General features: G+C 59.5%; 55 protein-coding genes (2 of these 55 running past the window's edge). 21 read left to right on the forward strand and 34 right to left on the reverse strand.

Annotated features, from left to right (window positions below; genetic code table 11):
- On the reverse strand, positions 1 to 570 hold the 5' portion of the coding sequence (locus C1N60_RS15240; protein WP_262256359.1) for an acetaldehyde dehydrogenase ExaC. The gene continues 951 nt to the left of window position 1, outside the view; 570 of the gene's 1521 nt are visible here — the first part of the coding sequence; the start codon lies at positions 568 to 570; the stop codon falls past the left edge of the window.
- A gap of 262 nt (positions 571 to 832) precedes the next feature.
- On the opposite strand from C1N60_RS15240, the gene C1N60_RS15245 reads away from it, so the two are divergent.
- Positions 833 to 2599, forward strand: coding sequence for a sigma-54-dependent Fis family transcriptional regulator (locus tag C1N60_RS15245; RefSeq protein ID WP_262256360.1), 1767 nt, complete (start codon positions 833 to 835; stop codon positions 2597 to 2599).
- On the opposite strand, the gene C1N60_RS15250 is transcribed toward C1N60_RS15245, so the two are convergent.
- Positions 2596 to 3087, reverse strand: a complete 492-nt coding sequence (locus C1N60_RS15250; protein ID WP_021507173.1) for a YajQ family cyclic di-GMP-binding protein — start codon at positions 3085 to 3087, stop codon at positions 2596 to 2598. The two genes, C1N60_RS15245 and C1N60_RS15250, sit on opposite strands and share 4 nt — an antisense overlap.
- Positions 3088 to 3214: 127 nt before the next feature.
- Between C1N60_RS15250 and panE the strand changes: the two genes are divergently transcribed.
- Together panE and yajL are read left to right on the forward strand one after the other, a co-directional pair.
- Positions 3215 to 4135, forward strand: a complete 921-nt coding sequence (gene panE, locus C1N60_RS15255) for a 2-dehydropantoate 2-reductase (RefSeq protein WP_058757963.1) — start codon at positions 3215 to 3217, stop codon at positions 4133 to 4135.
- The gene (gene yajL / locus C1N60_RS15260) at positions 4089 to 4700 is read left to right on the forward strand and encodes a protein deglycase YajL (RefSeq protein ID WP_262256361.1); all 612 of its coding nucleotides are present in this window, start codon (positions 4089 to 4091) and stop codon (positions 4698 to 4700) included. Before panE ends, yajL begins: the two co-directional genes overlap by 47 nt.
- Positions 4701 to 4841: 141 nt before the next feature.
- On the opposite strand, the gene thiI is transcribed toward yajL, so the two are convergent.
- Positions 4842 to 6290, reverse strand: coding sequence for a tRNA uracil 4-sulfurtransferase ThiI (thiI, locus tag C1N60_RS15265; protein ID WP_262256362.1), 1449 nt, complete (start codon positions 6288 to 6290; stop codon positions 4842 to 4844).
- 234 nt (positions 6291 to 6524) lie between these two features.
- Between thiI and xseB the strand changes: the two genes are divergently transcribed.
- From xseB to C1N60_RS15285, 4 genes are all read left to right on the forward strand, one after another.
- The gene (gene xseB / locus C1N60_RS15270) at positions 6525 to 6767 is read left to right on the forward strand and encodes an exodeoxyribonuclease VII small subunit (RefSeq protein ID WP_058757966.1); all 243 of its coding nucleotides are present in this window, start codon (positions 6525 to 6527) and stop codon (positions 6765 to 6767) included.
- Positions 6767 to 7666 carry a (2E,6E)-farnesyl diphosphate synthase gene (gene ispA / locus C1N60_RS15275; protein ID WP_021507168.1) on the forward strand — a complete coding sequence of 300 codons (900 nt, stop codon included), beginning with the start codon at positions 6767 to 6769 and terminating at the stop codon, positions 7664 to 7666. The genes xseB and ispA overlap by 1 nt, the downstream gene beginning before the upstream one ends.
- Before the next feature lie 19 nt (positions 7667 to 7685).
- Positions 7686 to 9551: a 1-deoxy-D-xylulose-5-phosphate synthase gene (gene dxs / locus C1N60_RS15280; RefSeq protein ID WP_058781214.1), complete on the forward strand. Its 1866-nt coding sequence runs from the start codon at positions 7686 to 7688 to the stop codon at positions 9549 to 9551.
- Positions 9552 to 9618: 67 nt separating this feature from the next.
- Positions 9619 to 10593, forward strand: a complete 975-nt coding sequence (locus C1N60_RS15285; RefSeq protein WP_021507166.1) for an aldo/keto reductase — start codon at positions 9619 to 9621, stop codon at positions 10591 to 10593.
- Positions 10594 to 10791: 198 nt separating this feature from the next.
- On the opposite strand, the gene C1N60_RS15290 is transcribed toward C1N60_RS15285, so the two are convergent.
- The 7 genes from C1N60_RS15290 to nrdR form a co-directional block, all read right to left on the reverse strand.
- Entirely contained in the window at positions 10792 to 11919 is a 1128-nt protein-coding gene (locus C1N60_RS15290) for a DDE-type integrase/transposase/recombinase (protein ID WP_196368259.1), read from the reverse strand.
- Positions 11920 to 12044: 125 nt separating this feature from the next.
- Positions 12045 to 12497: a phosphatidylglycerophosphatase A gene (gene pgpA, locus C1N60_RS15295; RefSeq protein ID WP_370586268.1), complete on the reverse strand. Its 453-nt coding sequence runs from the start codon at positions 12495 to 12497 to the stop codon at positions 12045 to 12047.
- 25 nt (positions 12498 to 12522) lie between these two features.
- Positions 12523 to 13500, reverse strand: coding sequence for a thiamine-phosphate kinase (gene thiL, locus C1N60_RS15300; protein WP_021507164.1), 978 nt, complete (start codon positions 13498 to 13500; stop codon positions 12523 to 12525).
- Positions 13501 to 13546: 46 nt separating this feature from the next.
- The gene (nusB, locus tag C1N60_RS15305) at positions 13547 to 13966 is read right to left on the reverse strand and encodes a transcription antitermination factor NusB (RefSeq protein WP_031279648.1); all 420 of its coding nucleotides are present in this window, start codon (positions 13964 to 13966) and stop codon (positions 13547 to 13549) included.
- A 19-nt stretch (positions 13967 to 13985) separates the two neighbouring features.
- Complete coding sequence (gene ribE, locus C1N60_RS15310) at positions 13986 to 14456, reverse strand: 6,7-dimethyl-8-ribityllumazine synthase (RefSeq protein ID WP_021507162.1); 471 nt, start codon at positions 14454 to 14456, stop codon at positions 13986 to 13988.
- Positions 14457 to 14549: 93 nt separating this feature from the next.
- A complete protein-coding gene (gene ribD / locus C1N60_RS15315) occupies positions 14550 to 15653 on the reverse strand; it encodes a bifunctional diaminohydroxyphosphoribosylaminopyrimidine deaminase/5-amino-6-(5-phosphoribosylamino)uracil reductase RibD (RefSeq protein ID WP_058781212.1) in 1104 nt (367 codons plus the stop codon).
- 3 nt (positions 15654 to 15656) lie between these two features.
- Complete coding sequence (gene nrdR / locus C1N60_RS15320) at positions 15657 to 16106, reverse strand: transcriptional regulator NrdR (RefSeq protein ID WP_031279647.1); 450 nt, start codon at positions 16104 to 16106, stop codon at positions 15657 to 15659.
- Positions 16107 to 16277: 171 nt separating this feature from the next.
- Here nrdR and lysM point away from each other — a divergent pair, with 171 nt between their 5' ends.
- Together lysM and C1N60_RS15330 are read left to right on the forward strand one after the other, a co-directional pair.
- Complete coding sequence (gene lysM, locus C1N60_RS15325; RefSeq protein WP_058769381.1) at positions 16278 to 16715, forward strand: peptidoglycan-binding protein LysM; 438 nt, start codon at positions 16278 to 16280, stop codon at positions 16713 to 16715.
- Between the two features lie 15 nt (positions 16716 to 16730).
- On the forward strand, positions 16731 to 17303 hold the full coding sequence (locus C1N60_RS15330; RefSeq protein WP_031279646.1) for a SadB/YajI family lipoprotein: 573 nt from the start codon (positions 16731 to 16733) through the stop codon (positions 17301 to 17303).
- A 65-nt stretch (positions 17304 to 17368) separates the two neighbouring features.
- Here C1N60_RS15330 and secF read toward each other — a convergent pair whose 3' ends face one another.
- The 5 genes from secF to queA are packed head-to-tail and all read right to left on the reverse strand — an operon-like array spanning position 17369 to position 22813.
- Complete coding sequence (gene secF / locus C1N60_RS15335) at positions 17369 to 18337, reverse strand: protein translocase subunit SecF (RefSeq protein WP_058769379.1); 969 nt, start codon at positions 18335 to 18337, stop codon at positions 17369 to 17371.
- 10 nt (positions 18338 to 18347) lie between these two features.
- On the reverse strand, positions 18348 to 20195 hold the full coding sequence (gene secD / locus C1N60_RS15340) for a protein translocase subunit SecD (protein ID WP_071813591.1): 1848 nt from the start codon (positions 20193 to 20195) through the stop codon (positions 18348 to 18350).
- A 25-nt stretch (positions 20196 to 20220) separates the two neighbouring features.
- Positions 20221 to 20553 (reverse strand): preprotein translocase subunit YajC, encoded by a 333-nt coding sequence (gene yajC / locus C1N60_RS15345; RefSeq protein ID WP_021507155.1) that lies wholly within the window; start codon positions 20551 to 20553, stop codon positions 20221 to 20223.
- 25 nt (positions 20554 to 20578) lie between these two features.
- Entirely contained in the window at positions 20579 to 21703 is a 1125-nt protein-coding gene (gene tgt, locus C1N60_RS15350) for a tRNA guanosine(34) transglycosylase Tgt (protein ID WP_021507154.1), read from the reverse strand.
- A 39-nt stretch (positions 21704 to 21742) separates the two neighbouring features.
- Entirely contained in the window at positions 21743 to 22813 is a 1071-nt protein-coding gene (gene queA, locus C1N60_RS15355; protein WP_394521059.1) for a tRNA preQ1(34) S-adenosylmethionine ribosyltransferase-isomerase QueA, read from the reverse strand.
- Between the two features lie 104 nt (positions 22814 to 22917).
- On the opposite strand from queA, the gene C1N60_RS15360 reads away from it, so the two are divergent.
- The 4 genes from C1N60_RS15360 (at position 22918) to C1N60_RS15375 (ending at position 27932) form a co-directional block, all read left to right on the forward strand.
- Complete coding sequence (locus tag C1N60_RS15360; protein ID WP_058781210.1) at positions 22918 to 23499, forward strand: ACP phosphodiesterase; 582 nt, start codon at positions 22918 to 22920, stop codon at positions 23497 to 23499.
- Positions 23500 to 23661: 162 nt separating this feature from the next.
- Complete coding sequence (locus C1N60_RS15365) at positions 23662 to 24471, forward strand: inositol monophosphatase family protein (RefSeq protein ID WP_394521060.1); 810 nt, start codon at positions 23662 to 23664, stop codon at positions 24469 to 24471.
- A complete protein-coding gene (locus C1N60_RS15370) occupies positions 24468 to 25703 on the forward strand; it encodes a histidine-type phosphatase (protein ID WP_394521061.1) in 1236 nt (411 codons plus the stop codon). The genes C1N60_RS15365 and C1N60_RS15370 overlap by 4 nt, the downstream gene beginning before the upstream one ends.
- 276 nt (positions 25704 to 25979) lie before the next feature.
- Entirely contained in the window at positions 25980 to 27932 is a 1953-nt protein-coding gene (locus tag C1N60_RS15375) for an acyltransferase family protein (protein WP_394521062.1), read from the forward strand.
- Positions 27933 to 27974: 42 nt separating this feature from the next.
- On the opposite strand, the gene proY is transcribed toward C1N60_RS15375, so the two are convergent.
- The 6 genes from proY to phoB all read right to left on the reverse strand — a co-directional run bounded on the left by proY (position 27975) and on the right by phoB (position 35357).
- The gene (gene proY, locus C1N60_RS15380; protein WP_058775216.1) at positions 27975 to 29330 is read right to left on the reverse strand and encodes a proline-specific permease ProY; all 1356 of its coding nucleotides are present in this window, start codon (positions 29328 to 29330) and stop codon (positions 27975 to 27977) included.
- 69 nt (positions 29331 to 29399) lie between these two features.
- Positions 29400 to 30719, reverse strand: a complete 1320-nt coding sequence (brnQ, locus tag C1N60_RS15385) for a branched-chain amino acid transporter carrier protein BrnQ (RefSeq protein ID WP_021507147.1) — start codon at positions 30717 to 30719, stop codon at positions 29400 to 29402.
- Between the two features lie 402 nt (positions 30720 to 31121).
- Positions 31122 to 32228, reverse strand: a complete 1107-nt coding sequence (locus tag C1N60_RS15390) for a cobalamin-independent methionine synthase II family protein (protein ID WP_132466414.1) — start codon at positions 32226 to 32228, stop codon at positions 31122 to 31124.
- 165 nt (positions 32229 to 32393) lie between these two features.
- A complete protein-coding gene (locus tag C1N60_RS15395; RefSeq protein ID WP_132466411.1) occupies positions 32394 to 33320 on the reverse strand; it encodes a PstS family phosphate ABC transporter substrate-binding protein in 927 nt (308 codons plus the stop codon).
- Between the two features lie 18 nt (positions 33321 to 33338).
- Entirely contained in the window at positions 33339 to 34652 is a 1314-nt protein-coding gene (gene phoR, locus C1N60_RS15400; RefSeq protein ID WP_021507144.1) for a phosphate regulon sensor histidine kinase PhoR, read from the reverse strand.
- 15 nt (positions 34653 to 34667) lie between these two features.
- Positions 34668 to 35357, reverse strand: a complete 690-nt coding sequence (gene phoB, locus C1N60_RS15405) for a phosphate response regulator transcription factor PhoB (protein WP_021507143.1) — start codon at positions 35355 to 35357, stop codon at positions 34668 to 34670.
- Positions 35358 to 35554: 197 nt separating this feature from the next.
- Between phoB and sbcD the strand changes: the two genes are divergently transcribed.
- Both sbcD and C1N60_RS15415 read left to right on the forward strand, forming a co-directional pair.
- Positions 35555 to 36772 (forward strand): exonuclease subunit SbcD, encoded by a 1218-nt coding sequence (sbcD, locus tag C1N60_RS15410; protein WP_394521063.1) that lies wholly within the window; start codon positions 35555 to 35557, stop codon positions 36770 to 36772.
- Positions 36769 to 40446, forward strand: a complete 3678-nt coding sequence (locus C1N60_RS15415) for an AAA family ATPase (protein ID WP_394521064.1) — start codon at positions 36769 to 36771, stop codon at positions 40444 to 40446. The genes sbcD and C1N60_RS15415 overlap by 4 nt, the downstream gene beginning before the upstream one ends.
- Positions 40447 to 40491: 45 nt before the next feature.
- Here the strand turns inward: C1N60_RS15415 and C1N60_RS15420 are convergent, their stop codons facing one another.
- Genes C1N60_RS15420 through C1N60_RS15430 form a run of 3 tightly spaced genes read right to left on the reverse strand, consistent with a single transcriptional unit; the run spans position 40492 to position 42190 of the window.
- Entirely contained in the window at positions 40492 to 41148 is a 657-nt protein-coding gene (locus tag C1N60_RS15420) for a DUF799 domain-containing protein (RefSeq protein ID WP_021507140.1), read from the reverse strand.
- Positions 41145 to 41501 carry a DUF4810 domain-containing protein gene (locus tag C1N60_RS15425; protein WP_021507139.1) on the reverse strand — a complete coding sequence of 119 codons (357 nt, stop codon included), beginning with the start codon at positions 41499 to 41501 and terminating at the stop codon, positions 41145 to 41147. Before C1N60_RS15425 ends, C1N60_RS15420 begins: the two co-directional genes overlap by 4 nt.
- 11 nt (positions 41502 to 41512) lie before the next feature.
- Positions 41513 to 42190 carry a CsgG/HfaB family protein gene (locus C1N60_RS15430; protein ID WP_021507138.1) on the reverse strand — a complete coding sequence of 226 codons (678 nt, stop codon included), beginning with the start codon at positions 42188 to 42190 and terminating at the stop codon, positions 41513 to 41515.
- Positions 42191 to 42390: 200 nt separating this feature from the next.
- Here C1N60_RS15430 and C1N60_RS15435 point away from each other — a divergent pair, with 200 nt between their 5' ends.
- The gene (locus tag C1N60_RS15435) at positions 42391 to 42771 is read left to right on the forward strand and encodes a cell envelope integrity TolA C-terminal domain-containing protein (protein ID WP_233210676.1); all 381 of its coding nucleotides are present in this window, start codon (positions 42391 to 42393) and stop codon (positions 42769 to 42771) included.
- Here the strand turns inward: C1N60_RS15435 and C1N60_RS15440 are convergent.
- Both C1N60_RS15440 and C1N60_RS15445 read right to left on the reverse strand, forming a co-directional pair.
- Positions 42653 to 43792 (reverse strand): AraC-like transcriptional regulator QhpR, encoded by a 1140-nt coding sequence (locus C1N60_RS15440; RefSeq protein WP_104189126.1) that lies wholly within the window; start codon positions 43790 to 43792, stop codon positions 42653 to 42655. The two genes, C1N60_RS15435 and C1N60_RS15440, sit on opposite strands and share 119 nt — an antisense overlap.
- A gap of 229 nt (positions 43793 to 44021) precedes the next feature.
- Complete coding sequence (locus tag C1N60_RS15445) at positions 44022 to 45026, reverse strand: phosphotransferase enzyme family protein (protein WP_282954317.1); 1005 nt, start codon at positions 45024 to 45026, stop codon at positions 44022 to 44024.
- Positions 45027 to 45293: 267 nt separating this feature from the next.
- Here C1N60_RS15445 and eat point away from each other — a divergent pair, with 267 nt between their 5' ends.
- The 3 genes from eat to C1N60_RS15460 all read left to right on the forward strand — a co-directional run bounded on the left by eat (position 45294) and on the right by C1N60_RS15460 (position 48922).
- Positions 45294 to 46658 (forward strand): ethanolamine permease, encoded by a 1365-nt coding sequence (eat, locus tag C1N60_RS15450; protein WP_394521065.1) that lies wholly within the window; start codon positions 45294 to 45296, stop codon positions 46656 to 46658.
- Positions 46659 to 46868: 210 nt separating this feature from the next.
- Positions 46869 to 47867 carry an aldo/keto reductase gene (locus tag C1N60_RS15455; RefSeq protein ID WP_394521066.1) on the forward strand — a complete coding sequence of 333 codons (999 nt, stop codon included), beginning with the start codon at positions 46869 to 46871 and terminating at the stop codon, positions 47865 to 47867.
- 122 nt (positions 47868 to 47989) lie between these two features.
- Complete coding sequence (locus C1N60_RS15460; RefSeq protein WP_104092636.1) at positions 47990 to 48922, forward strand: LysR family transcriptional regulator; 933 nt, start codon at positions 47990 to 47992, stop codon at positions 48920 to 48922.
- Positions 48923 to 48982: 60 nt separating this feature from the next.
- On the opposite strand, the gene mak is transcribed toward C1N60_RS15460, so the two are convergent.
- On the reverse strand, positions 48983 to 49894 hold the full coding sequence (gene mak / locus C1N60_RS15465) for a fructokinase (RefSeq protein WP_021507130.1): 912 nt from the start codon (positions 49892 to 49894) through the stop codon (positions 48983 to 48985).
- 147 nt (positions 49895 to 50041) lie between these two features.
- Here mak and rdgC point away from each other — a divergent pair, with 147 nt between their 5' ends.
- Positions 50042 to 50953: a recombination-associated protein RdgC gene (gene rdgC / locus C1N60_RS15470; RefSeq protein WP_021507129.1), complete on the forward strand. Its 912-nt coding sequence runs from the start codon at positions 50042 to 50044 to the stop codon at positions 50951 to 50953.
- A 195-nt stretch (positions 50954 to 51148) separates the two neighbouring features.
- Here the strand turns inward: rdgC and ppnP are convergent, their stop codons facing one another.
- From ppnP to C1N60_RS15495, 5 genes are all read right to left on the reverse strand, one after another.
- Complete coding sequence (ppnP, locus tag C1N60_RS15475; protein WP_010616577.1) at positions 51149 to 51433, reverse strand: pyrimidine/purine nucleoside phosphorylase; 285 nt, start codon at positions 51431 to 51433, stop codon at positions 51149 to 51151.
- A gap of 104 nt (positions 51434 to 51537) precedes the next feature.
- On the reverse strand, positions 51538 to 52215 hold the full coding sequence (locus tag C1N60_RS15480) for an AroM family protein (RefSeq protein ID WP_031279662.1): 678 nt from the start codon (positions 52213 to 52215) through the stop codon (positions 51538 to 51540).
- Between the two features lie 2 nt (positions 52216 to 52217).
- Positions 52218 to 53150 carry a DUF1177 domain-containing protein gene (locus C1N60_RS15485; RefSeq protein WP_021507226.1) on the reverse strand — a complete coding sequence of 311 codons (933 nt, stop codon included), beginning with the start codon at positions 53148 to 53150 and terminating at the stop codon, positions 52218 to 52220.
- A gap of 15 nt (positions 53151 to 53165) precedes the next feature.
- A complete protein-coding gene (locus C1N60_RS15490; protein ID WP_394521067.1) occupies positions 53166 to 54725 on the reverse strand; it encodes an OPT/YSL family transporter in 1560 nt (519 codons plus the stop codon).
- A gap of 182 nt (positions 54726 to 54907) precedes the next feature.
- Entirely contained in the window at positions 54908 to 55666 is a 759-nt protein-coding gene (locus tag C1N60_RS15495) for an IclR family transcriptional regulator (protein ID WP_394521068.1), read from the reverse strand.
- 17 nt (positions 55667 to 55683) lie between these two features.
- Between C1N60_RS15495 and C1N60_RS15500 the strand changes: the two genes are divergently transcribed.
- On the forward strand, positions 55684 to 55878 hold the full coding sequence (locus tag C1N60_RS15500) for a hypothetical protein (protein WP_132466392.1): 195 nt from the start codon (positions 55684 to 55686) through the stop codon (positions 55876 to 55878).
- 76 nt (positions 55879 to 55954) lie between these two features.
- Here the strand turns inward: C1N60_RS15500 and C1N60_RS15505 are convergent, their stop codons facing one another.
- On the reverse strand, positions 55955 to 56146 hold the full coding sequence (locus tag C1N60_RS15505) for a YaiA family protein (RefSeq protein WP_021507229.1): 192 nt from the start codon (positions 56144 to 56146) through the stop codon (positions 55955 to 55957).
- A gap of 110 nt (positions 56147 to 56256) precedes the next feature.
- On the reverse strand, positions 56257 to 56423 hold the 3' end of the coding sequence (gene aroL, locus C1N60_RS15510) for a shikimate kinase AroL (RefSeq protein WP_150058507.1). The gene runs 358 nt beyond the window's last position; only the last 167 of its 525 coding nucleotides appear in the window; its start codon lies off the right edge, out of view; it ends in the stop codon at positions 56257 to 56259.

A 56423-nucleotide genomic window follows, 5' to 3' on the forward strand; every position in this document is an offset into this window, starting at 1 on the left:
AGCCGGTTTCAGCACCACACAGTTACCGGCGGCCAGCGCCGGTGCCAGCTTCCACGCCGCCATGAGCAGCGGGAAATTCCACGGGATGATCTGTCCGACCACGCCCAGCGGCTCGTGGAAGTGATAGGCCACCGTGGTTTCGTCGATCTCAGCGGTGCTGCCCTCCTGCGCGCGCAGGCAGCCGGCAAAGTAGCGAAAATGGTCGACCGCCAGCGGCAGATCGGCGTTGAGCGTCTCGCGAATCGGTTTACCGTTATCCCAGCTCTCCGCTACCGCCAGCTTCTCAAGACTGGCTTCCATGCGATCGGCTACCTGCAGCAGCAGGTTGGCGCGCTGCTGTACGCTGGTTTTGCCCCACTCATCGGCGGCCTGATGCGCCGCATCCAGCGCCAGATCGATGTCGCGCGCGTCGGAGCGCGGGAACCGGGCAATATCGCTGCCGTCTACCGGCGAGGTGTTCATAAAGTACTGGCCGCTCAGCGGCTCGGTGAAGTTGCCGGCGATATAGTTGCCATAGGTCGCCTGGAAAGAGACCAGCGCGCCGGGCGTGCCGGGATGTGCATAACGCATCGCAAACTCCTTATTATCAGGTCAGAGGGTCTGAACAGGCAGCGCAACTGCCTGTGTTGGTGATTGCAGCACGCGTGCCAGTTTTTTCTCATCAGGCGGAAAAGCAATAAATGCAATATTTATCAATCAAATAAAATCATGCCCCGCCAGCAAACCTGTCAGTCCTCCGGGACAAACGCGGTATCTGTGTTGCGTATCGCAACAGTGCGGAAACCCGAACGCTACAATGTTGCAACACTTACACGCCGTTCTGAGGTCACTCATGCAGGGAAATTCAGCCGCGTCTGCCGTGCACGCTAACCCGCTGTTAAGCGACTCCTGGTTCCGCAGCCAGCTGTATGGATTAGAGCGCAGCGCCGATGATTTCCCGCGCGTGCGTCAGGGCGAGCTGGCCGATGTGCTGGCCAGCAACGCCGGGTTGCAGCAGTTTGCGCAGCCGGTCATCCGCCAGCTGGCGCAGCAGATGGCGGAGACGCAGTCGGTGGTGATCCTGTCCGATGCCAGCGGGCTGGTGCTGAACACCTTTGGCGATATGCAGGCGCTGGAGAAAGCCCAGCGCTTTGCCCTGGCACCCGGTAATCTGTGGAGTGAATGCGGACGCGGCACCAATGCGATTGGCACCGCGCTGGCGATTGATGACGGCTGTGAAATTGATGGCCAGCAGCATTTCCTGACGCGCAACCAGGGTCTGTACTGTGCCGCGATGCCGTTGCAGATGCCCAACGGCCAGATAGCTGGCGTGCTGGATATCTCGGGTCCGGCACACTTTCCGCATCCACATACCCTGAACCGGGTGAAAGCAGCGGCAAAGCAGATCGAGTACCTGTGGGTGAAGCAGAGCCTGCATCCGCAGCAGTGGCTGCTCAGTCTGCATCCGCAGCCGCAGGGCATCGACACCAGTGATGAACTGCTGCTGGTATTCTCTGACAATGTGCTGACCGCAGCCAACCGGCTGGCGATGCGCGAACTGGCTCTCAGCGCCGACCGCTTTGCCAGCCTGACGTTTCAGCAGCTGTTTCCGCAACTGCAGCAGCAGGCCAACAGCGTTCCCGCCGCGGTCGACATTGGCACGCAGCGCTACTGGTTCCGCCTGCGCGCGCCGCAGCGCAGCCACGTCAGCGTGCCGGACAGTCGCACGCATGATCTGCCGCGCGTGCTGGGAGCTGACGGCGCAAAAATGCTGCGCTTGCTGGATGCCGGCGTTTCGCTGTGCATTTATGGTGAAACCGGCAGCGGCAAGGAGTATGTCAGCCGCGCGCTGCACCAGCAAAGCCGCTGGCGCACGGGCAAGTTTGTCGCCATCAACTGTGCCGCCATCCCCGAAGCGCTGATTGAATCCGAACTGTTTGGCTACCAGCCCGGCGCATTTACCGGCGCCAGTAAAAATGGCTACATCGGCAAAATTCGCGAAGCGGATGGCGGCGTGCTGTTTCTGGATGAAATCGGTGATATGCCGCTGACGCTGCAGACCCGTTTGCTGCGCGTGCTGCAGGAAAAAGAGGTGGCGCCGCTCGGCTCCAGTCGCAGCTGGCCGGTGAATTTTGCCGTGATTTGCGCCACGCATCGCGATCTGGCCCAGCGCGTGGCCGCCGGCGAATTTCGTGAGGATTTGCTTTATCGTCTGCAGGAGTTCGCGCTGACCCTTCCGCCGCTGCGCGCCTGGCCGAACGTCGCCGGGTTTATCCACGATTTATGGCAGGAACTGGGAGCTGCGCAGCGTGGCGTACAGCTGTCTCCGACGCTGCTGACGGCGCTGGCGCAGCAGCCGTGGCCGGGCAATGTGCGCCAGCTACGCAGTCTGCTGCGCGTGCTGCTGGCGCTTGCCGACGAGGGCGAAACGCTGACGGAAAGTCACCTGCCGGCAGAGTATCGCCGCCCGCCGGCACCGCCGCTGCGCGAACGCCACGATGAACAGCTGATCAGTGAAACGCTGCTGCGCTATGACGGCAATATCAGTAAAGCGGCGCAGGCGCTGGGGGTCGCGCGCAGCACGCTGTATCGTCGTGCGGCACGCGACAGAGGGGATTAATCGCGGAAGTTTTTGAACTGGAACGGCTGACCCAGGTTGCCACCGCGCACCAGCGCCATCGCACCCTGCAGATCGTCGCGGGATTTACCGGTGACGCGCAGCTCTTCACCCTGAATCTGCGTCTGCACTTTCAGTTTGCTGTCTTTGATCAGCTTAACGATTTTCTTCGCGACATCGCTTTCGATGCCTTTTTTCAGCTTCGCTTCAACGCTCCAGCTTTTACCGCTGTGCACAATCTCTTCCGGTACTTCAATCGCCGCGCCTTCAATGCCGCGCTTCAGCAGCTTTTCACGCAGAATATCCACCAGCTGCTTCACCTGAAAATCCGATTCGCTGGTGACTTTGATGGTCTCATTCTTTTCGTTGAGCTCAAAGCTGGCGCTCACGTTGCGGAAATCGAAACGGGTTGAGATCTCACGGTTGGCATTCTCCACCGCATTACGCACTTCCGGCAGTTCGACTTCGGAAACGATATCGAAAGATGGCATCTTTTCTTCTCCTGATACTAAAGTGACATGCATAATACGCGTCTTGTCGCGCTAATAAAACACGCGACGCGGAAAGCTATAATTAAGGGTGTGACACCCATTCACCCACCCGCCAGCGGGAGGCATAATGAAAATTACCGTGTTGGGTTGCGGCGCCCTGGGGCAAATCTGGCTCGCGGCCCTGGCACGCCAGGGACATGACGTTCAGGGCTGGCTGCGCGTACCGCAGCCGTACTGTTCGGTCAACGTGGTCGATCCGCAGGGCCACGTCAGCAATCACACCTTCATCGCTAACGATCCGCTGTTTCTGGCTGAAAGCCAGCTGCTACTGGTGACCCTGAAAGCGCCACAGGTTTCCCCTGCGGTGAAAAACCTGCAAAGCGTGCTGCCGCGCCACGCGCCGATCCTGCTACTGCACAACGGCATGGGTACCATCGAAGAGCTCAAAGAAGTGCAGCAGCCGCTGCTGCGCGGCATCACCACGCACGCGGCGATGCGCGACGGCACGGTGATTAAGCATGTCGCGCAGGGCATCACCCACATCGGACCTGCCAGCCGCGAAAGCGCGGCGCTGAGCGATATCGCCGATATTCTGCATCAGGCGCTGCCGGACGTGGCGTGGCACGATAACATCGCGTCTGCCAGCTGGCGCAAGCTGGCAGTTAACTGCGTGATCAACACACTGACGGTTGAGCACGACTGCCAGAACGGTGCGCTGCGCGCCTGGCCGGAACAGATTAACCGGCTGTGCGAGGAACTGGCCTGGGTGATGGAGCGCGAGGGCCAGCACATCGCGCTGGATAATCTGCGCGACATTATTTACGACGTCATCGACAGCACCGCCGCCAACGTCTCCTCAATGCTGCAGGATGTGCGTGCGCAGCGTCAGACTGAAATTGATTACATTACCGGCTACCTGCTGCGGCGCGCCCGCGCGCAGGGGATTGCGCTGCCGGAAAACACCCGCCTGTACGACCTGATTAAACGCAAGGAGTCCCAATATGAACGCGAACGCATCAGTGCTGGTTTGCCTGGCCCATGGCAGTGAAGAGACCGAAGCAGTCACCACCATTGACCTGCTGGTCCGCGCCGGCCTGAAGGTGACCACCGCCAGCGTGGAGAGCGACGGCACGCGCGAGATTGTCTGCTCCCGCGGCGTACGCCTGCTGGCTGACGCACCGCTGGTTGAAGTGGCGGATAACGATTTTGCCGCCATCGTCCTGCCGGGCGGCCTCAAAGGCGCTGAAACCTTCCGCGACAGCCCGCTGCTGGTGGAGACGGTACGCCAGTGTCATCTGTCAGGCAAAATTGTGGCGGCGATCTGTGCCGCGCCGGGCACGGTACTGGTACCGCATGACCTGTTTCCGGTGGGCAATATGACCGGTTTTCCCGGCCTGAAGCACACCATTCCGGAGGAGAAATGGATGGAGCGCCGCGTGGTGTGGGATCCGCGCGTTAATCTGCTGACCAGCCAGGGGCCGGGCACGGCGATCGATTTTGCCCTGAAGCTGATTGATCTGCTGGTGGATAAAGAGCAAGCGCGTGAAGTCGCATCACAGCTGGTGCTGGCGGCAGGGATTTATAATTATCAGGAATTTGAAGAGCGCGCGTAAAAAAGGTCGCCATCAATGGCGACCTCACGGGATCAGCGCACAATTTTATTCGTCGCGGTGATTACAGGGTGCGCATTCCTGCGCACCGGGTTTTGCCCGTACACCCGAAATCAGGCGCGCCAGGCTTAACTCCCGCCGCGGTTACGGCCGGTACACCTTCACGTTCTTAAAGCCCTGCTCATGCAGATACAAGGCCTGCAACCGGCTCATCACGCCGCGATCGCAGTACAGCAACCAGGTTCTGCTCTGATCGAGATCGCCGAACTGGGTGCTCAGCTTATAGAACGGCAGCGATTTCACTTCCACGCCGATCAGCGCCAGCGGCTTGTCGTCCTGTTCATCAATCGAACGGATATCCAGCACCACATCGTTGCCGCTGAATGACGCCACGGTTTCCACTTCCACCACTTCTTCTTCCGTCTGCTCCGCGATTTCACGGATATCGACGTTGCTGGCTTCCTGCACCACGCGCTGCAGAATGTCGAAATCGAAGTTCTGCTCTTCGGCTTCGATCTTCGCCTTCACCGCTTTCACCGTGGGGCTTTTCGAAATCACGCCGCAGTACTCCGGCATGGTGCGGGCAAAGTCTTCGGTGCCGATCTGACGCGCAATATTGATGATGTGCTCTTTATCGTGCGAGATCAGCGGGCGCAGAATCAGCGTGTCGGACGCGTTATCAATCAAACGCAGGTTAGTCAGCGTCTGGCTGGAGACCTGGCCCAGCGCCTCACCGGTCACCAGCGCCTGCACGCCGTAACGCTCAGCCACCATCGATGCCGCACGTACCATCATGCGCTTCAGCACCACGCCCATCTGGCCGTCATCAACTTTTTCCAGAATCTCGCCCACCACCGGCTCAAAATTGATGGCGACAAAACGCACGCGATGTGAACGGCCAAAACGCTGCCACAGATAGTGTGCCACCTGACGCACGCCGATTTCATGCGCCGCGCCGCCGAGGTTAAAGAAGCAGTAGTGCACGCGACAGCCGCGGCGCATCAGCATATAGCTGGAGACGCCGGAGTCAAAGCCGCCGGAAATCAGCGACAGCACATCTTCCTGGGTGCCGATCGGGAAGCCGCCCAGGCCTTCATAGCGGCCGGTAATCAGCAGCAGACGATCGTCTTCAATCTCCAGATTCACCGTCACATCCGGGTGATTCAGCTGCACGCGCGCGCTTTCAATGTGCTGATTGAGACCACCGCCGACGTAGCGCTCCACATCCTGCGAGCTAAAGCTGTGCTTGCCGCGACGCTTTACGCGCACGCAGAAGCTCTTGCCTTCCAGCCGCTCGCGGTTGAGCGCCAGCGTCTGCTCGAAGATATCGTGCATGTCGGTATAGGCGCGGTCTTCGACCGCCAGCACATGGTGGATACCGGGAATGCGCGTCAGCTCTTCCGTGACGGTGGCACGCAGCGCTTCCTTCTTCGCGCGCACTTCGATGTGATCCCAGTGGCGCACCACGGCGATCTCTTCGTCGAGGGTGCGCAGGGTATTACGGATGTTACCGGTCAGAATTTTGATAAAGCGCAGGCGCACCGACTGACTTTTGATGGTGATTTCAGGGAAGAGCTTGATGATAAACTTCATGGCGACACAGCTTCGTTGGGCAAATAAGTGCTAAAATCATCAACACTTAGCTGGTAAAATCATATAATTGCGGGTTGGCATCAGCCACCGCATCCGAGGCGCGCAAGTATATCACCTTTGTCGGGTGACTGCTGTAAGCAACCTTCGCCGCATTGATTATTTTGCTAATCAATGCCCGTCGGCTACCATGACCGATTGCAACATAATGTCCCAACCTGTGAGTCGACACTGATTATGCCGAAAAAAGCCGAAGCGCCCGTGAGTTTTGAAAACGCACTGCAGCAGCTGGAACAGATTGTCAGCCGTCTGGAGAGTGGCGAACTGCCGCTGGAAGAGGCGCTGAATGAATTCGAGCGCGGTGTACAGCTGGCACGCAGCGGCCAGCAAACCCTGCAGGCGGCGGAACAGCGCGTGCAGATTCTGCTGAGCGACGACAAAGACGCCCCGCTCGCCCCTTTCACGCCGGAAAATGAGTAATGGATTTCGTGCAACTGCAGCGCGCCTACCATGAGCGCGTGAACCAGGCGTTGACGCGCTTAATAGATCCACTTCCTTTTCAGAGTTCTCCTCTGGTGAACGCCATGCAATATGGGGCACTATTAGGCGGTAAGCGCCTGCGCCCGTTTCTGGTGTATGCCACTGGCGAGATGCTGCGCGCCGAGGCGGCCAGCCTGGATGCCCCCGCCGCAGCGGTGGAGTGCATTCACGCTTACTCATTGATTCATGATGACCTGCCGGCGATGGACGACGATGCGTTACGTCGCGGGCAGCCAACCTGCCATATCAAATATGGCGAAGACACGGCGATTCTGGCCGGCGATGCCCTGCAAACCCTGGCGTTTACCATTCTTGCGGACCAGCCGATGCCCGGCGTAAGCCCGCAGGATCGCATTGCCATGATTTCCGAACTGGCGCAGGCCAGCGGCGTGGCCGGCATGTGCGGTGGCCAGGCGCTGGATTTAGCCGCCGAAGGCCAATCCGTGGACCTGAACCAGCTGGAGCAGATCCATCGCCACAAAACCGGCGCGCTGATCCGCGCCGCCGTGCGTCTCGGCGCCCTCACAGCAGGTGCAGCGGGCCGCGATGCGCTGCCGCAGCTGGATATCTACGCCAACGCCATCGGACTGGCGTTTCAGGTGCAGGATGACATCCTTGATGTGGTCGGCGATACCGCCGTTCTGGGCAAAACCCAGGGAGCCGATCAGGCGCTGGGGAAAAGCACTTACCCGGCGCTGCTGGGACTGGATAACGCGCGGGCCAAAGCGCAGGATCTCTATCGCGAAGCACTGGGCGCGCTGGAGGTGCTGGCGGCACAGTCGTATGACACGTCCGCTCTGCAGGCGCTGGCCAGCTTTATAATTGAACGCGATAAATAACTTATATAATGAGTCTCTGATGAGTTTTGATATTGCAAAATACCCGACACTGGCGTTAGCAGGCACGGTTCAGGAATTACGTTTACTGCCTAAAGAAAAACTTCCGGACCTGTGCGACGAGCTGCGTCAGTATCTGCTGGACAGCGTGAGCCGCTCGTCCGGCCACTTTGCTTCGGGTCTGGGCGTCGTCGAGCTGACCGTCGCGTTGCATTATGTGTATAACACCCCGTTTGATCATCTGGTGTGGGACGTCGGCCATCAGGCCTATCCGCACAAGATTCTGACCGGCCGCCGCGACCGTATCGGCACTATCCGTCAGAAAAATGGCCTGCACCCGTTCCCGTGGCGCGGCGAAAGCGAATATGACGTGCTGAGCGTGGGCCACTCGTCGACGTCCATCAGCGCCGGTCTCGGCATGGCCGTGGCCGCCGAACGCGAAGGCAAAGGTCGCCGCACCGCCTGTATTATTGGCGACGGCGCGATTACCGCGGGCATGGCGTTTGAAGCCATGAACCACGCCGGTGATATCAAGCCGGACATGCTGGTGATCCTCAACGACAACGAGATGTCGATCTCTGAGAACGTGGGCGCGTTGAACAATCGCCTGGCGCAGATTCTCTCGGGGAAAACCTATTCACGCCTGCGCGAAGGCGGCAAGCGCGTGCTGGGCGGGCTGCCGCCGATCAAAGAGCTGGTGAAGCGCACCGAAGAGCACCTGAAAGGCATGGTGGTGCCGGGCACGCTGTTTGAGGAGCTGGGCTTTAACTATATCGGTCCGGTCGACGGTCACGATGTGCTGACGCTGGTCAGTACGCTGAAGAATATGCGCGATCTGAAAGGGCCGCAGTTCCTGCACATCATGACCAAAAAGGGCAAGGGCTACGCGCCGGCGGAAGAAGATCCGATTACCTGGCACGCGGTGCCAAAATTCGATCCGGCCAGCGGCTCGCTGCCGAAAAGCGCGCCGGGCCTGCCGAGCTACTCGAAAATTTTTGGTAACTGGCTGAGCGAGATGGCCGCCGACGATGCGCGGCTGATGGCCGTGACGCCGGCCATGCGCGAAGGCTCCGGCATGGTGAGCTACTCGCGTGATTATCCGCAGCAGTATTTTGACGTGGCGATCGCCGAGCAGCATGCGGTGACGTTTGCCGCAGGCATGGCCATCGGCGGTTATAAGCCGGTGGTGGCGATTTACTCCACCTTCCTGCAGCGCGCCTACGACCAGGTGATTCACGACGTGGCAATTCAGCAATTGCCGGTACTGTTTGCTATCGATCGCGGCGGTATCGTGGGTGCCGACGGCCAGACGCACCAGGGGGCGTTTGATATCGCCTATCTGCGCTGCGTGCCGGGCATGGTGATCATGACGCCAAGCGATGAAAACGAGTGTCGTCAGATGCTTTACACCGGCTACCACTATCAGGATGGCCCGAGCGCGGTGCGCTATCCGCGCGGCACCGGCACCGGTGCCACGCTGGAACCGCTGGCCAGCCTGCCGCTTGGCAAAGGGGTGATTAAGCGCCGCGGCGAGCAGCTGGCCATCCTCAACTTTGGTACTCTGCTGCCGGAAGCACAGGCCGCCGCCGACGCGCTCAACGCCACGCTGGTCGACATGCGCTTTGTTAAGCCGCTGGATGAAGCCCTGATTAGCGAGCTGGCGGCCAGCCACGACGCGCTGGTTACGCTGGAAGAAGGCGCGATCAAAGGCGGTGCCGGCAGCGGCGTCAATGAATACGTGATGGCGAAACGCCTGCGCGTCCCGGTGCTTAACCTCGGCCTGCCGGATGAGTTCATTCCGCAGGGGACGCAGGAAGAAGTGCGTCAGGATTATCAGCTGGACGCCGCAGGCATCCAGCAGCAAATCGCCGCCTGGCTGGCGCAGTAACCGCCCTTCCCCGCTCCTGCTGCTATGCTTGAGGGTAAAACCCCACGCATAAGAGCAGGAGCCCTTCATGAAAACCGTTCGTTTAGGCCAGACCGATCTGCAGGTTTCACGTCTCTGTTTAGGCTGTATGACCTATGGCGATCCGCTGCGCGGTAATCACGCCTGGACGCTGCCGGAAGAGAGCAGCCGACCGCTGATTAAGCAGGCGCTGGACGCGGGCATTAACTTCTTCGACACCGCTAACAGCTACTCCGACGGCAGCAGTGAGGAGATCCTCGGCCGCGCGCTCAAAGATTACGCGCAGCGCGATCGGGTGGTGGTGGCGACCAAAGTCTACTTTCCGCTGAGCAACCTGTCGCAGGGGCTATCGCGCACCAATATTCTGCAGTCGATTGATGACAGCCTGACGCGGCTTGGCATGGAGTATGTCGATCTGCTGCAGATTCATCGCTGGGATTACGCCACGCCGATTGAAGAGACGCTGGAAGCGCTCGATCAGGTAGTGCGGTCAGGCAAAGCGCGTTACATCGGGGCTTCCTCGATGCATGCCACACAGTTTGCGCAGGCGCTGCAGTTACAGCAGCAGCATGGCTGGGCGCGTTTTGTCAGTATGCAGGATCAGTACAACCTGATTCAGCGCGAAGAAGAGAAGGAGATGCATCCGCTGTGCCAGCGCGAAGGCATCGCGGTGCTGCCGTGGAGCCCGCTGGCGCGCGGTAAGCTGACGCGTCCGTGGGGAGAAACCACTGCGCGTTCGGTGTCGGATAACGTAATGGAAAAACTCTATACCGGCACCGAAGAGAATGACGCGGCCATTGCGCAACGGCTGGCAACGGTGGCTGCGGACAAAGGCGTAACGCGCGCGCAGGTGGCGCTGGCATGGCTGCTGCATAAGCCGGTGGTTACCGCGCCAATTATTGGTGCCTCGCGCGAGCAGCAGTTTGCCGAGCTGGTGAAAGCTGTAGACGTGGAGCTGAGTTCAACCGATATCGCCGAGCTGGAGAGCGTCTATCAACCGCATCCGGTGGTGGGATTCGAGTAACGTCCAGTCAGGTCGCCTTCAGTGCGACCTGATGTCACAGGCAGCGCATGCATGGCGACCTGCCTGCGGCAACGCATTCATACGACCTGCCTGCGGGCTACGCATTCCTGGCAACGCTTTCTGTAGGGTGCGCATTCAGGTACGACCGGGCACATGGGTAACAGATCAGACCGGGCACACAGGTAACACTTTTTGTGGTCAGTCGATCCGGATAATACGCTTTTCTGCCCGGTCATAATACGCAAGGATGAGCCTGTCGAAGAGGATGACGTCAATGCCGTCGTCCACTTCCAGGAACCGCACGTACTCGCCCCGTAACGCTGCGCTCAGGAAGGTCCGCCCGTTCAGCCTCAGGTCGCCTTTTTCACCGACTTTGTACAGCTTCGCCCCCTCCGGATAACCCACCTCCGGCACTTTTCCGTTCCATTTCCGCGGTGAAGGCGTCCATATTTTTGCGGGCGGCTGCTGCCCGTGCGCCTCATGCGGCTTTTCCTGATTGAACTCGTTCCGCCATCCGCTGCACCACGCCTGCTGCTCTGGCAGCGAGCCAAAGACGTCGTGATGGCTCATGGCGACCTTCAGCGACCGGTGCATCCGCTCGTGGCGGGCGTTCTGCCCCGGACAGCCCGGCGCGGTTCTTTCCGGCTGTATCCCCAGTTTTATCAGCCACACGCTCAGCTGCGTCAGCGCGAGGATGCCCGGCGCAACGAAGGGCGAGCCGTTGTCGGTGCGGATAACGTCGGGCAGCCCGCCTTCCAGGAAGGCCTTTTCCATGCAGCCGCGCACGAACACCGTGGTCTCCGACGTGCCCGGCTCGCAGGACAGCAGGTAGCGGCTGTGGTTATCGGTGAGCGTGAAGGGGCGGCACCAGCTGCCGTCTTTCAGGCGGAAGCGCCCTTTAAAATCAGCGCTCCAGACGTGGTTATTCCTCACGGGTGTCGTGAGACTGCGCAGGTTGCCCGGCGTTCGCTTACGCGGCGTCCGCGGCTGCACCATTCCCGCCGCCTTCAGCAGGTCGCCGATGGTGCTGGCGGCGGGCACGATGAAGTCAGCGCCGTTGCTGAGGAACCAGTGGCGGATTTTTTTTGGCCCCCAGTCGGGGTGCTGCTGGCGGAACTGAACAAGGCGCGCGGCGATGTCGGGGGCGATTTTATCGGGCTGGAGATGGCGGGCGCGGGAGAGATTTTCAAGCGAGGAGAGCTCGCCGGGGTTAAAGCGGCTGAGCCACTTGTAGCCGGTTTTGCGGCTGATGCCGTGGCGGTGACACAGCTGCGTCATGGATTCCCCGCCTGCCTGGCAGGCGAGGATGAATTCAAGGCGTTGCATGGTAACAGTCTCAGTCCAGGGCATAGTGAGTCTCCTCTGCTATGCCGTTTATAACTGTTACCCATGTGCCCGGTCTAAAGTGTTACCCATGTGGCCGGTTTGTACCTTCATGCACACCTGGCGCATTAAAGCACCAGCCCCAACCCATACAAAATCGCCGCTGAAATGACCCCGGCGATAATGTCATCAACCATAATGCCCATGCCGCCATGCACGTTACGGTCGAACCAGCGAATCGGCCACGGCTTCCACATGTCGAAAATACGGAAAATCACAAAGCCGGCCAGCACCCATTGCCAGCTCATCGCCGGTATCGCCATCAGCGTAATCCACATGCCGATGAACTCATCCCACACGATGCTGCCATGGTCGTGCACGCCCATATCACGCGCGGTGCGGTGACACAGGTAGACACCCACGCTGATGCCAATCAGCACCAGCAGCGAATACAGCTGCAGCGGCAGCAGCGTCATCAGCCACCAGAAGGGAATGGCGGCAATTGAACCGGCGGTGCCGGGCATAATCGGGCTCAGGCCGCTGCCAAAACCGGTCGCCAGCAGGTGCCACGGATTGGCCATGCGCAGACGGCTTTTGGCCACATCTTTATTTAGCGTCAAAGTGATCAAATCCCTTGTGATGGAAACTGCGCGGCTTGCCGTTCTCCAGCAGCGTCAGCCCTTCTGCTTCCGGCGCGATCTGGCCGATGCAGGTATACGCCACGCCAAGATGGCCCAGCGCCACATCCAGTGCACCACGATTGACTTCCGGCACGGTAAAGCACAGCTCATAATCCTCACCCCCGCTCAGCGCCCAGCGCAGCACCTGTTCCGGCTCGAAGTGATCGCGCAACGCAGCCGACAGCGGCAGCGCATCCAGATTGATGCGGGCACCGACGCGGCTGGCGGTGAGAATGTGGCCGAGATCGGAGATCAGGCCATCGGACAGATCGATGGCTGATGTCGCCAGATTGCGCAGCGCCTGGCCCTGCAGCACGCGCGGCATCGGGCGCAGATGGCGCTTGATCAGCACTTCATGCACCGCCGGATCGTTGAGGCGATGATGGTGCTGCAGCAGCGACAGGCCGGCAGCGCTGTCGCCCAGCGTGCCGGTGACAAAAATCCAGTCACCCGGTTTGGCCCCGGCACGCTTCAGCGCACGGCCGGCCGGCACCAGGCCATGAATGCCCAGCGTCAGGCTGAGCGGCCCGCGCGTGGTATCGCCGCCGATCAGCTGCATATCGTAATAATCCAGCAGCTCAAACAGGCTGTCGCTGAACGCCGCCAGCCAGGGTTCATCAACCTCAGGCAACGTCAACGCCAGCGTTAACCATGCCGGATCGGCGCCCATCGCCGCCAGGTCGCTCAGGTTAACCGCCAGCGCTTTGTAGCCGAGATCGGCCGGATGGATATCACGTAAGAAATGCACGCCCGCCACCAGCGTATCGGTGCTGATGGCCAGCGTCTGTTTTTCCGGCACGTTAAGTAACGCGCAGTCGTCACCAATTCCCTTCTCCACATCGCGGCGGGAGCTGGTGACGCGGTTAAAATAACGTGCGATCAGTTCGAATTCACCACAGGACATAAGTCAGGTCTCAATGAAAAAAGGCCGGTGAGCCGGCCTTTTGCACTTATTTTTTGTTCGGTCGAATTTGCGGAGCGGCTTTATCCAGCACGCCGTTAACAAATTTATGGCTGTCTTCAGCACCAAACACTTTAGCCAGTTCGATACCTTCGTTGATCGCCACTTTGTACGGCACATCGTCACGCTTGCTCAGTTCATAGAGCGAAATGCGCAGGATGGCTTTTTCTACCTGGCCCAGCTCTTCCAGCTGGCGCGACAGGTAAGGCTTCATCAGGCCGTCCAGGAACGCGCTGTTGGTCGCCACACCGGCCAGCAGTTCGCGGAAATAGCTAATATCGACGTCTTTGACGTCTTGTTCCGCCAGAAACTGGTATTCCACATCGGCAATGTCGTTGTTAGACAACTGCCAGGAGTAAAGCGCCTGGACAGCGCACTCACGGGCGCGACGACGAGCAGCAGGTTTCACAAAATTCCCCTTACAAAAATCAGGCTTTGATGGCTTTCAATACGTTAATCATTTCAAGTGCGGTCAGGGCCGCTTCGGCGCCTTTGTTACCCGCTTTGGTGCCGGCGCGTTCAATCGCCTGCTCGATGTTTTCGGTGGTCAGGACGCCGAAGGTCACCGGAATTTCGCTGTTCATAGCTACATGAGCGATGCCGGAGCTGGCTTCACCCGCCACGTATTCGAAGTGTGCGGTACCGCCACGGATCACCGTGCCCAGTGCAACGATCGCGTCGTGCTTGCCGGTTTTCGCCAGGGCGCGTGCCGCCAGCGGCAGCTCGTAAGCGCCCGGTACCCAGACCACGGTGATGTTTTCCGCTTTGACCTGGCCAATACGCTTCAGCGCGTCAACTGCACCGTCCAGCAGGCTGTCATTGATGAAATTGTTAAAACGCGCGATTACGATGGCAATATTGGCATCAGGCGTGGCAACAGCAGCTTCGATAACTTTCATACATATCCTTTGGGTGTTTGTTTTATGGCCCCGCAGAAGGGGGCGGATTCTATCATACTCTTCGGCAACGCGCTCAGGCTTTTCCGTGCATGCTCAGCGTGGTGTCAGGGTCAGCCGTAAATCGTCGCCAACCTGACGCACGTCGCTAAAATTCAGCGCTGGCGCATCGGCCAGCGTTTCCAGTCCCGGCAGCGCACACAGGCCGCGCGCGGCGTTACCCAGCAGTTTCGGCGCCAGATAAACGATCAGTTCATCCACCAGGCCGGCCTGCAGCAGCGCACCGGCCAGACCGGCACCGGCCTCGACCCACACGCTGTTGATCTGACGCTGACCGAGCAGCATCATCATCGCCACCAGATCGAGCTGCTCACCGCGCGGCGGCACCTCAATCTGACTCACGCCCGGCGGCCAGCTTTGTGCATCAGCCTCCGTGCGCATCAGCCAGGTTTCGCCGGGCTGGGCGATCAAACGGTGCTGCGGCGTCACGCGCTGCTGGCTGTCGATCACCACCCGCACCGGCTGACGCAGCTGGCTCTCATCCAGCTGCTGGCGCACGGTCTCGCTCAGTTCATCCCAGCGCACCGTCAGCGACGGATTGTCCGCCAGCACGGTGGCGCTGGTGGTAAGGATAGCTGAACTGCGGGCACGTAAACGTTGCACATCGCGCCTTGCCGCTGCGGAAGTGATCCACTGGCTTTCGCCGCTGGCCATGGCGGTACGGCCATCCAGCGAGGCACCCAGTTTGAGCTGAATCCACGGAAAACCGGTACGCATGCGTTTGAGAAAACCGCGATTAAGCGCTTCCGCTTCATTCATCATCAGGCCGTGACTCACGTCGATGCCGGCCTGCTGTAAACGATACAAGCCGCGCCCGGCCACCTGCGGATTAGGATCCTGCATCGCCGCGACCACCCGGCTGACGCCGGCGGCAATCAGCGCATCGCAGCACGGCGGCGTCCGACCGTGATGGCTGCAGGGTTCCAGCGTGACATACGCGGTCGCACCGCGTGCGTGGTCACCGGCCATGCGCAGCGCGTGCACTTCCGCGTGCGGTTCACCGGCGCGCTGATGCCAGCCTTCGCCCACGATCGTGCCGTCGCGCACGATAACGCAGCCGACGTTAGGATTTGGGGTGGTGGTATATTGTCCGCGCCGCGCCAGTTCCAGCGCGCGCGCCATGTAGTGCGCATCGGTCATGGATTAATCCTGTAAGCGGGCGATCTCTTCGCCAAAATCACGAATATCTTCAAAACTGCGGTACACCGATGCGAAGCGAATATAAGCGACTTTATCCAGCTTCTTCAGCTCTTCCATCACCAGGTTACCAATCAGCTTGCTGGGAATTTCACGTTCGCCGGTGGCGCGCAGCTGGGTTTTGATGTGATTAACCGCATTGTCGACGGCATCCGCGCTCACCGGACGCTTCTCCAGCGCCTTCATCATGCCGCTGGCCAGCTTATCTTCGTTAAAGGGTTCGCGCACGTCGTTGCTTTTCACCACGCGCGGCATTACCAGCTCGGCCACTTCAAAGGTGGTAAAACGCTCATGGCATACCAGGCACTGGCGGCGGCGGCGCACTGAGGAGCCTTCACTAACCAGACGTGAATCAATCACTTTGGTGTCCACAGCGGAGCAGAATGGGCAATGCATGACGTTTCCTGTCGCGAGAATTGGGGGCAGATAGTGTAGCGCGTTCCCGGTTGCAACAAAATACAGGGCGCAGAATCGCCACCTGGCTCACAGCGACGCCTGACGGTTACAGCAAACCGTGAAAAGTTACTAAGCTTAGAGAGCCAATCCGGCTTAATGACAGGAGGATGTATGGGTTTATTCAATTTCGTCAAAGAAGCGGGTGAAAAACTGTGGGATGCGGTGTCAGGCGGCGATGACCAGAGCAAAAAGCTGCAGGAGCACATTAATCAACTCGGCCTGCCCGACAGCGATAAAGTGAAAGTCGATGTCCAGGGCGATACCGTGAAGGTCAGCGGTGACGGTATCTCGCAGGAGCTGAAAGAGAAGATTCTGGTGGCGGCGGGTAACGTGGCCGGCATCACCAAAGTGGAAGATAACGTGACCACCAGTGACAGCGCCGCGCAGGCTGAATTCTACACGGTGAAAAAAGGCGATACCCTGAGCGCTATCTCGAAGCAGGTGTACGGCACGCCGAACGAATACAACAAGATCTTTGAAGCGAACAAGCCAATGCTGACGCATCCTGATAAGATCTATCCCGGCCAGGTTTTACGTATCCCTAAATAACCGGAAGGACATTGCATGACGTTCAGGATGATTTGGGTGCCGGCAGCGCTTGCTGCGCTGGTGCTCAGTGGTTGCAGCTCCACCCCCGCTTCACCTCAGGTCAAAGCGCTGCATCAGGAAGTGAGCCAGCTCAACCAGCAGATGCGCAAACTGACCAGTCAGGCCAGCGCGCTGGAGATTCAGGGGCAGCTCAACAGCCAGTCGACGCAGGGCGCATGGTTACTCCCGCAGGCGAATACGCCGGTAGAGCTGCAGACGCAGCTGGGTAAACTGCGCCTGTCGCTGTCGCACGTTGAGGGGGAAGCCAGCGGCAGCCGCGCTAACCTGAATATCCGTTCAACCGATGATAAGCCGGTGCCGGCACTCAGCGCCCGCGTGGTATGGGGCGAAATGGATCCCGCCAGCGGCAAGCCGCTGAACGCCGACAGCCTGAGCCAGACCATTACCGTGCCCGCCAGTCTGATGCCGCGCAGTTCGGTCAGCGTACCGCTGCGACTCAGCGGGCTGGCACCGGGTCAGCTCGGCTACGTGCGCGTGCATGATGTGCAGGCGGTGACGGATGCCAGCACGGTCGTTGCAGGCCAGTAACTCTGGCGTCAGGCATAAAAAAAACGGGCTGCACTCAGGCAGCCCGTTTCATTTCTCCGGCACAATTACGGCAGAATCGAAGGCTGATCGGCGCCCTCTTTCTCCACTTTCTGCACCAGCATGTGTTCACGCTTCATGCCCAGCTTCAGCGCCAGCGCGGACGACACGTAGATCGACGAAATGGTACCGATGGTGACACCGATCAGCATGGTCAGCGAGAAGCCTTTCAGCAGCGCGCCACCAAAGATGAACAGGATCAGGATCATCGCCAGCGTGGTGATCGAGGTGATCAACGTACGGCTCAGCGTCTGGGTCAGCGACACGTTAGTGATGTCGTAAGAAGAACCGCGACGGATTTTGCGGAAGTTCTCACGAATACGGTCGGAAACCACGATCTTATCGTTGAGCGAGTAACCAATCACCGACATCAGCGACGCCACAATCGTCAGATCGATCTCGATGTGGAACAGCGACAGAATGCCGCAGGTGATGATCACGTCGTGCGCCAGCGCCAGCACGGTGCCCAGCGCCAGACGCCACTCAAAGCGAAAGCCGATGTAGATCAGAATCGCAATCAGCGCCGACAGCAGCGCCATCGCCCCGGCCTGCGCCAGATCGCTGCCCACGCTCGGGCCCACGAACTCAATGCGCTTCACGGTCGCGTTCTGCTGCGTCGTCTGGTTGATCGAGGCGACCACTTTGTTGCCCAGCTCCTGGCCTGCATTGCCGGTGGTCGGTGGCATACGCACCATCACATCACGGCTGCTGCCAAAGTTCTGTACCAGCGGCTCCTCAAAGCCTGCCTTCACCAGCCCGTCACGCAGCGCATCCAGATCCGCCGGCTTCTCGAGGTTGATCTCAATCACCGTCCCGCCGGTGAAATCGAGCCCCCAGTTAAAGCCGCGCACACCGATAATGGCGATGGACGCCACAATCAGCAGGCCGGAGATGATAAAGGCCAGCGTGTCCCAGCGCATAAAGTCGACGACTTTACGCCCATGGTTCAGCTGTTCAATACTATATTCCTGTGCCACAACGCACTCCTCAGATAGACAGCTTATTGATGCGTTTGCCGCCGTACACCAGGTTAACGATGGCACGGGTGCCGACGATAGCGGTGAACATGGAAGTCGCGATACCGATAGCCGTGGTAATCGCAAACCCTTTGATCGAGCCGGTACCGACCGCATAAAGAATGATAACTTTAATCAGCGTGGTGACGTTGGCGTCGACGATACTGGAGAAGGCGCCTTTATAGCCTTCATGAATCGCCTGCTGTACCGAGCGTCCGTTACGCAGTTCTTCTTTAATACGTTCGTTAATCAACACGTTAGCATCCACCGCCACCGCCAGCGTCAGCACGATACCGGCAATGCCCGGCATGGTGAGCGTGGCGCCCGGTAACAGTGACATGATGCCGACAATCAGCACCAGGTTGCACAACAGTGCGCTGGTCGCAATCAGACCAAACTTCTTGTAGAACACCACCATAAAGATGATGGAGGCAATCAGACCCCACAGACAGGCTTCGAGACCCTGCGTGATGTTCTGCTGGCCCATGGTTGGACCGATGGTCCGCTCTTCCACAATCTGGATTGGCGCAATCAGCGCACCGGCACGCAGCAGCAGCGACAGCTGACGCGCTTCGTTCGGGTTGCTGATACCTGTAATACGGAAGCTGTTGCCGAGGCGCGACTGAATGTTCGCCACGTTAATCACTTCTTCCTGCTTCACCAGAATCGCACGACCGTTCGCATCTTTCTTACCGCTGTCCTTGTACTCCACAAACAGGGTCGCCATCGGCTTGCCGATGTTGTCCTTGGTGAAGTTGGACATGATGTTACCGCCGGCGCCATCAAGCGAGATATTCACCTGCGGCTGGTTGTACTCATCCATGCTGGACGTCGAGTCGGTGATGTGGTCACCGGTGAGAATCACGCGCTTGTACAGCACCACCGGCTGACCTTCACGCGTCTTTTTCACTTCCGAGTCACCCGGCACGCGGCCGCTGGCGGCAGCGCTCGGATCCACCGAGGTGTTGACCAGGCGGAACTCCAGCGTTGCGGTAGCACCCAGAATCTCTTTAGCACGCGCGGTATCCTGGATACCCGGCAGCTCAACCACGATGCGGTCAGCGCCCTGACGCTGTACCAGCGGCTCGGCCACACCCAGCTGGTTCACACGGTTACGCAGGATGTTAATGTTCTGCTGCACCGCATATTCGCGCGCTTCACTCAGACGCGCATCGGTCATCACCGCACGCAGCGTGTCGCTGCCAGCGCTGGTGATCACCAGGTCGCGATGGCGCGGCGTCAGATAGCTGATGGCCGCATCACGGCTGGCGCCGTCGCGGAAGCGTATTTCGGTGCCGTAGTTAGCGATTTTGCTAACGTTGGTGTAAGGGATATTTTTTTCGCGCAGATCGCTGCGCAGGCCATCAGCATTCTGCTCCTGCAGCTTGCCGAGGGCAGTATCCATGTCGACTTCCATCAGGAAGTGCACGCCGCCGCGCAGATCGAGGCCGAGTTTCATCGGTTCAGCGGCCAGCATGGTCAGCCAGCGCGGTGTGGCAGGGGCCAGGTTGAGCGCCACGACGAAATCTTCGCCCAGCGCATTGGTGATGGCTTCACGCGCGCGCAGCTGAATATCCGTGTTAGCGAAACGGGCCAGAATGGCACCATTTTCCAGCGCGAGGGATTTGCTCTGGATATTGTCTTGTTTTAATACGGTCTGGATCTGATCCAACGTTTGCTCACTGGCGGCGCCACCGCGCGCACCAGTGATCTGAACGGCCGGATCCTCACCATAAAGGTTAGGAAGCGCATACAGCAGGCCGACGAGAATCACGACGACCAGCATGATGTACTTCCACAAAGGATAACGGTTTAACACGGCAGTTCCCTTCGGGAAGAATAAATTACAGCGCCTTCATTGTACCTTTCGGCAGAACGGCGGCCACGAAATCACGTTTAATCACTACTTCAGTGGTGTCGTTCAGGGCGATAGCGATGTAGCCGGTTTCAGCCACTTTCGTTACGCGGCCCACCAGGCCACCGTTGGTCAGCACTTCATCACCTTTGGAGATGGAATCCATCAGCTTTTTGTGATCTTTGGCGCGCTTCTGCTGTGGACGCAGGATCATGAAGTAGAAAATCAGACCAAAAACCACCAGCATGATCACCAGAGAATACGGACTTCCCTGAGACGGAGCGCCAGCTGCGGCCACGGCGTCAGAAATGAAAAAGCTCATTAAATTTCCCTCATTGATAGAATTATCAGACGTTTAACGGTGGAACCGCTTTGCCCGTCCGTTGGTAGAACTCGCTAACAAAGTGCTCTAATTTACCCTCTTCGATGGCCTGGCGTAAACCCGCCATCAGACGCTGGTAATAGCGCAGATTGTGGATGGTGTTCAGACGTGCGCCCAGTATTTCGTTACAGCGATCAAGATGATGCAAGTAGGCACGCGTGTAATTGCGACAGGTGTAACAATCACACTCCGCATCCAGCGGCGCGGTGTCATCTTTGTATTTCGCATTGCGGATTTTCACCACGCCATCGGTGACGAACAGATGGCCATTGCGCGCGTTACGCGTTGGCATAACACAGTCAAACATATCGATACCGCGGCGAACGCCTTCCACCAGATCTTCCGGTTTGCCGACGCCCATCAAATAACGCGGTTTGTCTTGCGGAATTTGCGGACAGACGTGTTCCAGGATGCGGTGCATGTCCTCTTTCGGTTCACCCACCGCCAGGCCGCCCACAGCGTACCCATCAAAGCCAATCTCTACCAGACCTTTAACCGAGACATCACGTAAATCTTCGTAAACCCCGCCCTGAATAATGCCAAACAGCGCATTTTTGTTACCGAGCGCGTCAAAGCGGTCGCGGCTGCGCTGCGCCCAGCGCAGTGACATCTCCATCGAGCGTTTAGCGTAATCCCAGTCCGCCGGATACGGCGTACATTCGTCGAAGATCATCACAATGTCGGAGCCGAGATCGTACTGAATCTCCATCGATTTTTCCGGGTCGAGGAAAATCGGATCGCCGTTGATCGGGTTGCGGAAATGCACGCCGGCTTCGGTGATTTTACGGATATCGCCGAGGCTGAACACCTGGAAGCCGCCGGAGTCGGTCAGGATCGGTCCCTGCCAGTGCATGAAATCGTGCAGGTCGCCGTGCAGTTTCATGATCTCCTGCCCCGGACGCAGCCACAGGTGGAAGGTGTTACCCAGCAGGATCTGCGCGCCGGTCTCTTTCACTTCTTCCGGCGTCATGCCTTTGACCGTGCCGTAGGTGCCGACCGGCATAAACGCCGGGGTTTCCACGACGCCGCGATCAAAGACCAGACGGCCACGGCGCGCGCGCCCGTCGGTGGTATCTAATTCAAATTTCACATTGACCTCTTTCGATAATCAGAGAAACAGTCTGATTACTCAGCCACCAACGATTTCGTCGGGAGCCTGTGGATTACGGGTGATGTACATCGCATCCCCGTAGCTAAAGAAACGGTACTGCTCCGCCACCGCGCTCTGATAAGCCGCCATGGTGTGTTGATAACCGGCAAACGCCGAGACCAGCATAATCAGCGTCGATTCCGGCAGGTGGAAGTTGGTGATCAGCGCATCAATCACCTGATAGTGATAGCCCGGATAGATAAAGATCTGCGTGTCATCGAAAAACGGCGCGATCAGCCCATCCTGACAGGCCTGCGCTGCGCTCTCCAGCGAACGCACCGAGGTGGTGCCCACCGCCACCACTTTGTTACCGCGCGCTTTGCACGCCAGCACCGCGTCCACCACGTCCTGCGGCACTTCGGCATATTCAGAGTGCATGATGTGATCGTTGATGTTCTCTACGCGCACCGGCTGGAAGGTGCCAGCGCCGACGTGCAGCGTCACAAACGCCATCTCCACGCCTTTTTCCTTCAGCGCCGCCAGCAGCGGCTCATCGAAGTGCAGACCGGCGGTCGGCGCTGCCACCGCGCCGGGGCGCGCGCTGTACACCGTCTGGTACAGCTCGCGGTCAGCTTCCTCATCCGGACGATCGATGTACGGCGGCAGCGGCATATGGCCGACGCTGTTCAGGATATCCAGCACCGCGCGATCGTCCGCAAACTCGATTTCGAACAGCGCATCGTGGCGCGCCACCATGGTGGCTTTGACGCTTTCGTCGTCGCCCAGCAGTAATTCTGCACCCGGCTTCGGCGCTTTGGAGGCGCGCACGTGCGCCAGCACGCGTTTGTCATCCAGCATGCGCTCAACCAGCATCTCAATTTTGCCGCCGCTGGCTTTACGGCCATAGACGCGCGCCGGAATCACCCGGGTATTATTGAACACCAGCAGATCGCCCGGATTGAGCTTATCCAGCACATCAGTAAACACGCCATGGTTCAGCGCCCCGCTCGGGCCATCCAGCGACAGCAGGCGGCAACCGCTGCGCTGCGCCTGCGGATAGTGGGCGATCAAAGATTCCGGTAATTCAAAGGCAAAATCGGCTACACGCATGCATCACTTCTTCAGGACTCAAAAAACAGGCGGCATAGTTTAGCGGAAAAGTGGGCAATTCTGAACAACTGGCTGCGCCGGTGTGATTCTGCCTATAATGCGCCATGAACTTTCTTGCTCACCTTCACCTTGCAACCCTGGCCGACAGCTCACTGCTGGGTAATCTGCTGGCCGATTTCGTGCGCGGCAACGTCGAGGCGCAGTGGCCGCAGCCGGTGGTGGCCGGTATAGCCCTGCACCGACGCATTGACGTGCTGACCGATAACCTGCCGGAAGTGCGCAGCGCGCGTCAGCTGTTCCGCGCGGAAACGCGCCGCGTGGCGCCGATTACCCTCGACGTGATCTGGGACCACTTCCTGGCGCGCCACTGGGATCAGCTGCATCCGGCGCAGTCGCTGTCTGCTTTTAGCGCCGCCGCCGAGCGCGACATTGTGCCGCAGCTGCCCGGCACGCCGGGCGATTTTATCGAGCTCAACGCGGTAATGTGGCGCGAACGCTGGTTTGAACACTATGCTGACCCGGCGCGGCTGGCGCGCGTGCTAAGCGGCATGGCGCATCGCCGGCCACGGTTGGCGGCGCTGCGCGACTCCTATCAGGATTTTGTCGACCACTACACCCAGCTCGAACCGCTGTTTTTCCAGTTCTATCCACGCCTGATGGCCGCCGCGCGCGCCCGGCAGCTGTGAAGCACAATTTGCCGCTGCCCCGCATTGCCTCCCCTTGCCAGCCGCAGCCATCTGCGGCTTAATGAAGCCTTGCTTAACTTTTGTTAAGCCAGTCACACAGCCATGGCGCTTTATCCGGCGTGGTTCGCCACGTCGATTGCCAGTGAATGATAAGAGGGAAAAATGTCATCAGCTACGCTAACCGAATTAGATGCCCGTTATCACTATGCCTGTGAGGTGGCGAAAACCGCCGCCAGCCGCGCGCTGGCGTGGTATCAGCAGCGCCATCAGCTGGTGGTGGAGCACAAGAAGGATTTGCAGGATGTGGTCAGCGAGGCGGATCGCAACGTTGAGCTGCTGGTAAAACACCTGATTCATGAGCGTTTTCCTGACGATGCGGTGCTGGGTGAAGAGAGCGGCGGTGATGTCAGCGGCGCGCGCTTTATCTGGGTCATCGATCCGATTGACGGCACCAGCAGCTTTCTTAACGGCCTGCACAACTGGTGCGTCTCGCTGGCGATTGTCTGCGACAATCAGCCGGTGATTGGCGTAGTCAGCGATCCTAATCATCAGGAAACCTTCCACGCCTGCCGCGGCAAAGGTGCCTGGGTGAATGACAAGCGCATTCAGGCACACAGCGCGCAGCGGCTCGATCAGGGGCTGCTGGGCCTCAGCAGCTCGAACAGCCAGCCGATTGAACCGCTGACCACCTTTATCAGCCAGCTGCTGGCGCAGGGCGGCATGTTTATCCGCAACGGTTCCGGTGCGCTGATGAGCGCCTGGGCGGCGGCCGGCCGGCTGATTGGCTATTACGAAGCGCATATGAATCCGTGGGATGGCCTGCCTGGCATTGTGCTGATGCGCGAAGCGGGCGGCGTCACCAACGATTATCTCAGCCACCATGGCCTGCAACAGGGTAATCCGGTGCTGCTGGCCAACTCGGTGCTCTATCCGCAGCTCAAAGCGTTGCTGCCGGCACAACCAACGCTATGAAACGTCTGCTGCTGAGCGCGCTGCTGGCTTTGCTGGCGCTCACCGCGCAGGCGCAGCCGCGCTACCAGCTGGAAAAAGTGGTAGAGATCAGCCGTCACGGCGTGCGTCCTCCCACCGCAGGTAACCGTACGGAAATCGAAGCCGCCACCCAGCGCGCCTGGCCGCGCTGGCGCAGCGCCGACGGCGAACTCACCGCACACGGTTATGCAGCGGTCGTGAATAAAGGTCGCTGGCAGGGTGAACACTATCGCCAGCTCGGCCTGCTGCGCGCCGGCTGTCCCGATGCCGGGCAAATCTACGTGCGCGCCAGTCCGCTGCAGCGCACCCGCGCCACGGCACAGGCGCTGCTGCAGGGCGCCTTTCCTGGCTGCGATGTGGTAGTTCATCACGTCGCGGGGACGGTCGATCCGCTGTTTCAGAGCGAAAAACTGCCGTTCGGCCAAACTGATGCTGCCACGGAGCGGGCAGCGGTCGCGGCGCGCGCCGGCGATCTCGCCGCACTGCAGCAGCGTTTACAGCCCGCCGTGCAGCAGCTCAGGCAGGCGGTGTGCGCGGCAGATTGCCCGTTCTTCGAGCGCCCCTGGCAGCTGAAGCAGAGTAAAAGCGGCCATACCTACGTGCAGGGTCTCAGCGTGCTGGCCAGCATGGCCGAAACCTTACGGCTCGGCTGGAGCGAAAATCTGCCGTTCAGCCAGCTGGCGTGGGGCAACATCACCCGGGCGCAGCAGATCAGCGCCCTGCTGCCGCTGCTGACCGCCAATTACGATCTGAGTAATGATGTGCCATATATCGCGCAAAAGCGTGCGTCGATTCTGCTGGACGCGGTGGTGCGCAACCTGCAGGACGATACGGCGACGCCCTCCACCCGCTGGCTGCTGCTGGTGGCCCACGACACCAATATCGCCATGCTGCGCACGCTGATCGGCTTCAGCTGGCAACTGCCCGGCTACGCGCGCGGTAATATTCCGCCCGGCAGCAGCCTGGTGTTTGAGCGCTGGCGCGATAACCAGACGCAGACGCTGCTGCTGCGCGTCTATTTTCAGGCACAGAGTCTGGACGCGCTGCGCCAGCTAACGCTGATCGATCGGCAGCACCCGCTGCTGCGCCAGGAGTGGCATCAGCAAAACTGTCGCCAGACGGCAGTGGGCACGCTGTGTCCTTATCAATCGACGCTTGAGCACTGGCGCACCGCCATTGATCAGCGCGCGGTAATCCCCGTGAACTATCCCTGACGCCAGCCGCCGGGTTAAGCCAGACAGATTACGCCGGCTTATTCCTGCAGCGAAATTACAGCAATAAACTGCAAGCTGGTGGGCACGGTTATCTGAGACTTTTCTTTTTTTTCCCTTAAAAGCGTTAATGCTGAAAAACTGCGATATGCTGCACGGGTCAATCATCCCTTAGTAATACCTTTCTCTTTTTACATTTTTCGGCGACAGGATGCGCCGAGCTATTTTTATCCGCAGCAATAAAATCGTAAATTAACATTGAATAACTGGGATCCTGTTATGTCTGTACCTGCCTCGCTGCGCTATCGTCCGGATATCGATGGTCTGCGCGCTGTCGCCATTATATTGGTTGTGCTGTTCCACTGCGGCGTCAGCGCCGTGTCGGGCGGCTTTATTGGCGTCGATATTTTTTTCGTTATTTCCGGCTTTTTAATTGGCGGTATTATCAGTAAAGAAATTACCGCCGGCACCTTCTCGTTTTATCAGTTTTATTTACGCCGCATCCGGCGTATTGCGCCCGCCCTGTTTTTTATGCTGATGGTATTGCTGCTGCTCGGTTATCTGCTGTTATCACCGCTGGAATTAAGCCAGCTGGCAAAATACAGCATGGCGGTGTTTCTCTCGGTGCCCAATATGCTGTTACTGAAGAGTGGCGACTATTTCAGTGCGGATGCCGATCTCAATCCTCTGCTGATGACCTGGTCGCTGGGCATTGAGGAGCAGTTCTATATCGTGCTGCCGTTTATTCTGCTGCTGGCCGCGCGACTGCGGCGCACAATGACCGGCATGGTGCTACTGCTCAGCCTGCTGTCGCTGGCTGGCTGCCTGTGGTTAACGCCCCTCTCCAGCACTCAGGCGTTTTATCTGCTGCCAACCCGCGCCTGGGAACTGGGTGCCGGCGTGCTGCTGGCGCTGTGGCAACCCCGCCCCGTCACCGGCCGGCTGGCCAGCCTCTGTCATCTTGCTGGCTGGCTGCTGATCATTGGTGCCACGCTGTTACTCAGCCATAGCGATCGCTTCCCTGGCTGGCTGGCGCTGCTGCCGGTGCTGGCGGCCTGTCTGATGATCGGTGCACGCAGCCCGCTCAATCAGCGGCTGCTGGAGAACGCGCCGATGCGCTTCATCGGTAAAATTTCCTACTCGTGGTATCTGTGGCACTGGCCGCTGCTCAGTCTGGCGCGCATCTGCAGCGATCGGCCGCTCAGCATCTGGCAGGCGTTGAGCATCTGTGCCGTGGCGCTGGTCATCGCCTGGCTCTCCTGGCGCTTCATCGAACAGCCATTCCGCCGGACGCGCAGCGGTACGCGCTGGCTGATCCCCGGCTACTGCGCCTCGTCGCTGCTGGCAGCCGGTGCCATGGTGCTGCTGTGGCAGAGCGGTGGCCTGAAATCGCGCGTCAGTGAAGCGGTGATGCTTGGCGACGAATGGAAAGTCGCCGCCCAGCGCGATCCCTGCCTGCTGGATTACGGCGCCACGCGGCTCGCCCGCGATGCGCAGTGCCAGCCGCAGAGTGGCACACCGGCGATAGCGCTGATCGGCGACAGCCATGCCGCCGCGCTGGCGGCCAACGTCGCCGATTACGCCCGGCGGCAGCAGAAACCGCTGTTTCAGCTGACCAAAGCCTCCTGCCCTTTCCTGCTTGACGCCACGCGCGCGATGCAGCAGAAACCGCAGCATGCACAGCAGTGCCTCGATTTTAATCAGCGGGTTTTGCCGATCATCCTGAGCGATAAAATAGACGAAGTGGTGATCAGCGCGTTCTGGGCGGCGGGCCTCAGTGAGCAGCCGGGCAGCGGATTCCGCAGTCTCCGCGATCCGGCGCAGGACAATCTGCAGGCGCTGAAAAGCGGGCTGGATACCGTGGTGGCGCAGCTGCTGGCGGCGGGGAAAAAGATCACCCTCATAGACGATGTGCCGACCATCACGCTCGATCCGCTGCGCTACAGCCATAACCGCAATATGCCGCTGCGCCGCAGCCTCAATAGCTGGCTCAGCGCGCAGGATGGCGCGGCGCTGGCGGCGGAACGCACGCAGCAGATGCAGATGCCAAACGCATCGGTAGCAAATCTGTTAAAGGATTATCAGCAGTATGGCGTACGCGTGTTGTCACTACAGGAGACGTTATGTAATGCGCAGGGGTGTCTGGTCACTCATCAGGGCATGCCGCTCTGGTACGACAACAATCACCTGAATCCGTACGGCGGAGAGATGGCGCTGGGGAAAAACTGGTAATGCACCACGGGCGAAGTCTCGCTTCGCCCGTGGTAAAGTTACTTACGCTTTACGTTTCTTCGCCAGCGGCCACGCCAGCAGCAGCAGAACAATCCACGCAAACCCGACGTACAGCGAGATACGCGTATCCGGGAAGTAGCCAATCAGCGCGATGATAAAGGCAAGGAACAGCACCCCCACCCACGCCGTAGCGCTGCCGCCCGGCAGAGCAAACTGCAGCTTACCGGCCTGCTCTTTGCCGATTTTGTGGCGGAACGCGATCTGCGACAGCAGAATCATAATCCACACCCACACGGTGGCAAACGTCGCCAGCGAGGCAATCACCAGGAACACTTTTTCCGGCATCAGATAGTTGAGGTACACCGCCACCAGCATGGCAAGCATCATCACCAGCACCGTGACCCACGGAATGCCGCGATTCGACACCTTCATAAACATCTTCGGCGCATGTCCCTGCTGCGCCATACCGTGCAGCATGCGGCCGACGCCAAACACATCGCTGTTAATCGCCGACAGCGAGGCAGTCAGCACCACAAAGTTCAGAATGGAGGCGGCGGCGGCGATACCGAGGTGCTGGAAAGTCAGCACGAACGGGCTGCCTGCGGTACCGACCTGGTTCCAGGGATAGATCGACATGATCACAAACAGCGTGCCGACATAGAACACCAGAATGCGCAGCGGTACGGAGTTAATGGCGCGCGGGATCGATTTCGCCGGATCTTTGGCTTCGCCGGCGGTGATACCAATGATCTCAATGCCGCCGTAGGCGAACATCACCATCTGCAGCGACAGCAGCATGCCGACGATACCATGGGCAAAGAAGCCGCCGTTGGTCCACAGGTTATGGATGCCGGTCGGCTGACCGCCGTTGCCGATGCCCCAGAAAATCATGCCGAAACCGGCCACGATCATGATGATGATGGTGGCGACTTTGAAGAAGGAGAACCAGAACTCCACTTCACCAAACACCTTCACGCTCATCAGGTTGATGGCGCCGATGATCAGCACCACCGACAGCACCCAAATCCAGTGCGGCACCTCCGGGAACCATACGCCCATGTAGATACCAAAAGCCGTGACGTCGGCGATCGCCACAATCAGGATTTCAAAGCAGTACGTCCAGCCGGTGATATAGCCCGCCAGCGGTCCGAGGTAATCCTGCGCGTAGCGTGAAAACGAGCTGGCCTGCGGATTGTTAACCGACATCTCGCCCAGCGCGCGCATGATGATATACGCCACGGCGCCGCCGATGATGTAGGCCAGCAGTACGCTGGGGCCTGCCATTTTGATGGCATCTGCCGAGCCGTAAAACAGCCCGGTGCCGATCGCCGATCCCAGCGCCATAAAACGGATGTGGCGCGTGCTCAGTCCGCGTTTGAGCTTATTGGTTTCTTGCATAACAAACAGTACCTGTGGAAATGAAAAAACCACGGGCAAGCCCGTGGTCGGAATTAACAGCGATGTCGCTTACTGGTGAACGGCAACCTGCTCACGCCCTTTCACCCGGTCAACTACCGCTGCAATCACCAGCATCGCCAGCGACGGCGGCAGCCAGGAGAGTCCCTGATCGGCCAGCGGCAGATGCTGGCTAAACAGCGGCAGCGCATCTTTAAAGCTGGTGGTTTTGATGGCATCGACGATGCCAAACAGCAGGCTGATCAGCATGGTTGGCGCAATGATGCGCGTGCTGCGATTCCACCAGCTCAGGGTAAAGCTCAGCACCACCAGTACGATGCACGGCGGATAGATAGCCGTCAGCACCGGAATTGAAATCTGAATCAGGTGACTGAGACCGAGGTTCGACACCAGCATGGCGAACAGGCCGAGAATAAACACCAGCGCTTTATACGACAACGGCAGGTATTGCGCAAAGAATTCTGCGCAGGCACAGGTCAGGCCCACCGCCGTAACCATACAGGCGACGAAAATCAGCGCGGCGAGGAAGACACTGCCCATGCCGCCGAAGGTCTGCTGCACGTAAGCATGCAGAATCGCCGCGCCGTTAGCGTTCTGATCGACAATCGCGCCGCTGCCGGAGCCCAGCTTGAACAGGCTGAGGTACACCAGCGTCAGACCGACACCGGCGATCACGCCGGCCAGCATGGTATAGCGCGTCAGCAGTTTACTGTCTTCCACGCCACGTGAACGCGCCGCATTAACGATGACGATACCGAACACCAGCGCGCCGAGCGTATCCATGGTCAGATAGCCGTTCACGAAACCGCTGGAGAAGGCCGCACGCTGGTAGTCGGCGGTGGCCGGCGAAATGCCGCCAGCCGGCCACAGCAGCGCCGCGACGCCCAGAATGGTCAGCGCGACAATTTTCAGCGGTGCGAGGAAGTGACCGACGGTGTCCAGCAGCTTGCCCGGATAGAGCGAAATGCCAATCACCAGCGCGAAGTACACCAGGCTATAGATAAACAGCGGCAGCGGGCCGTCGCCGGTCAGCGGCGCAATCCCCACTTCAAATGAAACGGTCGCGGTGCGCGGCGTGGCAAACAGCGGTCCGACGGCGAGATAGCACACGGTGGCGAGCAGCAGACCGGCCGCTTTACCAATCGGTGAGCTGAGCGCATCAATACCGCCGCCGACGCGCGCCAGCGCGATCACGGTCATCACCGGTAAACCAACCGCGGTGATCAGGAAGCCGAAGGCGGCAATCCAGACATGTTCACCAGACTGAATACCGACCATAGGCGGGAAAATGATGTTTCCTGCGCCAACGAACAGGGCAAAGGTCATGAAGCCCAGCGCCAGGATATCCCTGGAGGTTAAACGATGTGTCATAAACTTCTGTACTGCCTGTAGCTGATGTTGCGGTGGAAGTTGGGTTTGTGTTGTCCCCTGGATGCGCGAAAACAATGGCTTAACTGGCTTGACCAGTGCGTTATGCGGGCCGAATCGGTACAGCGCAGGTGATTTAAACTGCTTTTCTTCTGTTCTCAGAGGGATGAATCGACAACGGCGCAAATTAAAACGTTTATAGCGAAGAAAGGCAATACGGGATCGGAAAACCAGAAGGATATAACAGGAAAGCGTCAGAACGTAGTGGATAAGCAGGAAATAGTCGGAAAACACCTGAGATGATTTGCTTAAAGTTTCTGCAAAGCGGGCGATCTCCTTGCAGAAACCGCCGCAGGGATGCACAAAAGGCGCGCTTTACGCGCCTGTTTGCACAACTTTACAGCATCACCACACCTGTTGTGCGATGTCGACAACCAGACGAATCTTCTGCCACTGCTGCGCTTCGGTCAGGCTGTTGCCCTCTTCCGTTGACGCAAAGCCACACTGCGGGCTGAGGCAAATCTGGTCGAGGCTGACAAACTGCGCCGCTTCCTGCAGGCGCGCCTTCACCTGTGCAGCGTCTTCCAGCTCGCCGGTTTTGGTGGTAATCAGCCCTAATACCACCTGCTGATGACCGGGTTTGATGAAACGCAGCGGCTCAAAGCCACCGGAGCGCTCATTATCGTACTCGAGGAAAAACGCGTCGATGTTCACGCTGCCAAACAGAATTTCCGCCACCGGCTCGTAGCCGCCTTCCGAGATCCAGGTCGAGCGGAAGTTACCGCGACACACGTGCAGGCCGACGGTGAGATCCGCCGGTTTATCTTCCAGCGCGCGATTCAGCACCTGCGCATAAATGTGCGCCAGCTGTTGCGGATCTTCACCGCGCTCGCGAATTTGCTGCTGCTGATCGCCTGAACACAGGTACGCCCACACGGTGTCATCCAGCTGCAGATAGCGGCAGCCAGCGTCGTAAAATGCCTTGATCGCATCCTTGTAAGTCTGTGCCAGATCGGCGAAGTACTGCTCCAGATCCGGATACACTGTGGCATCAATCACTTTACGGCCGCCGCGGAAGTGCAGCACGCTCGGGCTGGGAATGGTCATTTTCGCCACCGCATCGCCGGCCACGCTTTGCAGGAAGCGGAAATGGTCCAGCATCGGATGCTGCGGGTTAAAAGCGACTTTACCGGTGACCTTCACGCCGTGCGCTTTGGTCTGCACGCCGTTGAACTGAATGCCCTGATCGGCCTCAAACAGCTCAACGCCGTGCAGATGGCCAAAGAAATCAAAGTGCCACCAGGCGCGGCGGAATTCACCGTCGGTCACCACCTGCAGACCGCTGGCGCGCTGCTGCTCCACCACCTGGCGAATCGCATCGTCTTCTACCTGACGCAGCTGGTCGGCGCTGAGAGTGCCACTGGCGAACTGCTCGCGTGCATGCTTAATGGCAGCGGGACGCAGAAAACTGCCGACGGTATCGGCGCGGAACGGGGCGGTGTTGCGTTGCATATTCACTCCTGCACTGGCGCATAATTGCGTCAGGGTATAATTGCGTACGGTTATTTTTGGCCATCTGGATGGCTATATGTCCATAAGAGTGACATGCCGCCCTGCCGGCGGCAATAGAAGAAAATTCAGGGGACGTGAAAAAAATTCATGATCGGTCAGCGTGAATTAGTTTTGCGCAATCGCCGCGCGCGCCTGCGCGATCTGGCTGTCGGACAGCGGCAGGTAGCCGGCCTCCGTTACGCGGCGCTGGCCCTGCGCAGAGAGCACCTGCTGCAGAAAGGCGGCGACCAGCGGCGGCAGCGGTTTGCCGGGCGCCTTGTTAGCGTAAATATACAGCGGGCGCGACCACGGATAACGGCCGCTGCGGATCGATTCGGCATCTGGCATAACGCTGTCGCCGCTGGCGGTGACGATTGGCAGGGTTTTCACGCCGCTCAGGTGAAAGCCAAAGCTGGCGTAGCCGATGCTGTTCGGCGTGCTGGCGACCGCCTGCACCACCGCCGCCGAGCCGGGAAACTCCGCGACGTCAGCGCGGAAATCGCCGCGACACAGCGCCTGCTGCTTGAAAAAGCCCCAGGTGCCGGAAGCGGAGTTACGGCCAAAGCGCTGAATACTGCGCGTTGCCCAGTTCGCCGTATGCAGGCCAACATCGCCCCAGCGCTGTGGCACCTGCTGTGCGCCGCATAGCCGGGTAACGGAGAACAGCGCATCCAGCTGCGGCTGACTGATGGACGGCAGCGGATTGTCCTGATTAACCACCACCACCAGCGCATCCATCGCCACCGGCACCGCCAGCGGCGCATAGCCATAGCGCGCGATAAACAGCTGACGCTCATCCACCTGCATCGGACGGCTCATGGCGCCAAGCTGAGCGGCCCCGGCGGCCAGCGCGGTCGGCGCCGTCGACGATCCCGCCGCCTGCACCTGCACATTAACGCCCGGCGACTGACGGCTGAAATCTTCGCCCCACAGCGTCATCAGATAGCCCAGCGTGTCCGAGCCCACGCTGCTCAGGTTGCCGGTCAGCATGCTTTGCTGAGCCGTCGCCAGCAGCGGGCACAGTAATAAAAGAGAGAGCAGCAGTGATTTCATCACAGAGTCCGGTGGCGTTTACTGCGCCACATTCTCGCGGATTCCGTTCGCCACAATCAAGCGCGGTGGCAGCACGAAGCGGAAGCAGGTTTCCTGATGCGGCACGCTGCTGATCTCCAGCCGCGTGGTGTGGTGGCCGAGCGCGTGCTTAACAATGGCCAGCCCCAGCCCGCTGCCGCCGGTGGCGCGCGAGCGCGCTTTATCCACGCGGTAGAAGCGTTCGGTCAGGCGCGGCAGATGCTCCTCGCTGATGCCGGGCCCGTTGTCGCACACTTTAAATTCGGCGCCCTGTTTGGTGCGCAGCCAGCTGATGTCGATGCGCGTGCCATCCGGCGTGTGGTTCACCGCGTTATACACCAGATTGGAAATCGCACTGCGCAGCTGTTCATCATTGCCGAACACCTTCAGGTGCGGATCAGTGTGGAAATGGATGCTGTGCCGGCCCTGGCTGAGGGTTTCTGCCTCGCGTTGCAACAGCAGCAGCATGGTCGGCACATCCACCGTCTCTTTCAGGTCAATGGCGGGAGCCGCTTCGATGCGTGACAGCGTCAGCAACTGCTTCACCAGGCTGTCCATGCGTCGCGTTTGCTCCTGCATGGTACTGAGCGCCTTGCTGCGGGTGCGCTCGTTCATCCCGGCATCGTCCATCATCTCCAGATAGCCCTGCAGCACCGTCAGCGGGGTACGCAGTTCATGGCTGACGTTGGCGAAGAAGTTACGCCGCGCTCCTTCCAGCTGGTGCATCTGGGTGACGTCACGCGCCACCATCAGCCACTGACCTTCGCTGTAAGGCATGACGCGGAATTCCATATGATGCTGATTATTCAGCACCAGCGTCAGCGGCTTGTTGAAGTCGCGCTGGCGGATATAGCGGGAGAATTCAGGGTAGCGCAGCAGGTTGAGGATATTCTGGCCGTTATCTTCCGGCCAGCGCAGCCCGAGATGCTGCTGGGCCAGACCGTTACACCAGAAAATGGTGCCCTCTTCGGTGGTGAGCACCACTGCGTCCGGCAGCGACTCGGCCCCGCTGCGAAAGCGTTTGATCAGATTGCCCAGCTCGCGCCGGCGGCGGCGATTGCGCAACTGCATTTGATACAGGCCGTAAAACAGCGGTTCCCAGCTGCCGCGCCCGGTGGGCGGCGTCATTGAACGATCAATCCACAGCCAGTGCGACAGCCGCATCAGATTTTTGAAGTGCCAGAACAGCACGCCGCACACGGCCAGTAACAGCCACCATGGCAGATAGCCAACCAGCAGACCCAGCACCAGCGCAGGCAGACACACCAGCGCCAGCTCGGTCAGTAATCTCTTCCAGGAGAGTCGTTCCAGCACGGTAAAAGACTCCGTTTAGTAGCGGGCAGAGAAACGATACCCTGTTCCGCGAACGGTTTGTACCATGCGATCGTGGCCGGAAACTTCCAGTGCTTTACGTAAACGACGGATATGCACATCCACGGTGCGGTCTTCCACATACACGTTAGTGCCCCACACGTGATTCAGCAGCTGTTCGCGGCTGTATACGCGCTCCGGATGCGTCATAAAGAAGTGCAGCAGTTTGTATTCGGTCGGTCCCATTTCCAGCGGCGTGGTTTCGGACATCACGCGATGCGAGGAGGGATCGAGGCTCAGCCCCTGCATCTCAATCACCTCTTCCACCGCCATCGGTGAGATGCGGCGCATCACGGCTTTAATGCGCGCCATCAGCTCTTTGGGCGAGAACGGCTTGGTGATGTAATCATCGGCGCCCACTTCCAGCCCGCGCACGCGATCTTCCTCTTCGCCGCGCGCCGTCAGCATCATCACCGGAATATCACGCGTCATGGCTTCACGCTTTAAATGTTTGATGAACTGAATGCCGCTGCCGCCGGGTAACATCCAGTCCAGCAGAATCAGATCGGGCCAGGGTTCGATCAGCTTGCCAATCGCGCTGTCATAGTCCTCAGCCTCAATCGGCTGGTAATCGTTTTGTTCCAGCACGAAACATAACATTTCACGGATGGGAGCTTCGTCTTCCACAACCAAAATGCGCTTAGCCATTATTACTCCTGCGATTGTGACAGCATGTCACGGGGGTTTGCGGCGCCATTATGCGTCAGTTTTGTGACACTTTTATGAAAAACCCACCTCATGATAATCAGATAAAAAGCGCAATTGTGACAACCGGTTTCGCTTTTTTTTCATTGCGTTGTTAAGCGGTTATACTGCCGCTTTGCGATAGCAGGCACGGAGCATTCATGCGCATTATTCACACCGCTGACTGGCATCTCGGTCAGTTCTTTTACAGCAAGAGCCGCGCCGCCGAGCACCAGCAATTCCTCGACTGGCTGCTGGCCGCGATTGTGCAGCATCAGGTGGATGCGCTGATCGTCGCTGGCGACCTCTTTGATACCGGTTCGCCGCCCAGCTACGCACGCGAACTGTTTAACCGTTTCGTGGTGGCGCTGCAGCCCAGCGGCTGCCAGCTGATTGTGCTGGCCGGCAACCATGATTCGGTCGCCACGCTGAATGAATCGCGCGAGCTGCTGGCCTGCCTCAATACCCGCGTCATTACCAGCGCCGCGCCCGGCGGCGAGCAGCAGGTGCTGACGCTGCAACAGCGCGACGGCACGCCGGGCGCGCTGCTGTGCGCCATTCCCTATCTGCGTCCGCGCGACATCCTGCGCAGCCAGGCGGGTCAGTCCGGTCGCGATAAGCAGCTGTCGCTGCTGCAGGCGATTGAGCAGCACTATCAGCACTGTTATGCCGCCGCCGTGGCGCAGCGCGAAGCCATGGGCAGTACGCTGCCGATCATCGCCACCGGGCATCTCACTACCGTGGGCGTCAGCAAGAGCGAATCGGTGCGTGATATCTACATCGGCACGCTGGACGCCTTTCCGGCGCAGGCCTTCCCGCCAGCCGACTACATTGCGCTGGGCCATATCCATCGCGCGCAGCGCATCGCCGACAGCGATCACATCCGCTACAGCGGTTCGCCGATTGCGCTCAGTTTTGATGAGCTGGGCCGCGAGAAAAGCGTATTCCTGCTGGAATTTAGCACCCGGCTGGAGTCCGTCACACCGCTGGTTATTCCGTCATTCCAGCCGATGCAGATGTTAAAAGGCGCCATGGCGGAGATCGAACAGCAACTGACCGCGTTTCACACCTATGAAGGCGATCTGCCGGTGTGGCTGGATATCGAAATCACTACTCAGGAGTACCTGAGCGACCTGCAGCGCCGCATCGAACAGCTTACCGAGTCGCTGCCGGTTGAGGTGCTGCTGGTGCGCCGCAGCCGCGATCAGCGTCAGCGCAGTCTGGCACGGCTGGAGAACGAAACCCTGAGCGAACTGAAAGTTGAAGAGGTATTTGCCCGCCGGCTGGCGCTGGAGGATCAGCTGGAGGATGAACAGCGCGCGCAGTTAACGCAGCTGTTTCGCAGCACGCTGGCGACGCTGGAGGATCCGGGCGCATGAAAATTCTGACGCTGCGTTTTAAAAATCTCAACGCGCTGCGCGGCGAGTGGTTTATCGATTTCCGCCGCGAGCCGTTTGCCAGCAACGGGCTGTTCGCCATCACCGGCGCCACCGGCGCGGGTAAAACCACGCTGCTGGATGCCATCTGTCTGGCGCTCTATCACCAGACGCCGCGCCTTGGAGGCCTGTCGCAGAGCGAAAATCAGCTGATGACGCGTGACACCGCTGAGTGCCTCGCCGAAGTGGAGTTTGAGATCAAAGGTGAAGCCTGGCGCGCCTTCTGGAGCCAGAACCGCGCGCGCGGCCTGGCGGAAGGTAAACTGCAGGCGCCGCGCGTCGAACTGGCGCGCGTGGCGGACAACCAGATCGTCGCCGATAAAGTCGGTGACAAGCTCAAAGCCATCGAAACCTTGTCCGGTCTCGATTTTGCCCGCTTCACCCGTTCTATGATGCTGTCGCAGGGGCAGTTTGCCGCCTTCCTCAATGCCAAACCCGGCGAGCGCGCCGAGCTGCTGGAGGAGCTGACCGGCACCGAAATCTACGGCCACATCTCGATGCAGATCTACGAGCGCTGGCGCACGGCGCGCGCGTCACTCGACACGCTGCGCGCCCGCGCCGGTGCGGTGCAGTTGCTCGACGACGCCCGCCGCGCCGAACTGGCGCAGCAGCTGGAGCAGCTGACCCGCAGCGAACAGGATCTGAGCGAGCAGCTGGCGCAGGCCCAGCAGCAGCAGCAGTGGCTGACGCAGCAGCAGCAGCTCAACGCGGAGCAACAGCAGGCGCAGCAGGCGTTGCAGGCTGCCGCCACGGCCTGGCAGCAGGCGGAAAGCGATCGCCAGCGGCTGGCGCGTGCTGAACCGGCGGAGAAGCTGCGCGACAAACTGCAGCAGCGCGAACAGCTGCAGCGTGACCAGCAGACACTGAACCAGCAGGCGCAGCAGTTACAGCAGCAACAGCAACAGGCGCAAGCGGCGCTGCAGCAGGGTGAAAGCCACTATCAGGCCGCACAGCAGGCACGTGAACGCGCGCTGGCCGAACAGCAACAGCTGGAGACGTTGCTGAGCGAACAGGTGATCCCGCTCGATCAGCAGATCGCCAGCCGTGCACAGCAGCTTGAGCAGCAGCAGGCGTTGCTGAGCGAACAGCAAAAAACGCTGTTACTCAGCCAGCAGGCGCTGGATCAGCATCAGCAGGCAAGTGAACGCTTACAACAGCAGCTGGCGCAGCAGCAGGCGTTTCGCCTGAGTGAAGCCGCTGTCGCCCGCTGGGGCGGCGAACTGGCGCGCTGGCAGGCCGAACTCGCCCGGCTCGAAGAGCGTGAGCAAACGTTGACGCAGCTCAGCGCGCAGCAGCAACAACTGCAAAGCCAGCTGGAACAGCAGCAGCAGGCGCTGCAGGCGCGCGAACAGGCGGCACAGCCGCTGCAACAGGCAGAAGCCGCGGCACAGCAGCAGCGCCAGCAGGCGGAGCAGGTGCTTACTTCGCTGGAAGCGGAGATCGCCAGCCCGGCGTTGCGGACGGCGCTGGCGCAGCATCAGCAGCAGCGCGGCGTACGTCAGCAGCTCAGCCTGCTGGCGGCACAGTGGCAAACGCTCCAGCCGCAGCGCCAGCAGCGCCGGCTTAAGCTGCAGCAGTTACAGCAGCATGCTGAGCAGGAAGCGCTGGCTTTGCAGCAGCTGCGCGAGGAGTACAAGCGCGAGCATCAGACGCTGCTGGACGTGCGTCGCCTGTGCGAGCTGGAGCGCACGATTATTCAGCTGGCCGACGAGCGGGCGAAGCTGCAGCCGGAAAAGCCCTGCCCGCTGTGCGGCTCCTGCCAGCATCCGGCCATCGACCGCTACCAGCAGTTGCAGCCGGACGAAAATCAGCAGCGCCTGGCGGCGCTGGAGAGCCGCGTGATGCAGCTCAGGGAAGCCGGTACCGCGCGGGGCGAGCAGCTTAAACTGTCGCAGCAGCAACAGCAGGCGCTGCAACAGGAAATCGCCGATCTCGACCAGCAGATCGCCACCACCCGCGAGCGCTGGCAGGCGCTGTGCGGTGAGCTGGCGCTTACCTTCAGCGCTGAGCAGCACGCAGAATTCAGCGCCTGGCAGCAGCAGCAGGACGCGCTCGAAGCCCGCCAGCAGCAGCAGTTGCAGGCGCGTGAACAGGCGGCCGTCATGTTGCAGCAGGCCAAAGACGCGCATCTGCAACAGCAGCAGCGCTGGCAGCAACATCAGCAGCAGCAACAGCTGGCACAGCAGCAGCTGGCCAGCGCCCGGCAGCAGCGGGATGAGATCGATCAGCGCGTCAGCGGTGAACGTCAGGCATGGCAGCAGCAATTGCAGCAGCTGGAACAGCAGCTGGCTGCCCATCAGCTTAGCTTGCCTGCAGCGCCCGAGCGCGCCGGCTGGCTGCAAACGCTGCAGCAGCGCTGGCAGCAGTGGCAGGAAAGTGAGCGGTTACTTGCCGGGCTACAGCCGCAGCTGGCGAAAAGCGAAACGGAAGGCAGCAGCCTGCAGCACACGCTGGCGCGTGAACAGCAGCAGGTCGCCAGCCTGCTGCAAGCCCTTAACCACCTGCAACAGCAGCAGCAGGCCCAGCAGCAGCAGCGCCAGCAGCTGTTTGGCGACCGGCGCGTGGCGGACGTGCGTCAGCAGCAGCACGCCACGCTGCAACAGCATGACCAGGCGCTGGCGCAACAGCTGCAGCGCTGGCAGCAGGCGCAAAGCGAGCTGCACGGCCTGAAAGGTCAGTATGAACAGATTGTCAGCCAGCAGCAGACGCTGGCGCAGCGCGCAGCGGACGCCGAAAGCGCCTTCCGGCAGGCATTACTGCTCAGTGATTTCGCTGACGAAAGCGCCCTGCGCGCCGCGCTGCTGGCGGAAGATGAGGTGCAGACGCTGCGCCAGCGGCTGCAAACGCTGGAGCAGCAGCATCAGCAGCACGCCGCGCTGCATGCCAGACTGGCGCAGCGGCTGAGCGATCACCAGCAGCAGCGCCCGGCCGCGCTCAGCGATGCCGATGCTGGTACCATCGCCGCCCGGCTGGAGCAGCTGCGCGTGGCGCTGCGTGACAATGCACGCCAGCAGGGCGAAGCGCAGCAGCAGCTGTACAGCGATACCCAACAGCGTCAGCAGCAGCAAACGCTGCTGGCGCAGATCGCCGCTGACGAAGCGGAACTGGCACAGCTGAGCCGCCTCAACGATCTGATCGGGTCGGCCAAAGGCGACAAGTTCCGCCGCTTTGCTCAGGGCTTAACCCTCGATCATCTGGTGTGGCTGGCAAACCGCCAGCTCGATCGCCTGCACGGCCGCTATTTACTGCAGCGCCGCGTCAGCGATGAGCTGGAGCTGGAAGTGGTCGATACCTGGCAGGCCGATGCCACGCGCGACACGCGTACGCTGTCCGGCGGCGAGAGCTTCCTCGTCAGCCTGGCGCTGGCGCTGGCGCTGTCCGATTTGGTCAGCCACAAAACGCGCATTGAATCGCTGTTTCTCGACGAAGGCTTCGGCACGCTGGATGCCGAAACGCTGGATACCGCGCTGGATGCGCTCGATGCCCTCAACGCCAGCGGGAAAACCATCGGCGTGATCAGTCATGTGGAAGCGATGAAAGAGCGCATCCCGGTGCAGATCCGGGTGCGTAAAATGAACGGGCTCGGCTACAGTAAACTGGAGCTGCCGGGCGAGTGATGCGTGAAGTGGCGCGGCGATCAGCCGATCGCCGCGCCAGGTAGATTAACGCGTAACCGGCGCTTTGTAGCGCGGACCGGCCAGCAGACCACCCTGCTCGTTCTGCGCTAACAGACGTGCGCTGGTGACACCGGCAATGGTGTGCGCTTTGTCGCCCGCGTTGCTGGCGATCTGTTTGATCGCCGCCGACACCAGCATGCCAATGATGCCGCCGTTGCTGTTGTTGCTGTTCTCAGAATCATTGGCGGTGGCCATGCCCTGCCACAGCTCTTTACCGCTGCGCAGATCGACCAGACGGGCAGTGGCCGAGACCGTGGTCACCGAATCAACCACCAGATAGCTGCTGCCATAATCGGTAATCGAAATGTACAGTGCGCTGTCTGCGTTGAAGATGTCATGCAAGCGCTTCGTGCTCACCGCCTGAATTTCATGCCCGTTGCTCAGGCCGTTTTGCTGGAAGGTCTCTTCCACCACCGCCACCGGGAACACGTAGTAACCCGCTTCCGCCAGCGGCTGGGTCACCAGCGAGGTGAAGCTGTGCGACGCGTTGATATCCGGCGCACGGTTATCGGCAGGCAGCACCAGAATTGACGCCGGCTTACTGGCACGGAAGGCGCTGTAGTCATACGGTTTCTTATTCTGGGCACAGCCGGTCAGCAGCAGCGCCGCGAATACGCCGCACACGGCAATCAGTTTTTTCATTGGTTCACTCCTTTTTTCTTCATCAGAAAGTCCATGTACGGCGCCGATTCCGGAAACAGCTGCTTCTCGAGGGCGAACTGGCTGAAAGCTTTATCCGTGTTGCCGTTTTTGGCGTACAGCAGGCCCAGCTGGGCGTGCAGACCGGGTGCCACCGGCTTGTTCACCGCTTTGGCCTTTTCGATATCCAGATTCAGCGCATCAATCTGCTTCTGCGGATCGCTGTCTTTCTGGTAATAGCTGTACACCTGCTGCTGGTAATCACCCCAGTAGTAGATCGGCTCCGGTCCTTTTGGCGCACAGCCGGCCAGCACGCCTGCCGCGATCAGCGCGGCGCTCAGTTGCAGTAATTTCATCGTCAATATCCTTATTTCACCGGGCGCCATGCGCCGTTATTGATGCCATCCACCAGGTGGTCGACCGCTTCACGGATCGCCAGATCCATCACTTTGCCGTTCAGGGTAGAGTCATAGCTGGCGGTACCGCCAAAGCCGATCACCTCACGCGCTGACAGCTGGTATTCACCCGCGCCCTGCACGCTGTACACCACTTCTGAAGTGGTCACATCCACCACATTCAGGTTCACTTTGGCGTAAGCGATCTGGCTTTTACCGCGCCCGAGGATGCCCCACAGCTGCTGGTCGCCCACTTCTTTGCGCCCGAACTCGGTGATGTCACCGGTGATGATGTAGTTAGCGCCCTTGATATTCTGCTGGCTGTGTTTGAAGTCGGCTTCCTGCTGCAACTCTTTCAGGTTGCTGCGATCCAGCACGTTGAAGCGATTGGTCTGCTGCAGATGCGTAATCAGAATGGTTTTGGATTGGTTGCCCAGACGATCAACGCCGTCGGAGAAAATCCCATTCATGTATGACGAACGGTTATCAAACTGTCCCACCGCGATTGGGCTGCGCACGCCCTGATAAGCCGGCTGGCTTGCGGCGCGAACCTGAGGCGCGTCGATGGCGCGCGACGACTCGGTGGCACAGCCACTGAGCAGCGCGGCGCTTAACAAGGAGAGTGCCGCAAAGGCATATTTCTTCTGCATTTCTGGTCCATGAATAAAGGAAGGGATAACACCGCCACCAGGCGGCAAATTCTGGTTATGCCGACAGTCAGAGTAATGCCATAGCATTCCCTGCTGCGGTCTGTAGACTGTCGGCAGCAGCGCCAGGAATCTTTAGCGAAAATGCAGGCTTATTAATGAATTTAATTAATCGATTAGCGAGACTATCAGGTGGGTTAGTAATGATGGTGGGGCTCAGCGCCTGCCAGCAGGTGTCCGCGCCAGCCCCCAGCCTGGCCAATCAGTGCCAGCCGCAGGGCGATGCTGACAGCGCCGCCTGCCACTGGAGTGAAGCACTGCAGCAGCAGCTCAATAAGCAGTTTCACGATGCGGCGCGCTATGCCGGACAGCAGTGCTGGGTGCGCCTGGAGTGGCAGAACAGTGGGCGCTACGCGGTGACGCAAACCCAGGGCGACGAAGCGCTGTGTTTGCGCGCGTGGCAGCTTATTGGTCAGTCGCGCGGCTTACCGCCTCCGCCGCAGCGCGACCAGCCAGCGTGGTTTGGCTTTGCGCCACACCGGCCTGACTTACCAGCCCATCCTGGCGCCACTGGCGCGGGCTGATGCCGAACCAGCGGCGGAAGGCGCGGGAAAACGCGCTGACCTCGGAATAGCCGAGCAGCAGCGCCATCTCCGAGATGGGCAGCTGTCTTTGCTGCAGATAGTGCGTGGCCATTTCGCAGCGCACCTTATCCACCAGCGCGCTAAAGCTGATGCCCTCTTCGCGCAGGCGTCGCTGTAGCGACCAGCTCGACAACCCCATTTTGCCGGCGATCTCCTCCAGTGCCGGTTCGCCCTGAATGAGCGTCAGGCTGACCTGCGAACGCGCCTGTTCGACCACGCTCTGCACGCTGGCGCTGCTGTTGAGGCGGCGAATGGCATCCTGCATCACCATCAGCAGCATCGCATCCTGCTCCGGCATGGCGCGCTGCAGGTCGCGTTTCGCGATCAGCAGTGAGTTAAACGGCTGATCGAACCAGACCGGCGCATCAAACACTTTGCAGTGCTCGTGCCACTGCTCCGGACGCGGATGTTCAAAGTGCACCTCGCGCGGTGCCCAGTTTTTGCCCGCTACGTGGCGAATCAGGTTGAGGAACATGCCGAGCGTCAGCTCCGCATCCTGACGGCGCGCCAGGATCGCCCCGTGGCGCACCTGATAATCGAGCCGCCAGCAGTCGCCCTTGTCCACCAGCCGCGTCAGCGTATCGTGCTGGTGCCAGGGAAACGCGTTCACCACATTGTGCAGCGCCTGCTCCAACGTCGGCGAGCACAGTCCGATGTAGCCAATTAACCCTAATGACTGCGGTTTGAACTGCCTGCCGTAATGCAAACCGAAGTTATCAAAGCCGGAGTGGCGCGCCGCTTCTTCCATCACGCGGCAATAGTTCACCAGCCCCAGACTCAGTGTCGGGCTGGCCAGCAGTTCGGAATCGATACCGCTGATGCCAAAGATGCGATCGACATCGCCGCCTTTATCCGTAATAAAGGCGCTCAGACCGGTCGCCGCCGCCGCCAGAACGCCACGGTTGCTGGCGGGTGTGGCAAACGCGCTGAAGGCATCAGCAGCAGAGATGAGTGATTGCATGGGAACCTCTCAGGGATCGCGCGGATAACAGAATGAAGGGATCCAGCAATTTTCATACCAGCGTCACCCGGCGGCGCGCGGTGCAAGGCAATGCACCGCCTGGCCGCCGCTGGCGCGCTCCCGGCGAAGATCTGCGTGCCTGTCAGCGCGCCTGTGACGGCCGGCGCGCTTGATGCGCAGGCACCAGATTACGCCATCAGCGCGCGCCGCTGCCCTCTGCTGGTGCAGGTCACGCGCCTACCGGCAGCTGGCTGCTCTCAAGATAGCGACGGCACAGCCGCACCGAATGGCTGGCCCAGTGCGGCCCGAGGCTGAGCGCCATCTCGGTATCGGCGTGCGTGCCCATCCACGCCGTCATCTGGATACGACGCTGGATCAGTAGCGTCGGCACCAGCGCCATCTCAGCATCGCTGATGTGCGCCACGCGTTCATAGCCAAGGATCCAGTTATCCACCCACTCCGCCGCACGCGGATGGTGCTCGACGAAGCTGATCGCGGCCGCCAGATCGTGCAGATACCAGCCCATGCCGCAGTCGTCGAAGTCGATCACGCGGGTTTCGCCTTTGTGCAGCAGCAGATTGGTCAGACGCAGATCGGCGTGGATCAGGCCGTAGCGATCGCGCTCTTTACCAAATTCCGCCAGCGCCTGCCCGGCGCGCTCCACCGCCGCTGCGATAATGCCGTGATCGGCCGGATCGAGATGCGGCGCATCCTGCCAGCGCCCCCAGTGGCTGTGCTCGCTGACCATGGTGTGATGATCCCAGATAATGCGCTGAAAACCTTCGGGTTTCTGCCAGCTGCGGCTGTGCTGATGCAGGCGCGCGGTGATGGTACCGAGCTGCTGAAAGGCTTTGGGATCGACGTCGGTGGTCGGCATCTCGCCGTCAATCCAGTGGAACAGCACCGCATGACGCGTGCTGCCGTCCGCCAGCGTCAGCGTCAGCACGCTTTCACCGTCGCGCGCCGGGATGGCCTGCGGCACCATGATGCCGGTCTCGCGCAGCGCATCGAGCCACATCAGTTCACTGAGAATATCCGCTTTGCTGTGGTAATCCGGCCGGTGCAGGCGCAGCGCGTAGCGTTTGCCGCCGGCACGCAACAAAAAGGTGGCGTTCTCCGAACGGCACAGCAATTGCAGCTCACCGTGCAGCGCGGCGGGATAGCAGGCCAGCGCATGTTGCGCCAGCAGGGTGATCTCGGCATCGGTCAGGGATTCGGCTTGTTTGGCGCTCATTCATCACTCTCCAGCATCAGTCTCTTTAAACCAGTGTTATCAGCATGGGATGAGGTCGTCCTGACTGCCTGACCGCAGAACAGCAAAAGTTGACCGCAGCGTACAGCCAGCGCTTTTTCTGGCAGCGAGTTGACCGCAGAGGACAAAACTCACTGCGCCGGCGTCAAGTTTTCCCGTCCCGGGCAGCGGCATTATCCCTTCACTGTAGCGCAAACCCACAATAGCGCGGTGCCAACGCCGCACAACAAGCATGACGGGGAGATGAAGATGACAGGCAAACTAAAACCCACGCTGGGCACCCTGCATTTATGGGGTATTGCGGTTGGACTGGTGATTTCCGGTGAGTATTTCGGCTGGAGCTATGGCTGGGGCGTGGCCGGGACGCTGGGATTCCTGATCACCACCGCGCTGATCGCCACGCTTTATACCTGCTTTATTTTTAGCTTTACCGAACTGACCACGGCGATTCCGCACGCTGGCGGGCCGTTCGCTTACAGCCGTCGGGCATTTGGCGAAACCGGTGGTCTGATTGCCGGTCTGGCGACGCTGATTGAGTTTGTGTTCGCCCCGCCGGCCATCGCCATGGCGATTGGCGCCTACCTCAACGTGCAGTATCCCGATCTCAACCCCAAAACGGCGGCAGTCGGGGCTTATTTATTGTTTATGGCACTGAATATTCTCGGCGTGAAGCTGGCCGCGATGTTCGAACTGGTGGTGACGGTGCTGGCAGTGCTGGAGCTGCTGGTGTTCATGGGCGTGGTATCGCCGGGTTTCAGCGTCGCTAACTTCGCCGCCAACGGCTGGGCTGGCAGCGATCATTTTGGCATGCCAGCGCTGTCCGGCATCTTTGCCGCCATCCCGTTCGCTATCTGGTTTTTCCTCGCCATTGAAGGCGCGGCCATGGCGGCCGAAGAAGCCAAAGATCCGAAGCGCACCATCCCGAAAGCCTATATCAGCGGCATTCTTACCCTGGTGGTGCTGGCGATTGGCGTGATGCTGCTGGCCGGCGGCGCGGGCGACTGGCGCAAGCTATCGGACATTAACGATCCGCTGCCGCAGGCGATGAAGATGATCGTTGGGGAGCACTCTAACTGGATGCATATGCTGGTGTGGATCGGCCTGTTTGGCCTGGTCGCCAGTTTCCACGGCATCATCCTTGGCTACTCGCGTCAGTTCTTTGCTCTGGCGCGCGCGGGCTATCTGCCGCCCAGCCTGGCGAAGCTGTCGCGCTTCCAGACGCCACACCGCGCCATCATCGCCGGCGGTGTCATCGGTATCGCCGCCATTTACAGCGACGGACTGATCAATCTGCAGGGCATGACGCTGACGGCCGCGATGATCACCATGGCGGTGTTCGGCGCGATTGTGATGTACCTGATGAGTATGCTGAGCCTGTTTAAGCTGCGCCGCAGCGCACCGGATCTGGAGCGCAGCTTCCGTGCGCCGGGCTATCCGCTGGTACCGGGCATCGCACTGGTGCTGTCGCTGGTGTGTCTGGTGGCGATGCTGTGGTTCAACCCGGTAATCGGCGGATTGTTTGTGGCGATTATGGTGCTCGGCTACCTTTACTTCCTCGCCACCAAAGCCCAGCGCGAGCGCGCACCGCAGGATTCCATGCTGTTCGGCGAGTAAGCAACGCATTGCCCCTGCCCTTCAGGCAACGGAGGCGGGTACACAGAGCTCTTTGTGTACCCGCCTCTTTCTGCCCCACGCGATAAATCCATCCCACCACAGCACCGCTCCGGTCTGGCTGCTGTGATACCTTTTTTGCATGACGAAAATGACAATTCATTACGCGTAATCGGGGTGCAACAATCAAAAAAACCACAACAAGGAGCCACTATGCACACCCGACATTTATCGCAAACCCTGACTGTCAGTTCGATCGGCTATGGTGCCATGGGACTGAGCGAATTTTATGGGCAGACAGACGACCACGCTTCACTGCAGCTGTTACACACGCTTATCGACCTGAATATCACGTTTATCGACACCGCGGATATGTACGGGCGGGGCCATAATGAGCGGCTGATTGGCCACTTTCTTGCCGGTCTGGATAACACCACGCGTGAGCAGTTTAACATTGCTACCAAGTGCGGTATCGATCGCCCTGCGGACCAGGCTTATGCCCGGACGATTAACAACCAACCTGACTACATCACCCGCTGCTGTAATGAATCGCTTAAAAGGCTTGGCGTTGAGCGCATCGATCTGTTCTATCTTCACCGCGTGAGCCAGGTTACGCCGATTGAAGAAAGCATGGAATGCCTGAGCCGCCTCGTTAAAGCGGGTAAGATCAACCACATTGGCCTGTGTGAAGTTTCTGCTTCAACCCTGCGCCGGGCCCATGCCATTCACCCGCTCACTGCCCTGCAAACCGAATATTCACTGTGGACGCGCGATATCGAAGCTGAGATTCTGCCGGTGGTGAAAGAGCTGGGTATAGGTTTAGTTCCCTACTCTCCGCTGGGCAGAGGGTTTCTGACCGGAAAGTATCGTCATAACAGCGATTTTGCGGAGGGTGATTTCCGTAAAAATAATGCGCGCTTTAGTCAATCCAGCCTCGACCATAACGCCCAGCTTCTTGACGCGGTGCACCCGCTTGCTGAAAAGTACAGCTGCACGCCAGGGCAGATTGCGCTGGCCTGGCTGCTGGCGCAGTACGACAAGCTGATCCCCATTCCGGGAACGAAACAGACCCGCTATCTGGCGGAAAATGCGCAGGCCGCCGATATCTTGCTGGAACAGGCAGATATCGCCTTACTGAACGCTATCCACCAGCATATTGAGATCAGGGGCGAGCGCTATTCTGAAGAAGGGATGAAAAGCATTAATGCCTGAAGCCCTGGCCGGGTAACGCCCGGTCAGGATGTCTGACGTAGTGCCGGCCAGACCGATTAACCTCCTGTCCTGCTGACATTTTGCTGCGTAGAATAACGTCTTTGATTACCCGGATGGACTCTATGGCGACGGCAGAGCACCTTATCAGCAACCATCTCCCCAGCGTGAAACAGCTTCAATGCTTTCTTGCGGTTGCGCACGAGCTGAACTTTCGCCGGGCCGCCGAACGGCTCAGAATGACTCAGCCTCCGCTAACCCGACAGATTAAGCGCCTTGAAGCCGTGCTGGAGCAGCCGTTGTTTAGCCGCAGCACCCATGACGTCAGTCTGACGGACGCTGGCCGGGCGCTGGTAATCAAAGCGGAGAAGATCCTTCAGGCGCTGAATGAACTCAAGCCAGGCTCGCTTTCTTCAGAAAAGCGCCTGCGTATCGGCCTCACCCGCACGCTGAATTTTGCACTGATTGCGCCCATTCACCAGCAACTGCTGAAACTGGACGCCGCCGACGATGTGGAAACGCCCGATCTGACGTCTGCGCAGTTGCTGCAGTGTCTGGCAAAAAACCGCCTGGACCTGGTACTGACGGGCGAAAGGGCAACCGGCCACGAAGATACCGTGCAGTACCAGTGGATCGGTCGTGAGCCTTTGCTGGTAGCAATGCCGGCCAGACATCCGGCCAGCCTGAAAGAAAAAGTCTCGCTGGAAGCGATCGGTGATTTACCGCTGTTCTGGTTTGCCAGAAGCGCCAATCCGTCGTTCTACGATAAATGTGAACGCTTGTTTTCACAGCTCCACACCCCGCTTAAAAGAGTTAAAGAGCCGGATGATTCACTGGTTATGCTGACACACATTGCAAGAGGAAAAGGCTTTGCCCTGATGCCGCAGTCAAAATGTACCTTTCATCAGGAAGGGTTGTGTTATCGCGCACTGGCTGACGATGAAGCGCAAAATCTGCATATCGATATTTATGCCGCCATCCGACTGAATGAAAACCGGCCAGCCGTGCTGCATGCGCACGATATCGTGTGTCACGCCGGTCAGTTAAGCCAACACTGACCCGCTTCGGCCCCCTCTTCCGCTGGAAGAGGGGTTAAGCACGCATAAAGCGTCGTTACGCTACCCTTTCACCGGCCACAGCCAGGCGGCACCGCGCACGCCGCTGGAGTCACCGTGCACCGCTTTCAGCACCGGCGTTTCGCACTCGCGGCCAAACACCCACTGCTTCATCAGCGTCGGCACCGTCTGGTACAGCCGATCGTTGTTGCTCATGCCGCCGCCGAGCACAATCACATCCGGATCGAGCAGGTTAACCACCTGCGCCAGCGATTTGGCCAGCCGCGTTTCATAACGGCTCATCGCCAGCTCGGCTACCGGATCCTGCTGCTCGATCAGCCGGATGATCTCCGCGCCCTTCAGCGCCTGTCCGCTGAGACGCTGATAATCAATGGCGAAGCCGGTGCCGGAGACAAACGTCTCAATACAGCCCTGCAGCCCGCAGTAGCACGGCACTTCCGCGCGATAGCGCAGTTCGTCTTCATCCATCCACGGCAGCGGATTATGCCCCCACTCGCCTGCGTTACCGTTACCGCCAATGCGTGATTCTCCGTTGATGGCCACGCCTGCGCCGGAACCGGTGCCAATGATCACCGCAAACACCAGCGGCTGGCCTGCGCCTGCGCCATCGACCGCTTCGGAAACCGCCAGGCAATTCGCGTCGTTGGCGATGCGCACGTCACGATTCAGCGCACGCGCCAAATCTTTGTCCAGCGGCTGGCCGTTGAGCCACGTCGAGTTAGCATTTTTTACCCGCTGGGTATAAGGAGAAATCGTGCCGGGAATGCCGATGCCGACCGTTCCCTGCTGCCCGGTCTGCGCTTCCGCCAGCAGGACTAAATCGACAATCGCCTGCACCGTGGCGGCGTAGTCGTCACGCGGGGTATTCACGCGGTGGCGAAACAGCTCCTCGCCCTGGTCAGACAGCGCAATCACTTCTATTTTGGTGCCGCCTAAATCAATACCGATACGCACGATTTATTCCTCATTATTCGTTCAGGTGACAGATACAGTAGAAGGCTGAATCGGGAAAGGCAATGAAACCACTCCGATGTTTCGCTATCATGCGCGCTGACTGTTTTAGACTTGTGCGCCCGATCGCACCCACGGTAAGGAATCCTGATGTTGTGGTTTAAAAATATGATGGTTTATCGTCTGAATCGGGACATCCCGCTGTCCGCAGACGATCTGGAAAAACAGCTCGACGCCTTCACCTTCACGCCGTGCGGCAGCCAGGACATGGCCAAAACCGGCTGGGTCTCGCCGATGGGCAACCGCAGCGAAGCGCTGACGCATGTGATTAACGGTCAGATAGTGATCTGCGCCCGCACCGAGCAGAAAATTCTGCCGTCGCCGGTGGTGAAGCAGGCGCTGGAAGCCAAAATTGAGAAGCTGGAAGCGGAACAGAGCCGCAAGCTGAAAAAGACCGAAAAGGATTCGCTGAAAGATGAAGTGCTGCATAGCCTGCTGCCGCGCGCCTTCAGCCGTTTCAGTCAGACCTTTATGTGGATCGACACCGTCAACAATCTGATCATCGTCGACTGCGCCAGCGCGAAGAAAGCGGAAGATACGCTGGCGTTACTGCGTAAGAGCCTCGGCTCGCTACCGGTGGTGCCACTGACGCTGGAAAATCCGATCGAGCTGACGCTGACCGAATGGGTGCGCTCCGGTGAATTGCCGGCAGGTTTCACCCTGATGGACGAGGCTGAGCTGAAGGCGATACTGGAAGATGGCGGCGTGATCCGCTGTAAAAAGCAGGATCTGGTTTCCGACGAGATCGCCACCCACATCGAAGCCGGTAAAGTGGTCACCAAACTGGCGCTCGACTGGCAGGAGCGTATTCAGCTGGTGATCGCCGATGATGCCTCGGTGAAGCGTCTGAAGTTCAGCGACACGCTGCGCGAGCAGAATGACGATATTGATCGCGATGATTTCGCCCAGCGTTTTGATGCCGATTTCATTCTGATGACCAGCGAGCTGGCGGCATTGATCAGCAATCTGGTGGAAGCGTTAGGCGGCGAAGCGCAGCGTTAAGCGGACATCGCAAGCTGGAAGGATAGTACGGGTGTGTTTAACGGTCGCCATGAATGGCGCCCCTGCAAATATGCTGATTCATACCTATAGTGTCAGCATTTATGCTGACCGCAGGCCACACCCTATTCTGGCGCATAAAAAAACCGGTAACGCCGCACAGGCTTTACCGGTTGATAATGGATGCTGCTTTAACGCTTAAAGATAGCGGCACAGGTAAGACGTTGGCTCTGCCACCTGCAGGTGGAATTCGCTGTGGCCCGGCACGTTAAATACCGATCCGGCTTCGTACCATTTCCACTCGGCTTCGCCCGGCAGCAGCACTTTCAGCGCGCCGCTCACTACCGTCATCTCTTCCGGCTGGCCGGTACCAAAGGTGTATTCGCCTTCCGCCATCACGCCAACGCTGGCCCGGCCAATGGTCACGCTGTCGAAACCAATGGATTTCACTTTTCCGTCGAAATACTCACTTACGTTGAGCATGTTACTTCCTCACAGCACATTAGGGTTATCGGCAGATTACAAGGGAACTCGCTGATCTGTCACGCGAATTAGCGCCGCCCGTCGCAAGTTGTGATCGGCCTCGATCAGACGATCAGTTCAGCCGCCAGTTTCGCCACCAGCACATTCGACAGCAGCACCGGAATGCCCAGCATGTTCTGCAGGAAATCGCGGTGTTTCTGGTGATAACCGATACAGTCGAGCACCACCACATCAGCGCCCTGCTCCTGCAGGGTCAATCCGGCTTCCATCAGTTCGCTCTGCTGCGCCAGGTATGGGCTGGCGACGGCAAAACAGGGCGTGCTTTGCAGGTTACGCCATTTGCTGGCCTGCTCAGCGATCTGCTCCTCAACCGGCACCACGATGCCGATTTTGTGCGCCTGTACGATGGCGCTGACCAGCGGCGGAATGATGCGATCCGGCTCCAGCAGCAGCGCCGACGTGGTTTTTAGCGTGCCGAACTCACCGGTACACAGCAGCAGAATGGTGTCGTAACCCTGCTGCTCCAGCGCGGTAATTTTACGCTGCAGTCCCTGTTCGACGGTGGCCGCCGCCAGCCGTACCTGTTCGCCGCTGCTCATGCGCGAAACCAGCACTTTATCGCCCGGCGCGGGAGCGTATAACTGCTCCACTTCAGCCAGCGTCAGGCCATCCAGCAGACCGGCATGCGCGACGGCGTCGGCGGGCAAATGCTCCTGCAGCAGCGGCAAAATATCGCTACGCGGTGACTGGCCAATGGTTAAGGTTACAAGCGACGGTTTCATCATCAGGCTTTCCGGCTGCGCAGGTGGCTGAGGCTACCATACAAAGATAGCAGCAGCGCGTACTCCTGCGGGTCATAAAACTGGCAGGTCTCACGGCCAAACTCTTTGGCCACTTCCACCGCAAAGCGCACGGTCGCCGCGATGTCCACTTCATGGCTGGCGCCGGTGCCGCAGCCAGGCACCACGGATTGCGCACAAATCGCGACGCCCACCACTGGCACATCAGTGGCGGTGGACGGTTGCAGGATGCTGTTGAGGTGATACACGCCGTTGCCGTAAGGGGTGATGTCCTGCGTGGTGATCGGGAACGTCACCGCAGGCTGACCGCTGGTCATCTCCATGATGCGCAGCAGATCTTCCGACACGCGCAGGATGTAGCCCTCTTTCACCGTGGGAGACAGCGCATAGCCCTTATGGTTGAGGATGCGGTTTCCTTTAGTGGTATCGATAGAGAGAATCGCGTCGACGCCCGCAACCACTTCGTTGTCATTCATGGTGATGTCGTCGCAGGGCGAATCCATGAAGTCCACCGGCTCGTGCGGCCGGGTCGGCGCATCCGGACAAATATGCGTGGTTACGATCACGTCGCCGGCCAGCACGTCGCCTTTGGTCTGCATCTGTGCCAGCTTCAGCGCGCTGCTCACCGCAGCAACCGCACCGTCGGCGTCGGACACCATGCCGATGCGCGTCGGGCGCGCACCGATGCCGCCGAGACGGCCAATGATCCCCAGCGTCGGCGCGCTGCCGCCCCGGCTTTTGCCCTGGGCCCCCGGAATATCGATGCGCACAAAATCGGTGCGCCCTTTAGGCCCGCTGACGCGCTTAAAGCTGGCTTGCACGCCAGGATAGGCGGCGAACAGATCGACCACCTGCTGGCCATCCACGTAGGCGCTGTCGAGTAACTCAAAAACCTGTAGTGTCTGCTGTAAACTCATCGCTAAATCCCTGGATTATTTCTTACTGCTACTGGCAAAAAGTGAGTGGAAGAAGCTGTACAGCGCGTCGCCCGCAATGAATCCAGCGGCCATCACCTCCATCGGTGAACGTCCACGCTCGCCCCACACGCGCAGGATCAGGACACGTAACGCAATCCCGACCAGCACCGCCCAGCCTGCGGCGGCGTTGTTGATTAACAGACCGGTGGCTAACAGTACGCCGAGCTGGCGCTTAGGCCCGCCGATCAGCTGAATAATCGCCCCCGGAATCGCCCACATCAGCAGGCTACCGGCAATGCCCGGCTCCGCGCCGGCCTGAATGGTTTTGGCGTAAACGCGCGCCACCGGCGGCAGCAGGTTGTCGACAAAGAACAGGTTATGCGCATACCACACCACCGGGATTGCAATGACGAAAGCGATCATCGCGGCGATCAGCTGGATGCGACGGCCCCACAGCTCCTGCTGTATATCGGCCCCGTTGCCGCGCAGAATAAAGCCGGCCTTCAGGTCATAGCCCATATCAGCGAAGGCCGGACCGGTGGCCGCGGTGAAGCCGCACAGCAGGCACAACGCCAGCGGCGGGAAGCCGAGCAGGATGCCGAGGATCAGGGTGATCAGCGCCACCGCGAAGGCCGGGAACCAGCCCGAGTGCATGGCGGCGATGCCGACAATCAGCTCATGCACAAAGGCGGCAAAGGCCGCGTAGATAATAAACAGCAGCAGCATCGGCAGGCCCATTTCGCTCCACAGTCCGCCGCCCAGCGCCAGCAGTGCCGAGATCACGATATAGCCGACAGTTCCCAGGCCGAGCGCGCGTTTGACTTCGTTGTCACTGCGGCTGACGTTGAGGTTGTCGTGACGGCGACTGCGAATCACCTGCACCACCTGAATCAGCGCCACCAGACCGGCTCCAACCATTACGCCGTGCGGAATGTACAGCGCGTTAATATCGATACCAGCAACCGGTTGCGCATAGGCACGCAGCAGGAAGCCGATGCCGAGCATGGTCAGCGCCCAGATATTGCCAATGAATGCCGTACCAAAGGCGGACATCGGGATTTTCAGCATTGAGCCCGCGACGCCGCCCACGATTCCAGCCACCAGCAGCCACGCCTGGCGACCGCCCTTATCACCGGCTTTAATCGCTTCTGCCGCTGCCACGCCCGGTGGCCATGCATTGCTGGCCGGGAACACGCGCGTGTCGAACAGACGATACAGCAGCCACGCATCCAGCAGCATTGCCGCGCTGACGCCGACAAACAGCGGCAGCACCAGCTGCGGCTCACCCAGCGCCCACGGCACGGCAATCGGCATCAGCAGGCTATTGGCAGCGCCGAAGGTGGCGGAAGAGATGGCGGTCTGTGCAAGGTTTTGCACTTCAACCGAACGGTAGCGGCGAAACCACTGCAGTGGAATGCGCGCCAGCAGCATGGCAAATAGCGCGCCGATAATAGAAGTATTGGGCGTTACCCCAATAGTTGTGATCAGCTGTACCCCAATGATGGCTCCTGCAACCGACAGCAGAACCAGCATCAGGCCCACGCCAATATTTTTTATTGGATTATCCAGACGCATATTATCCCCGTATTTTCACCCTGTAGAAAACGCGCAATGACATTGTGCCCGACACGCGGAACCTCAACGTTTTATTCATCGTTCCCTGATTATTGAAATAAGCAGGTCCGAAGACCTGCTATTTCCCCGGTGTGGCGCGAAGTATTACGCCTTGAAATCAAATTAGGGTTGTCCTGTTTTATTCAGGACGCTGCGCCGTATTTTTCGGCCATCAGTGCAGCCGTTGCGCGCAATTCGCTGAGCAGCGCTTCCGGATAACCCGGGGCCGCTTCCTGCGAAAGAAATGAGAGACACAATGCGGCACTTTCACCGCGGTGTTTATTGGTTACCGCTACGGCAAGCGAGCTAATGCCAGGCAGCGTTTCATTGCGGGCCAGTGCCCAGCCCTGCTGACGAATCAATGCCAGCTCTTTGCACAGTGCATCGATGTTCAGCGGTGAATTGATCGACGCGGTTTGCCAGTTATCGCTGAAGCGCGCGCGCACCTCGTTATCACTCAGCTGCGCTAACAGCACGCGGCCGGTCGACGTGCCGGTAACCGACACACGTGTACCAGGCGGCGTCACCAGCTGGGTAAAGAAGCGACCGTGGTACATGCGCATCACCAGCACATCGTCACCGTCCAGCACCGAGATATAGCCCATGCAGCCGCTGCTGGCCGCCAGGCGCGCCATCGGCGCCGATGCGCTGTCAATCAGCGGTGTCGAAAGATAGTGCCCGGCAACGGACAACAGCACGCGGCCAATCTGAAAACAGCGGCTGTCGGGATCGCGCTCCAGTAAACCTTCGCTTTCCATGGTCGCCAGCAGGCGCGACACGGTACTTTTCGGCAGCCCCAGCGCCTCCACCACCTCGGTAAAGGTCAGGCCGGGATGGCCCTGCGCCACGCCAAAGCGCTGAAACAGCTTAAGCACGGCGGCGGCATTTTCGAGTGTGGTCATGGCGCTGGTTTCACTATATGGAACTGAGTTCCTGTATCGATAACCCGAAAGTAAAACGCGACGGTTTATCGGTCAAGCGCAAATTTTGCACCGGACAAAACGCAGGCTATTTAAGGCAGCAGAAAATAAGGGCTAAAGGCAAAATAAAAAGACGTTATCAGGCAGGAGAGCGATTAAACAGAAAAGACGGCAGCTTTTATCGCCGTAATTAGCGCATCAGGGAAAATAAAAAATCTATTTAGCGACCGGACGTAATTACGCTAAAGCGGGCATCCCTGCCCGCCGGGATTATTCTTTTTCCACATCTTCATAGCGGTCTTTGGCATCCTGCGCTTCCGCTTCCGATTTATGTTCGCTAATTAAGGTATCCGGACGTGGATGGTCAGCCCGTAATTCATACCAGGTGACGGTATTGCCCGCCTGCCCTTTTTCAACGGCAACAATGCGCGCTTCTCGCGGATAGGGTGGTCTGGTTGGCATCGTTTTCCCTCTTATGTCAGGTTTCCACACAGACAGCGGTGATCCTCTGCCTGCTATTGAGTATAGACAATCGAGGATCGCTGTAAAAAAGAGGGAGAATTCTTAGGCAGTTAGCTGGCGCGGGCGAGAGACAGCGATTGCAGAATATGTTCCACCACCTGCTCCGGTGCCTGCATCGCGTTGACTTCATGGTGCGCGGCCTGACGATAGAGCTGCGCGCGTTCACGCAGGATATCTTCCATCTCTTCCGCAATGGGCCGGCCAGTCAGGGTCGGAC

The organism is Pantoea sp. SGAir0184 (assembly GCF_043544755.1).

Bases quoted from the DNA above. Each gene is read 5' to 3' on its own strand.
- ribD (WP_058781212.1), bottom strand. From the start codon at position 15,653: ATGACCGATGCGCACTACATGGCGCGCGCGCTGGAACTGGCGCGGCGC.
- C1N60_RS15250 (WP_021507173.1), bottom strand. From the start codon at position 3,087: ATGCCATCTTTCGATATCGTTTCCGAAGTCGAACTGCCGGAAGTGCGT.
- dxs (WP_058781214.1), top strand. From the start codon at position 7,686: ATGAGTTTTGATATTGCAAAATACCCGACACTGGCGTTAGCAGGCACG.
- C1N60_RS15495 (WP_394521068.1), bottom strand. From the start codon at position 55,666: ATGACCACACTCGAAAATGCCGCCGCCGTGCTTAAGCTGTTTCAGCGC.
- C1N60_RS15490 (WP_394521067.1), bottom strand. From the start codon at position 54,725: ATGCGTCTGGATAATCCAATAAAAAATATTGGCGTGGGCCTGATGCTG.
- thiL (WP_021507164.1), bottom strand. From the start codon at position 13,500: ATGTCCTGTGGTGAATTCGAACTGATCGCACGTTATTTTAACCGCGTC.
- xseB (WP_058757966.1), top strand. From the start codon at position 6,525: ATGCCGAAAAAAGCCGAAGCGCCCGTGAGTTTTGAAAACGCACTGCAG.
- lysM (WP_058769381.1), top strand. From the start codon at position 16,278: ATGGGTTTATTCAATTTCGTCAAAGAAGCGGGTGAAAAACTGTGGGAT.
- thiI (WP_262256362.1), bottom strand. From the start codon at position 6,290: ATGAAGTTTATCATCAAGCTCTTCCCTGAAATCACCATCAAAAGTCAG.
- C1N60_RS15505 (WP_021507229.1), bottom strand. From the start codon at position 56,146: ATGCCAACCAGACCACCCTATCCGCGAGAAGCGCGCATTGTTGCCGTT.
- ispA (WP_021507168.1), top strand. From the start codon at position 6,767: ATGGATTTCGTGCAACTGCAGCGCGCCTACCATGAGCGCGTGAACCAG.
- eat (WP_394521065.1), top strand. From the start codon at position 45,294: ATGACAGGCAAACTAAAACCCACGCTGGGCACCCTGCATTTATGGGGT.
- queA (WP_394521059.1), bottom strand. From the start codon at position 22,813: ATGCGTGTAGCCGATTTTGCCTTTGAATTACCGGAATCTTTGATCGCC.
- C1N60_RS15440 (WP_104189126.1), bottom strand. From the start codon at position 43,792: ATGCAATCACTCATCTCTGCTGCTGATGCCTTCAGCGCGTTTGCCACA.
- C1N60_RS15480 (WP_031279662.1), bottom strand. From the start codon at position 52,215: ATGAAACCGTCGCTTGTAACCTTAACCATTGGCCAGTCACCGCGTAGC.
- C1N60_RS15500 (WP_132466392.1), top strand. From the start codon at position 55,684: ATGGAACTGAGTTCCTGTATCGATAACCCGAAAGTAAAACGCGACGGT.
- panE (WP_058757963.1), top strand. From the start codon at position 3,215: ATGAAAATTACCGTGTTGGGTTGCGGCGCCCTGGGGCAAATCTGGCTC.
- sbcD (WP_394521063.1), top strand. From the start codon at position 35,555: ATGCGCATTATTCACACCGCTGACTGGCATCTCGGTCAGTTCTTTTAC.
- C1N60_RS15445 (WP_282954317.1), bottom strand. From the start codon at position 45,026: ATGAGCGCCAAACAAGCCGAATCCCTGACCGATGCCGAGATCACCCTG.
- C1N60_RS15390 (WP_132466414.1), bottom strand. From the start codon at position 32,228: ATGCAACGCAACACCGCCCCGTTCCGCGCCGATACCGTCGGCAGTTTT.
- ribE (WP_021507162.1), bottom strand. From the start codon at position 14,456: ATGAAAGTTATCGAAGCTGCTGTTGCCACGCCTGATGCCAATATTGCC.
- C1N60_RS15435 (WP_233210676.1), top strand. From the start codon at position 42,391: ATGATGGTGGGGCTCAGCGCCTGCCAGCAGGTGTCCGCGCCAGCCCCC.
- C1N60_RS15375 (WP_394521062.1), top strand. From the start codon at position 25,980: ATGTCTGTACCTGCCTCGCTGCGCTATCGTCCGGATATCGATGGTCTG.
- yajL (WP_262256361.1), top strand. From the start codon at position 4,089: ATGAACGCGAACGCATCAGTGCTGGTTTGCCTGGCCCATGGCAGTGAA.
- phoB (WP_021507143.1), bottom strand. From the start codon at position 35,357: ATGGCTAAGCGCATTTTGGTTGTGGAAGACGAAGCTCCCATCCGTGAA.
- C1N60_RS15395 (WP_132466411.1), bottom strand. From the start codon at position 33,320: ATGAAATCACTGCTGCTCTCTCTTTTATTACTGTGCCCGCTGCTGGCG.
- C1N60_RS15415 (WP_394521064.1), top strand. From the start codon at position 36,769: ATGAAAATTCTGACGCTGCGTTTTAAAAATCTCAACGCGCTGCGCGGC.
- C1N60_RS15365 (WP_394521060.1), top strand. From the start codon at position 23,662: ATGTCATCAGCTACGCTAACCGAATTAGATGCCCGTTATCACTATGCC.
- rdgC (WP_021507129.1), top strand. From the start codon at position 50,042: ATGTTGTGGTTTAAAAATATGATGGTTTATCGTCTGAATCGGGACATC.
- proY (WP_058775216.1), bottom strand. From the start codon at position 29,330: ATGCAAGAAACCAATAAGCTCAAACGCGGACTGAGCACGCGCCACATC.
- ppnP (WP_010616577.1), bottom strand. From the start codon at position 51,433: ATGCTCAACGTAAGTGAGTATTTCGACGGAAAAGTGAAATCCATTGGT.
- C1N60_RS15330 (WP_031279646.1), top strand. From the start codon at position 16,731: ATGACGTTCAGGATGATTTGGGTGCCGGCAGCGCTTGCTGCGCTGGTG.
- C1N60_RS15485 (WP_021507226.1), bottom strand. From the start codon at position 53,150: ATGAGTTTACAGCAGACACTACAGGTTTTTGAGTTACTCGACAGCGCC.
- C1N60_RS15460 (WP_104092636.1), top strand. From the start codon at position 47,990: ATGGCGACGGCAGAGCACCTTATCAGCAACCATCTCCCCAGCGTGAAA.
- C1N60_RS15425 (WP_021507139.1), bottom strand. From the start codon at position 41,501: ATGAAATTACTGCAACTGAGCGCCGCGCTGATCGCGGCAGGCGTGCTG.
- pgpA (WP_370586268.1), bottom strand. From the start codon at position 12,497: ATGGCCAATCCGTGGCACCTGCTGGCGACCGGTTTTGGCAGCGGCCTG.
- C1N60_RS15420 (WP_021507140.1), bottom strand. From the start codon at position 41,148: ATGAAAAAACTGATTGCCGTGTGCGGCGTATTCGCGGCGCTGCTGCTG.
- C1N60_RS15245 (WP_262256360.1), top strand. From the start codon at position 833: ATGCAGGGAAATTCAGCCGCGTCTGCCGTGCACGCTAACCCGCTGTTA.
- C1N60_RS15360 (WP_058781210.1), top strand. From the start codon at position 22,918: ATGAACTTTCTTGCTCACCTTCACCTTGCAACCCTGGCCGACAGCTCA.
- brnQ (WP_021507147.1), bottom strand. From the start codon at position 30,719: ATGACACATCGTTTAACCTCCAGGGATATCCTGGCGCTGGGCTTCATG.
- C1N60_RS15285 (WP_021507166.1), top strand. From the start codon at position 9,619: ATGAAAACCGTTCGTTTAGGCCAGACCGATCTGCAGGTTTCACGTCTC.
- C1N60_RS15455 (WP_394521066.1), top strand. From the start codon at position 46,869: ATGCACACCCGACATTTATCGCAAACCCTGACTGTCAGTTCGATCGGC.
- C1N60_RS15430 (WP_021507138.1), bottom strand. From the start codon at position 42,190: ATGCAGAAGAAATATGCCTTTGCGGCACTCTCCTTGTTAAGCGCCGCG.
- nrdR (WP_031279647.1), bottom strand. From the start codon at position 16,106: ATGCATTGCCCATTCTGCTCCGCTGTGGACACCAAAGTGATTGATTCA.
- C1N60_RS15290 (WP_196368259.1), bottom strand. From the start codon at position 11,919: ATGCAACGCCTTGAATTCATCCTCGCCTGCCAGGCAGGCGGGGAATCC.
- C1N60_RS15370 (WP_394521061.1), top strand. From the start codon at position 24,468: ATGAAACGTCTGCTGCTGAGCGCGCTGCTGGCTTTGCTGGCGCTCACC.
- yajC (WP_021507155.1), bottom strand. From the start codon at position 20,553: ATGAGCTTTTTCATTTCTGACGCCGTGGCCGCAGCTGGCGCTCCGTCT.